We start from the raw sequence: 55462 nt of genomic DNA on the forward strand, positions 1-55462 counted from the left end.
TCCCATCCCGAACAGGACCGTGAAACGACTCTACGCCGATGATAGTGCGGATTCCCGTGTGAAAGTAGGTAATCGTCAGGCTCCCTAAGCCAAGAACCCCCGCCCGAAAGGCGGGGGTTTTTGCATTGGCGCGGCAGAAATGCATGGGGGCGCGGAGTGGACGGCCTGGCCATATCCACGCGCCGAATGCGTCGAATCAGACACCTGCCGTTTCCGAGAACTCGCCGCGCTGCGCTACTGATCAAGCCGATCGAGTTGGTCCCGCACGGGTAGCTTGCGTCGGCCGAAACCCACATTCAAACATCCATCCTCCTGCTGCTCCCGACGATGGCGGCCAGGCCGAGTAGCGACTCCATCTCGTGTATCTGACTACCGCTCGGGGCAGATTTGAGCGTCGCCGCGGTGCGGCCCGGCGGGGCATCACCAACTCCTCGATTGCCGATTCTCGGGCGTCGTTCATCGGCGTATCGAGCTCATCCTCGGCCAAAAGTCACTATTGCAATTTCGCGCCTATCAAGTTCGCGGCCCCCGTCACCACAACGAGCCCTCGGCATGCCGGGCAACGGGGCCCTCTATCGGACGTTTGGCAGCGTTCTCGCTGCGCGCGCTGAGTGGCTGATGCCCATCGAGCGGACCAAGTCGAATCGCGCGGGGAATCGCATTGTGTAGCCATCCAGGGTTGTTTATGACTCAATTGATTGCATCTTGGCTCAAGTAGGCTTGAGCGAGGGCACGGGCGCGTGTAACCCACCGGATGGACATGGGCGCTGCTAGCGCGAACCTGCGTCCGCGAGTTCGCCGACCCGATAGCATCAGAAATCCGCGCTGTTCCTTTTGACGAGCACGGGCTGCCCGTCTCGCGCCGCATCGATTTCTTCGATGAGTGAATAGGCCGTGCCGCCAAAGCAGTCTCGCCCATTACCCATAACGCGAAGTGCTTGCCGCCGGCGTCGATGCCGGTCGATCGCACCGTGCATGCGGTACTGGGATCCCAGAGTGCGGAGCCATTGCCCGGCGGAAACCGACGGGTCGTGTTCCTGCCTTGATTTCGGGTTAGCACGACCAACGCCGGGCAGCGAGCAGTCGATGTCGAAGACTGGATGTCGCACGCCAGCTTTCCGTGGTCGTCGGATGGATGCGGAGCGGAGAACGCGCCAGCGTCGAATCCTGCGCAGGTACAAGCGTTCAGCTGCACGACGCGGGCATCGTACGGGCATGCGGGATGTCGTGCGTCTGCCGCGGATTCGCTGCGGTAGGCCAACGAGATGCTGACGTTGGTTGGCTTGCATGATGGCGAAGGAGTGGGGGGGGCACATTGCAGAATGCTCGCCGAGATCGCGTCGACAAGCCTGCGGGCAGGCCGAGGCGGGACCGCATATCATCGCCGAGTAGTGGCTGCAATGCGTCGCTTCAGGCTGGGCCGCCGGACCCACCTTCTGACGCGCTATCGTCAGCGCCGACGAGGTACGTGGACGCATCGTTGAGCAGCCACGCATAGGCGATTGCATCTTGCTCAGCGGGACGCCCCAACGAAACCGACGTGTGCCGAACCGAGGCACCGGGCATCGAGCGCGGGTTTCAGTCGGTCATATGCGACGAGCAATGAAGCTGCCGTGCTGCGTCCTGGGGCGTGGCTGTCGGCAGTGCCTGCTGGCGGAGCCTGGTGATCGTGCTCGAGCGACACCAGGCATCCGACGGACCCGCGGCATGCGCGGTCAAAGCCGTGAAGGTCATCGCAAGGGCAAGCAGGCGCATGAGTATCGGAACCGGAGGCGGGCAGCTGGCCTGCGATGGTATCGCGGCCGTGGCTGAAGTCGGCTTGGGTCGGTGTCGCGCCCGCCACTTCCTGTCGGCAGCCGTGGCCGCAGGATCCGATGCAGCTGCTGGAAAACGCCCGAAAGCCTCGACACGTCATCCCCCCCCGCAGGTCCGGTCAGACAACCGGTGAGATTGGAAGCGATATCCCTCAAAGTATCGGGGACATATCACTGCATCCACTCGGCACGAAATTTGCGGAAATTTTTCGTTTACCCGCTTGGCAGAGTGCGTAAGAGGTCGTATGATGGCGGTCTTTCGTTTTCAGCGTAGATGCAAATCGACGCTGGGGGCGGAGTCTGACGAAGATGTGGCATTGATCAGCAGCACCCATGCTTGCCTTAGCCGGGCAAGGGCGGGAGATCGGTGGTCAGGCGGGCGTCGGGAAGAGAGTAAAAATAATCTTCCGGATCCGCTTGACAGAAGTGCGATGCACCCCCATAATCGTCAGTTCTCTACGGAGGGGTGCCCGAGTGGCTAAAGGGGGCAGACTGTAAATCTGTTGGCTTACGCCTACGTTGGTTCGAATCCAACCTCCTCCACCAAGATTATCAGCGCAGTGAGCGGTAAGGAATCGGTTGTGGCCCGTGCGGGTGTAGCTCAATGGTAGAGCAGAAGCCTTCCAAGCTTACGACGAGGGTTCGATTCCCTTCACCCGCTCCAGACCGCGAAGTTGAAGCGTAAAGCGCCCATGTGGCTCAGTGGTAGAGCACTCCCTTGGTAAGGGAGAGGTCGGCAGTTCGATCCTGCCCATGGGCACCAGCAGTAAAAAGTCAGTGTCTTGTTTGCGCGCGGCGCAACCTGTGAAATTCCTTCTGGGAGTCGAAAATGGCCAAGGGTAAATTTGAGCGGACCAAGCCGCACGTGAACGTTGGTACGATTGGTCACGTTGACCACGGCAAGACGACGCTGACGGCAGCGATCACGACGGTTCTGACGAAGAAGTTCGGCGGCGAAGCGAAGGCATACGACCAGATCGACGCGGCACCGGAAGAAAAGGCGCGCGGCATCACGATCAACACGGCACACGTCGAGTACGAAACGGCTAACCGCCACTACGCACACGTCGACTGCCCGGGCCACGCTGACTATGTGAAGAACATGATCACGGGCGCAGCGCAGATGGACGGCGCGATCCTGGTTTGCTCGGCAGCAGACGGCCCGATGCCGCAGACGCGTGAGCACATCCTGCTGGCACGTCAGGTTGGCGTTCCGTACATCATCGTGTTCCTGAACAAGTGCGACATGGTGGACGACGCTGAACTGCTCGAGCTGGTCGAGATGGAAGTTCGCGAACTCCTGTCGAAGTACGACTTCCCGGGCGACGACACGCCGATCGTGAAGGGTTCGGCCAAGCTGGCGCTGGAAGGCGACACGGGCGAGCTGGGCGAAGTGGCGATCATGAGCCTGGCCGACGCGCTGGACACGTACATCCCGACGCCGGAGCGTGCAGTTGACGGCGCGTTCCTGATGCCGGTGGAAGACGTGTTCTCGATCTCGGGCCGTGGTACGGTTGTGACGGGTCGCGTTGAGCGCGGCATCGTGAAGGTCGGCGAAGAAATCGAAATCGTCGGTATCAAGCCGACGGTGAAGACGACCTGCACGGGCGTTGAAATGTTCCGCAAGCTGCTGGACCAAGGTCAAGCGGGCGACAACGTTGGTATCCTGCTGCGCGGCACGAAGCGTGAAGACGTGGAGCGTGGCCAGGTTCTGGCGAAGCCGGGTTCGATCACGCCGCACACGCACTTCACGGCTGAAGTGTACGTGCTGAGCAAGGACGAAGGCGGCCGTCACACGCCGTTCTTCAACAACTACCGTCCGCAGTTCTACTTCCGTACGACGGACGTGACGGGCTCGATCGAGCTGCCGAAGGACAAGGAAATGGTGATGCCGGGCGACAACGTGTCGATCACGGTGAAGCTGATCGCTCCGATCGCGATGGAAGAAGGTCTGCGCTTCGCAATCCGCGAAGGCGGCCGTACGGTCGGCGCCGGCGTCGTCGCCAAGATCATCGAGTAAGCCAGTTATTCGTTGATCGACAGTTTTGGGGCTGGCAACAGCCAGTCCCAGCATGGTTTAGGGGTATAGCTCAACTGGCAGAGCGTCGGTCTCCAAAACCGAAGGTTGGGGGTTCGATTCCCTCTGCCCCTGCCAAAAAATAGCCACGTGTCCTACGTGGCATTTGTTTTAAGGTGTTATGGCGAATCCATCCGTCGAAACTGTAAATACCTCCGGCGATAAGCTGATGCTGGCCCTGGGCGTATTGTTGGTCTTGGCCGGATTCGTGGGCTTCTTCTGGCTGGCCAATCAGCAATGGTATGTCCGCGGTGCTGCGTTGGCGGTCGGTATCATCGCCGGCGTTGCCGTCGGGCTGATGTCCGCACCTGGCAAGAGTCTCATCGCCTTTGCCAAGGATTCGTACAAGGAAGTCCGGAAGGTCGTTTGGCCCACCCGCAAGGAAGCAACGCAAACCACACTCGTCGTGTTCGGTTTCGTGCTCGTGATGGCGATTTTCCTCTGGCTGAGTGACAAATCGATCGAATGGGTGATTTTCTCGGCGATTCTGGGTTGGAAATGATATGAGCGATACTCCGGCATCCCCGAGCGGAAAGCGTTGGTACGTCGTGCACGCCTACTCCGGTATGGAGAAGAGCGTGCAGCGTGCGCTTCAGGAGCGCATCGAACGTGCTGGCATGCAGGACAAATTCGGTCAGATCCTGGTCCCGACCGAAGAAGTGGTCGAAGTCAAAGGTGGCCACAAGGCAGTGACTGAGCGTCGTTTCTTCCCCGGCTACGTGCTGGTCGAGATGGAAATGACGGACGAAACGTGGCACCTCGTGAAGAACACCGCGAAGGTTACCGGTTTCGTCGGCGGTGCGCGCAATCGCCCGACCCCGATTTCCCCGAAGGAAGTCGAGAAGATCATGTCGCAGATGCAGGAAGGCGTCGAGAAGCCGCGCCCGAAGACCCTGTTCGAAGTCGGCGAGATGGTGCGTGTCAAGGAAGGCCCGTTCACGGACTTCAACGGCACCGTCGAAGAAGTCAACTACGAAAAATCGCGCGTGCGTGTATCGGTCACCATTTTTGGCCGATCCACCCCGGTCGAACTCGAGTTCGGTCAGGTCGAAAAAGTTTGATCCCGATTCGGTGGGCAGCCTCGGCTGCCCACCTTCGCGCTTACGGTCCGCGTCATGGCCGTTGAGGAGCGTCAGTAGCCCGTGGCGAAAGCGCGTTATTACTCACCGAACGCCTTCTCTGGCGTTCCAATGAGGTTCACAAATGGCAAAGAAGATTATCGGCTTTATCAAGCTGCAGATCCCTGCAGGTAAAGCCAACCCGTCGCCGCCGGTCGGTCCGGCACTGGGCCAACGCGGCCTGAACATCATGGAGTTCTGCAAGGCGTTCAACGCGCAGACTCAAGGCATGGAGCCGGGTCTGCCGGTGCCGGTGGTCATCACGGCATTCGCTGACAAGAGCTTCACGTTCGTGATGAAGACGCCGCCGGCGACCGTCCTGATCAAGAAGGCGGCGAAGGTGGACAAGGGCTCGAGCAAGCCGCACACCGACAAGGTCGGTTCGATCACGCGCGCTCAAGCTGAAGAAATCGCGAAGACCAAGATGCCGGACCTTACGGCAGCTGATCTGGACGCAGCCGTTCGCACCATCGCTGGTAGCGCACGCTCGATGGGCATCACTGTGGAGGGCGTGTAAATGGCTAAGATCTCCAAGCGCCGTCAGGCATTTGCCGCCAAGGTTGATCGTCAGAAGCTGTACGCGATCGAAGACGCACTGAGCCTCGTGAAGGAATGCGCGAGCGCGAAGTTCGACGAGTCGATCGACGTCGCAGTCCAGCTCGGCATCGATGCAAAGAAGTCGGATCAAGTCGTTCGTGGTTCGGTCGTTCTGCCGGCCGGTACGGGCAAGTCGGTTCGCGTTGCTGTGTTCGCGCAAGGCGAGAAGGCTGAGCAAGCACGTGCAGCAGGCGCGGAAATCGTCGGTATGGAAGACCTGGCAGAGCAGATCAAGGCTGGCCAGATGGACTTCGACATCGTGATCGCTTCGCCGGACACGATGCGTATCGTCGGTACGCTCGGTCAGATCCTGGGCCCGCGCGGCCTGATGCCGAACCCGAAGGTCGGCACGGTCACGCCGGACGTCGCAACCGCCGTCAAGAACGCGAAGGCTGGTCAGGTGCAATTCCGTGTCGACAAGGCCGGTATCATCCACGCGACCATCGGCCGTGCATCGTTCGAACCGACCGCACTGCGCTCGAACCTGTCGGCGCTGATCGAAGCGCTGCAGAAGGCAAAGCCGGCAACGAGCAAGGGCGTCTACCTGCGCAAGATCGCACTGTCGAGCACGATGGGCGTCGGCGTGCGTGTCGACCAGGCTACGCTGGCAGCACAGTAAGCAAGTATTCGGGCCGCTTCGTTCGCGAAGCGGCCTACATGGGCTTTGGGCGGTTGTTCGTGCAGTAGGGCGGGCAACCGGTTATCAAAGACCGTTGGTGGGGCACAGCAGTCAGGTGATCCCTTAATTCAAGCCAACGCAGATGGCGAACCCGAAAAAGTTTTGCAGTGGTGAAGCCGCAGGCCGCGAAGCGATTCCCGGCGTGAGGTGGAAATACTCCTAACGAGGTCGGACGCCGTTGTTGAACGAGGTACGTGAGGTTTCGGCCATGCCGGCTGCGCCGAACGTATCGTTTCTGGAGGCTAACCGTGCCGCTTAATAGAGAAGACAAGCAAGCCGTCGTCGCTGAGGTTTCCGCGCAAGTCGCGAAGGCCCAGACCGTTGTGCTGGCTGAGTATCGTGGAATTGCGGTTGGCGATCTGACCAAGCTGCGCGCGAAAGCGCGTGAGCAACAGGTGTACCTGCGCGTGTTGAAGAACACGCTGGCGCGTCGCGCTGTTGAAGGTACCCCGTTTGCTCCGCTGGCAGAGCAGATGACTGGCCCGTTGATCTACGGCATCTCGGAAGATGCAATTGCTGCTGCTAAGGTCGTCAACGACTTCAGCAAGAGCAATGACAAGTTGGTCATCAAGGCTGGTTCGTTCGATGGCAAGGTGATGGACAAGGCTGGCGTGCAAGCGCTGGCAAGCATCCCGAGCCGCGAAGAACTGCTCTCGAAGCTGCTGTTCGTTATGCAATCGCCTGTTTCGGGCTTCGCGCGCGCTCTGGCCGCGCTGGCCGAGAAGAAGCAAGCGGAAGCTGCGTAATCGAGCGTGCATCAGCGTCACTGATCGCTGGCTGTATCCGAATTCAATTTAGGAGTATTTCAAATGGCAATCGCAAAAGAAGACATCCTGGCAGCAGTCGAAGGGATGACCGTTCTGGAACTGAACGAACTGGTCAAGGCATTCGAAGAGAAGTTTGGCGTGTCGGCAGCTGCAGTGGCAGTCGCTGGCCCGGCAGGCGGCGGCGCAGCTGCTGCAGCAGAAGAAAAGACCGAATTCACGGTCGTTCTGGCTGAAGCAGGCAGCAACAAGGTTGCAGTCATCAAGGCAGTTCGCGAACTGACGGGCCTGGGCCTGAAGGAAGCGAAGGACGTCGTTGACGGCGCACCGAAGGCTGTCAAGGAAGGCGTCGACAAGGCTGCTGCTGAAGAAGCCAAGAAGAAGCTGGAAGAAGCAGGCGCGAAGGTCGAAGTCAAGTAAGTTTCGGCGCGCTGTGCGAAGGCTGGCGGTATTTTCACCGCCGGCCTTTTTGTGCTTTGTGGGGACGTTATTCTGGCACTCATTCGGGAGCCCGAATAATCGGCCCCAGAAGCCAAAGAAAACCGCCTGATCGTTGTCATGGGTCACGAATGGCGGTTCTCTTTGTCTTCTGAAGCGACTGCAGAAGGCAAGTTTGGTCGGGTAGCGGGCAACACAGGCATCCGCTGCCGTCAGCCAGCGGTTGGTAGCGGCCAACCACCAAGCTTCTCGGCTCGTTCAAGCCGTCGGACGGCCATCGGGTCTCAGTCGGTGAACACTCGGGTTTGAAACGTCCAGGTATTCCGCCTCGATAGCACCCGCCGTGATTCGGAGATCGTATGCAATATTCCTTCACCGAGAAGAAGCGCATTCGCAAGAGTTTCGCGAAGCGCCCCATCGTTCACCAAGTTCCTTTCTTGCTGGCTACCCAGCTTGAATCATTCAGCACGTTTCTGCAAGCCGATGTGCCGGCCACGCAACGCAAGCCTGAAGGTTTGCAGGCCGCGTTCACATCGGTATTTCCCATTGTTTCGCACAACGGTTTCGCACGTCTCGAGTTCGTGAGCTATGCGTTGTCCGCGCCGGCATTCAACATCAAGGAATGCCAGCAGCGCGGCCTGACGTACTGCTCCGCGCTGCGCGCGAAGGTCCGCCTTGTCATCCTCGACAAGGAATCGCCGAACAAGCCGGTCGTCAAGGAAGTGAAAGAGCAGGAAGTGTACATGGGCGAAATTCCGCTCATGACGCCGACGGGCTCGTTCGTCATCAACGGCACCGAGCGTGTCATCGTCTCGCAGCTGCACCGTTCGCCGGGCGTGTTCTTCGAACACGACAAGGGCAAGACGCACAGCTCGGGCAAGCTGCTGTTCTCGGCACGGATCATTCCGTACCGCGGCTCGTGGCTCGACTTCGAATTCGATCCGAAGGACATCCTGTACTTCCGCGTCGACCGTCGCCGCAAGATGCCGGTCACGATCCTGCTGAAGGCCATCGGCCTCACGCCGGAACAGATCCTCGCGAACTTCTTCGTGTTCGACAACTTCACGCTGATGGACGAAGGCGCGCAACTCGAGTTCGTGCCCGAGCGCCTGCGTGGTGAAGTCGCGCGCTTCGACATCACGGATCGTGATGGCAAGGTCATCGTCCAGAAGGACAAGCGGATCAACGCGAAGCACATTCGCGACCTCGAAGCCGCGAAGACCAAGTTCATCTCGGTGCCGGAAGACTATCTGCTCGGCCGCGTGCTGGCGAAGAACGTCGTCGACGGCGACACCGGCGAAGTGATCGCGAGCGCGAACGACGAAGTCACGGAAAGCGTGCTCGAGAAGCTGCGCGAAGCGGGCATCAAGGACATCCAGACGCTCTACACGAACGACCTGGACCAGGGCCCGTACATCTCGTCGACGCTGCGTGTCGACGAAACGACCGACAAGACGGCCGCGCGCATCGCGATCTACCGCATGATGCGTCCGGGCGAGCCGCCGACCGAAGAAGCGGTCGAGGCACTGTTCAACCGTCTGTTCTACAGCGAAGAAGCGTACGACCTGTCGAAGGTCGGCCGTATGAAGTTCAACCGCCGCGTCAGCCGTGACGAGATCACCGGCCCGATGACGCTGCAGGACGACGACATCCTCGCGACGATCAAGATCCTCGTCGAGCTGCGCAACGGCAAGGGCGAAGTGGACGACATCGACCACCTCGGCAACCGTCGTGTGCGTTGCGTCGGCGAACTGGCGGAAAACCAGTTCCGCGCAGGTCTCGTGCGTGTCGAGCGCGCGGTCAAGGAACGCCTCGGCCAGGCCGAAAGCGAAAACCTGATGCCGCACGACCTGATCAACTCGAAGCCGATTTCGTCGGCGATCCGCGAGTTCTTCGGTTCGTCGCAGCTGTCGCAGTTCATGGACCAGACCAACCCGCTGTCGGAAATCACGCACAAGCGTCGTGTTTCCGCGCTAGGCCCGGGCGGTCTGACGCGCGAACGCGCAGGCTTTGAAGTCCGCGACGTGCACCCGACCCACTATGGCCGCGTGTGCCCGATCGAAACGCCGGAAGGTCCGAACATCGGCCTGATCAACTCGCTCGCACTGTATGCGCACCTGAACGAGTATGGCTTCCTCGAGACGCCGTACCGCAAGGTCGTGGACAGCAAGGTGACCGACCAGATCGACTACCTGTCGGCGATCGAAGAAGGCCGCTACATGATCGCTCAGGCAAACGCCGCGATCGACGAGAACGGCCAGCTGATCGACGAACTCGTGTCGTCGCGTGAGGCCGGCGAAACGATGATGGTCACGCCGGACCGCATCCAGTACATGGACGTCGCGCCGTCGCAGATCGTGTCGGTCGCAGCTTCTCTGATTCCGTTCCTCGAGCACGATGACGCGAACCGTGCGCTGATGGGTTCGAACATGCAGCGTCAGGCCGTGCCGTGTCTGCGTCCGGAAAAGCCGGTCGTCGGTACGGGCATCGAGCGCACCTGTGCGGTCGACTCGGGTACGACGGTCCAGGCGTTCCGCGGCGGCGTCGTCGACTATGTCGACGCAGGCCGTATCGTGATTCGCGTGAACGACGACGAAGCAGTCGCAGGTGAAGTCGGTGTCGACATCTACAACCTGATCAAGTACACGCGTTCGAACCAGAACACGAACATCAACCAGCGTCCGATCGTGAAGATGGGCGACAAGGTCTCGCGCGGCGACGTGCTGGCCGACGGCGCCTCGACGGACCTGGGTGAGCTCGCGCTCGGCCAGAACATGCTGATCGCGTTCATGCCGTGGAACGGCTACAACTTCGAGGATTCGATCCTGATCTCGGAGAAGGTCGTGGCCGACGATCGCTACACGTCGATCCACATCGAAGAGCTGAACGTCGTTGCACGCGACACGAAGCTCGGGCCGGAAGAAATCACGCGCGACATCTCGAACCTGGCGGAAGTCCAGCTCGGCCGTCTCGACGAATCGGGCATCGTGTACATCGGTGCTGAAGTCGAAGCAGGCGACGTGCTGGTCGGCAAGGTCACGCCGAAGGGCGAGACCCAGCTGACGCCGGAAGAGAAGCTGCTGCGCGCGATCTTCGGCGAGAAGGCCTCCGACGTGAAGGACACGTCGCTGCGCGTGCCGTCGGGCATGAGCGGCACCGTGATCGACGTCCAGGTGTTCACGCGTGAAGGCATCCAGCGCGACAAGCGTGCGCAACAGATCATCGACGATGAACTGAAGCGTTACCGTCTCGACCTGAACGACCAGCTGCGCATCGTGGAAGGCGACGCGTTCCAGCGTCTCGCACGCATGCTCGTGGGCAAGGTCGCGAACGGCGGTCCGAAGAAGCTCGCGAAGGGCACGAAGATCGACCAGGCTTACCTGGAAGACCTCGACCACTACCACTGGTTCGACATCCGCCTCGCGGACGACGAAGCAGCGGCGCAGCTCGAAGCGATCAAGAACTCGATCGAAGAAAAGCGTCACCAGTTCGACCTCGCGTTCGAAGAGAAGCGCAAGAAGCTCACGCAAGGCGACGAACTGCCGCCGGGCGTGCTGAAGATGGTCAAGGTGTACCTCGCGGTCAAGCGTCGCCTGCAGCCTGGCGACAAGATGGCAGGCCGTCACGGTAACAAGGGTGTCGTGTCGAAGATCGTCCCGATCGAAGACATGCCGTACATGGCCGATGGCCGTCCGGCAGACGTCGTGCTGAACCCGCTGGGCGTTCCGTCGCGGATGAACGTGGGTCAGGTTCTGGAAGTGCACCTCGGCTGGGCCGCGAAGGGCCTCGGCTGGCGTATCGGCGAAATGCTGCAGCGTCAGGCGAAGATCGAGGAACTGCGCGTGTTCCTGACGAAGATCTACAACGACTCGGGCCGCAAGGAAGACCTCGAAAGCTTCACGGACGAAGAGATCCTCGAACTCGCGAAGAACCTGCGCGAAGGCGTGCCGTTCGCAACGCCGGTGTTCGACGGGGCGACCGAGGAAGAAATGGGCAAGATGCTCGACCTCGCGTTCCCGGACGACATCGCTGAACAGCTCGGCATGAACCCGTCGAAGAACCAGGTTCGTCTGTACGACGGCCGCACGGGTGAAATGTTCGAACGTCGCGTGACGCTCGGCTACATGCACTACCTGAAGCTGCACCACTTGGTCGACGACAAGATGCACGCGCGTTCGACCGGCCCGTACTCGCTCGTCACGCAGCAGCCGCTGGGTGGTAAGGCGCAGTTCGGTGGCCAGCGTTTCGGTGAAATGGAAGTGTGGGCACTCGAAGCGTACGGCGCGTCCTACGTGCTGCAGGAAATGCTGACGGTGAAGTCGGACGACGTGACCGGCCGGACGAAGGTGTACGAAAACCTCGTCAAGGGCGATCACGTGATCGATGCAGGCATGCCGGAGTCCTTCAACGTGCTCGTGAAGGAAATCCGCTCGCTCGGTATCGATATCGATCTCGACCGCAATTAATCGGACTACGGAGAGAAAGCAATGAAAGCTCTGCTCGATCTATTCAAGCAAGTCCAACAGGAAGAAGTTTTCGACGCGATCAAGATCGGTCTGGCCTCGCCGGACAAGATCCGTTCGTGGTCGTTCGGCGAAGTGAAGAAGCCGGAGACCATCAACTACCGTACGTTCAAGCCGGAACGCGATGGTCTCTTCTGCGCGAAGATCTTCGGGCCGATCAAGGACTACGAGTGCCTGTGCGGCAAGTACAAGCGTCTGAAGCACCGCGGCGTGATCTGCGAGAAGTGCGGCGTCGAAGTGACGCTGGCGAAGGTGCGTCGCGAACGGATGGGCCACATCGAGCTGGCCTCGCCGGTCGCTCACATCTGGTTCCTGAAGTCGCTGCCGTCGCGTCTGGGCATGGTGCTCGACATGACGCTGCGCGACATCGAACGCGTGCTGTACTTCGAAGCGTATGTGGTGATCGAACCGGGCATGACGCCGCTGAAAGCGCGGCAGATCATGACCGAAGAGGATTACTACAACAAGGTCGAGGAATACGGCGACGAATTCCGTGCCGAAATGGGCGCGGAAGGCGTGCGTGAACTGCTGCGCGCGATCAACATCGACGAGCAGGTCGAGACGCTGCGCACCGAGCTGAAGAACACCGGCTCGGAAGCGAAGATCAAGAAGTACGCGAAGCGCCTGAAGGTCCTCGAGGCATTCCAGCGCTCGGGCATCAAGCCCGAGTGGATGATCCTGGAAGTGCTGCCGGTGCTGCCGCCGGAACTGCGTCCGCTCGTGCCGCTGGACGGCGGCCGTTTCGCGACGTCGGACCTGAACGACCTGTATCGCCGCGTGATCAACCGTAACAACCGGTTGAAGCGTCTGCTCGAGCTGAAGGCACCTGAAATCATCGTCCGCAACGAAAAGCGGATGCTGCAGGAAGCCGTCGACTCGCTGCTCGACAACGGTCGTCGCGGCAAGGCGATGACGGGCGCGAACAAGCGTCCGCTGAAGTCGCTCGCCGACATGATCAAGGGTAAGGGCGGTCGTTTCCGTCAGAACCTGCTGGGCAAGCGCGTCGACTACTCGGGCCGTTCGGTCATCGTGGTCGGCCCGACGCTGAAGCTGCACCAGTGCGGCCTGCCGAAGCTGATGGCGCTCGAGCTGTTCAAGCCGTTCATCTTCAACAAGCTGGAAGTGATGGGCGTCGCGACGACCATCAAGGCTGCGAAGAAGGAAGTCGAGAACCAGACGCCGGTGGTGTGGGACATCCTCGAAGAGGTGATCCGCGAGCACCCGGTGATGCTGAACCGTGCGCCGACGCTGCACCGTCTCGGTATCCAGGCGTTCGAGCCGGTGCTGATCGAAGGCAAGGCAATTCAGCTGCACCCGCTCGTCTGCGCGGCGTTCAACGCCGACTTCGACGGTGACCAGATGGCCGTTCACGTGCCGCTGTCGCTCGAAGCGCAGATGGAAGCGCGTACGCTGATGCTGGCGTCGAACAACGTGCTGTTCCCGGCCAACGGCGATCCGTCGATCGTGCCGTCGCAGGATATCGTGCTGGGTCTGTACTACGCGACCCGCGAAGCGGTTAACGCCAAGGGCGAAGGCCTGTCGTTCACGGGCGTGTCGGAAGTGATCCGCGCGTACGAGAACAAGGAAGTCGAGCTGGCATCGCGTGTCAACGTGCGGATCACCGAAATGGTCCACAACGAAGACACGTCGGAAGGCGCACCGCCGTTCGTGCCGAAGATCTCGCTGTATGCGACGACCGTCGGCCGCGCGATCCTGTCGGAGATCCTGCCGCACGGCCTGCCGTTCTCGGTGCTGAACAAGCCGCTGAAGAAGAAGGAAATCTCGCGCCTGATCAACACGGCGTTCCGCAAGTGCGGTCTGCGCGCGACGGTGGTGTTTGCCGATCAGCTGATGCAGTCGGGTTTCCGTCTCGCGACGCGTGCCGGCATCTCGATCTGCGTGGACGACATGCTCGTGCCGCCGCAGAAGGAAACGATCGTCGGCGACGCCGCGAAGAAGGTGAAGGAGTACGACCGCCAGTACATGTCGGGTCTCGTCACCGCGCAGGAACGCTACAACAACGTGGTCGACATCTGGTCGGCAACGTCGGAAGCGGTCGGCAAGGCGATGATGGAGCAGCTGTCGACGGAGCCGGTGACGGACCGCGACGGCAAGGAAACGCGCCAGGAATCGTTCAACTCGATCTACATGATGGCCGACTCGGGCGCCCGGGGTTCGGCGGTTCAGATTCGTCAGCTGGCCGGTATGCGAGGCCTGATGGCGAAGCCGGACGGCTCGATTATCGAGACGCCGATTACCGCGAACTTCCGCGAAGGTCTGAACGTGTTGCAGTACTTCATCTCGACCCACGGTGCACGTAAGGGTCTGGCTGATACGGCACTGAAGACCGCGAACTCGGGTTACCTGACGCGTCGTCTCGTCGACGTCACGCAGGATCTGGTCGTGGTGGAAGACGATTGCGGCACGTCGAACGGCGTGGCGATGAAGGCACTCGTCGAAGGCGGTGAAGTCGTCGAAGCGCTGCGCGACCGTATCCTCGGCCGCGTTGCGGTGGCGGACGTCGTGAACCCGGAAACGCAGGAAACGGTGTACGAATCGGGCACGCTGCTCGACGAAACGGCGGTCGAGGAAATCGAACGCCTCGGCATCGACGAAGTGCGCGTGCGCACGCCGCTGACCTGCGAAACGCGTTACGGCCTGTGCGCAGCCTGCTACGGTCGTGACCTCGGCCGCGGCTCGCTCGTGAACGTCGGCGAAGCAGTCGGCGTGATCGCGGCACAGTCGATCGGTGAACCGGGCACGCAGCTGACGATGCGTACGTTCCACATCGGTGGTGCGGCATCGCGTGCGGCAGTGGCTTCGTCGGTCGAAGCGAAGAGCAACGGTATCGTGCGCTTCACGGCGACGATGCGCTACGTCACGAACGCGAAGGGCGAGCAGATCGTCATTTCCCGTTCGGGCGAAGCGATGATCACCGACGATTTCGGTCGCGAGCGCGAGCGTCACAAAGTGCCGTACGGCGCGACGCTGCTGCAGCTCGACGGTGCGACGATCAAGGCAGGCACGCAGCTCGCCACGTGGGATCCGCTGACGCGTCCGATCATCACCGAGTACGGTGGTACGGTGAAGTTCGAGAACGTCGAGGAAGGCGTGACCGTCGCGAAGCAGATCGACGACGTGACCGGCCTGTCGACGCTGGTCGTGATCGACGTGAAGCGTCGTGGCTCGCAAGCTTCGAAGAGCGTGCGTCCGCAGGTCAAGCTGCTCGACGCGAACGGCGAAGAAGTGAAGATTCCGGGCACGGAGCACGCAGTGCAGATCGGCTTCCAGGTCGGCGCACTGATCACCGTGAAGGATGGTCAGCAGGTGCAGGTCGGTGAAGTGCTCGCACGTATCCCGACGGAAGCGCAGAAGACGCGTGACATTACCGGCGGTCTGCCGCGGGTGGCGGAACTGTTCGAAGCGCGTTCGCCGAAGGATGCCGGCATTCTCGCGGAAGTCACCGGTACGACGTCGTTCGGTAAGGACACGAAGGGCAAGCAGCGTCTCGTCATCACGGACCTCGAGGGCAATCAGCACGAGTTCCTGATCGCGAAGGAAAAGCAGGTTCTGGTTCACGATGCCCAGGTGGTCAACAAGGGCGAAATGATCGTGGACGGTCCGGCCGATCCGCACGACATCCTGCGTCTGCAGGGTATCGAGGCGCTGTCGCGCTACATCGTCGACGAAGTGCAGGACGTGTATCGTCTGCAGGGCGTGAAGATCAACGACAAGCACATCGAGGTGATCGTTCGCCAGATGCTGCGTCGTGTGCAGATCACCGACAACGGTGATACGCGCTTCATCCCGGGCGAGCAGGTCGAGCGTTCCGACATGCTGGACGAGAACGATCGCATGATCGCCGAGAACAAGCGTCCGGCTTCGTACGACAACGTGCTGCTCGGTATCACGAAGGCATCGCTGTCGACCGACTCGTTCATCTCCGCGGCATCGTTCCAGGAAACGACCCGCGTGCTGACCGAAGCGGCGATCATGGGCAAGCGCGACGATCTGCGTGGCCTGAAGGAAAACGTGATCGTCGGCCGTCTGATTCCGGCCGGTACGGGTCTCGCGTTCCACAAGGCACGCAAGGCGAAGGAATCGTCGGATCGCGAGCGTTTCGACCAGATCGCAGCGGAAGAGGCATTCGACTTCGGCACGCCGAGCGCGCCGGCAGAAGAGCCGCAGCAACATCCGGCAGCCGAGTAAGTGCGGGCGGCGCGAGCCGCCTTGCGTTACCTTGCTGTCACCGAGACCGCCCGGTTATGCCGGGCGGTTTTTTTTCGTCCGTCGCTCATTCGAGTGAACGAATCCTGGCCAATCGGCCAAATCCGCACGATTCGCGACGCGTCGCGCGAGCGGGTTGTTAAAATTGCGGTCATCGCTTAGCCGTCCCTGCCCTCATCCATGTCCCGCGCCCTCGAAATCCTCGACGAAGTATTTGGTTATCCCGCATTTCGCGGCCAGCAGGGCGAGATCGTCGAACACGTCGCCGGCGGCGGCGATTGCCTCGTGCTGATGCCGACCGGCGGCGGCAAGTCGCTGTGCTATCAGATTCCCGCGCTGCTGCGTCGCGAGGCCGGGCAGGGCGCCGGCATCGTCGTGTCGCCATTGATCGCGCTGATGCAGGACCAGGTCGCCGCACTGAGCGAAGTGGGTGTGCGCGCCGCGTACCTGAATTCGACGCTGTCGGGCGCCGAGGCCGCGGCGACCGAGCGCGCGCTGCGCGAGGGCGAAATCGACCTGCTGTACGTCGCGCCGGAACGGCTGATGACGGGGCGCTTCCTCGATCTGCTCGAGCGCGCGAAGATCGGCCTGTTCGCGATCGACGAAGCGCACTGCGTGTCGCAATGGGGGCACGATTTCCGCCCGGAATACATTCAACTGTCGGTGCTGCACGAGCGGTTTCCGTCGGTGCCGCGCATCGCGCTGACCGCCACGGCCGATGCGATCACGCGCGACGAGATCATCCACCGTCTCGCGCTCGACGATGCACGCGTGTTCGTGTCGAGCTTCGATCGCCCGAACATCCGCTACCGGATCGTCGAAAAGGACAACGCACGTTCGCAACTGCTCGATTTCATCCGAGCCGAACACACGAATGCGGACGGTACGACGGATGCGGGTGTCGTCTATTGCCTGTCACGCCGCAAGGTCGAGGAAACGGCCGAATGGCTGAAGGCGCAGGGCGTGCGTGCGTTGCCGTATCACGCAGGGATGGAGTTCGAGGTGCGGCAGAAGCACCAGGAAATGTTCCAGCGCGAGGAAGGCATCGTGATGTGCGCGACGATCGCGTTCGGCATGGGCATCGACAAGCCGGACGTGCGCTTCGTTGCGCACCTGGATCTGCCGAAGAGCGTCGAAGGCTACTACCAGGAAACGGGCCGCGCCGGCCGCGACGGGATGCCTGCGAATGCGTGGATGGCGTACGGCCTCGGCGACGTCGTCCAGCAGCGCAAGATGATCGACGAGTCCGATGCGGACGATGCGCACAAGCGCGTCCAGACGTCGAAGCTCGACGCGCTGCTCGGGCTGTGCGAGACGATCTCGTGCCGACGCGTGCGGCTGCTGAACTACTTCGGCGAGGAGAGCAAGCCGTGTGGCAACTGCGATACGTGCCTCGAGCCGCCGGCGTCGTGGGACGCCACGCGTGAGGCGCAGATGGCGCTGTCGTGCGTATTCCGCGCGCAGCGTGCAAGCGGCTTCAATTTCGGCTCGAGCCACCTGATCGAGATCCTGCGCGGCGGGCGCACCGAGAAGGTGTTGCAGCGCGGCCACGACCAGCTCACGACGTTCGGAATCGGCGCGTCGCTGTCGGAGCCCGAATGGCGGGCGATTTTCCGGCAGCTCGTCGCGTACGGCTACCTGGCCGTCGATCATGGTGGCTTCGGCGCGCTCGTGCTGACCGAGGCCGCGAAGCCTGTGCTGAAGAACGAGGAGAAGGTCACGCTGCGCCGCTACGTGAAGCCGCAGCGCACGCGCCAGTCGTCGAGCCGCAGCGGTACGCGCGTCGATCCGACGGCCGGCATGGGCACGCGTGAGCGCGCACGGTGGGATGCGCTGCGCGCGTGGCGTGCGGAAACGGCGAAAACGGACGGCGTGCCGGCCTACGTGATCTTCCACGACGCAACGCTCGCCGAGATCGCACGCAACGCGCCGGAGACGATCGACGACCTGCGCCATATCCCCGGCATGGGCGTGCGCAAGCTCGAACGCTTCGGCGACGAGATCATCGACGTCGTCGAGTCAGCCTGACACAGGTGTTCCGACCCCTCCGGTAAACCACGCGTTCGGCTGGCGAATCACGCAAGCCGTTGACTTAGTTGGTATTTCCGGAATATCATGCTGGGTTCCGGTATTCGGTGGGCCGAGTCGCGTTCCAAGGTTCGCACCCGTTTCGCCGGTTCGGAAGTCAACTGTGCGCCGATTCTCGCTTTGCCCGAAATCGATGCGCAGATTTTGTTCAATTTCAGGAATAAACAATGCCAACCATCAACCAACTGGTTCGCAAAGGCCGTCAGTCGGAAACGACGAAGAGCAAGAGCCCGGCCCTGCAGGACTGCCCCCAGCGTCGCGGCGTGTGCACCCGTGTGTACACGACGACGCCGAAGAAGCCGAACTCGGCACTCCGTAAGGTCGCCAAGGTTCGTCTGACGAACGGCTTCGAAGTGATTTCGTACATCGGTGGTGAAGGCCACAACCTGCAGGAACACTCGGTTGTGCTGATCCGCGGCGGCCGTGTGAAGGACTTGCCGGGTGTGCGTTACCACATGGTTCGCGGCTCGCTGGATACCCAGGGCGTCAAGGACCGTAAGCAAGCGCGCTCGAAGTACGGCGCGAAGCGTGCAAAGGCTGCCAAGTAAGCAGTTTTTGATCAGGGATCGCCGCAGGGCGGTCAAGGCGGGAGTGCCGGATTGCCGGTGCTGTCGAGTAAGTGGTCACCCGGCCAAGCTGGTTAGTCGTGAAGATGTGATCGGGTTTGTTGGTGGCCGCGGAGCTGGAACCAGCTCCAACTGAACAAGTAAAGGAAGAATCATGCCGCGTCGTCGCGAAGTCCCCAAGCGGGAAGTGTTGCCGGATCCGAAGTTCGGTAACGTTGATGTAGCCAAGTTCATGAACATGCTGATGCTGTCCGGCAAGAAGTCGGTCGCAGAGCGCATCGTTTATGGCGCATTCGAACAAATCCAGACCAAGGGTGGCAAGGACCCGCTGGAAGTGTTCACGGTTGCGCTCAACAACGTCAAGCCGGTGGTCGAAGTGAAGAGCCGTCGCGTTGGTGGTGCCAACTATCAAGTTCCGGTCGAAGTGCGCCCGTCGCGTCGTATGGCATTGGCGATGCGCTGGCTGCGTGAGGCTGCGAAGAAGCGTAGCGAGAAGTCGATGGCCCTGCGCCTGGCAGGTGAACTCTCCGAAGCGGCCGAAGGCCGTGGCGGCGCGATGAAGAAGCGCGACGAAGTTCACCGCATGGCAGAAGCCAACCGCGCGTTCTCGCATTTCCGTTTCTAAGCGCCTGGCTGGGCTTTTAGCGGAAATAAATTCCGGGCGGGTGCGCTTTTCAGGCGCCTCGCCCGTTTGTGTTGAAGCATGATGCAGCAGGGCTGCATCGTGTCATCCCAGTAGAGGATCAAAGTGGCTCGCAAGACTCCTATCGAGCGCTACCGCAATATCGGTATTAGCGCTCACATCGACGCCGGCAAAACGACGACGACCGAGCGCATTCTGTTTTACACCGGTGTGAACCACAAGATCGGTGAAGTCCACGACGGCGCAGCCACGATGGACTGGATGGAGCAGGAACAGGAGCGTGGCATCACGATCACGTCCGCTGCTACCACCGCCTTCTGGAAGGGCATGGGCGGCAACTATCCGGAACACCGCATCAACATCATCGACACGCCGGGCCACGTCGACTTCACGATTGAAGTTGAGCGCTCGATGCGCGTGCTCGACGGCGCGTGCATGGTGTACTGCGCAGTGGGCGGCGTGCAGCCGCAGTCGGAAACGGTGTGGCGCCAGGCTAACAAGTACAAGGTGCCGCGTCTCGCGTTCGTCAACAAGATGGACCGTACCGGCGCGAACTTCTTCAAGGTCTACGACCAGCTCCGTCTGCGCCTGAAGGCGAACCCGGTTCCGGTCGTGGTGCCGATCGGCGCGGAAGAGAACTTCAAGGGCGTCGTCGACCTGATCAAGATGAAGGCGATCATTTGGGACGAAGCGTCGCAAGGCACGAAGTTCGACTACGTCGACATCCCGGCCGAGCTCGCAGAGACCTGCAAGGAATGGCGCGAAAAGATGGTCGAAGTGGCTGCTGAAGCCAGCGAAGACCTGATGAACAAGTACCTGGAAGAAGGCGACCTGCCGGAAGCCGACATCGTCAAGGCGCTGCGTGATCGTACGATCGCGTGCGAAATCCAGCCGATGCTGTGCGGTACCGCGTTCAAGAACAAGGGCGTGCAGCGTATGCTCGACGCCGTGATCGACTTCCTGCCGTCGCCGGTCGACATCCCGCCGGTCAAGGGCGAGCTCGAAAACGGTGAAGAAGCAGAGCGCAAGGCGTCGGACGAAGAGAAGTTCTCGTCGCTCGCGTTCAAGATCATGACCGACCCGTTCGTCGGCCAGCTGATCTTCTTCCGTGTGTATTCGGGCGTCGTCAACTCGGGCGACACGCTGCTGAACTCGACCAAGGGCAAGAAGGAACGCCTCGGCCGTATTCTGCAGATGCACGCGAACCAGCGTGAAGAAATCAAGGAAGTCCGCGCAGGCGACATCGCCGCAGCGGTCGGCCTGAAGGAAGCGACCACGGGCGACACGCTGTGCGACCCGGCGAACCCGATCGTTCTCGAACGCATGGTGTTCCCGGAGCCGGTGATTTCGCAGGCTGTCGAGCCGAAGACCAAGGCTGACCAGGAAAAGATGGGCCTCGCACTGAACCGTCTGGCTCAGGAAGACCCGTCGTTCCGCGTGCAGACCGACGAAGAGTCGGGCCAGACCATCATTTCGGGCATGGGCGAACTCCACCTCGAAATTCTGGTCGACCGGATGAAGCGTGAATTCGGCGTGGAAGCAACCGTCGGCAAGCCGCAGGTTGCCTACCGCGAAACGATCCGTTCGACGGCGAAGGACGTCGACGGCAAGTTCGTCAAGCAGTCGGGTGGTCGCGGCCAGTACGGTCACGCAGTCATCACGCTCGAGCCGAATGAACAAGGCAAGGGCTACGAGTTCTTCGACGAGATCAAGGGTGGTGTGATTCCGCGTGAATACATCCCGGCGGTCGACAAGGGTATCCAGGACACGCTGAAGTCGGGCGTGCTGGCTGGCTTCCCGGTCGTCGACGTGAAGGTTCACCTGACGTTCGGTTCGTACCACGACGTTGACTCGAACGAAAACGCGTTCCGCATGGCCGGTTCGATGGCGTTCAAGGAAGCGATGCGCAAGGCGAACCCGGTCGTCCTCGAGCCGATGATGGCTGTCGAAGTCGAGACGCCGGAAGACTACATGGGCAACGTGATGGGCGACCTGTCGGGCCGTCGCGGTATCGTCCAGGGCATGGAAGACATGGTTGGCGGCGGCAAGATCGTGCGCGCCGAAGTACCGCTGTCGGAAATGTTCGGTTACTCGACGTCGCTGCGTTCGCTGACGCAAGGTCGTGCAACGTACACGATGGAGTTCAAGCACTACGCTGAAGCTCCGCGCAACGTTGCAGAAGCGATCATCAGCGCGAAGTCGAAGTAATTCGTTATCTCAATCGATAATTTTTGAAAGAAGAGAATCATGGCAAAAGGTAAATTCGAGCGGACCAAGCCGCACGTGAACGTTGGTACGATTGGTCACGTTGACCACGGCAAGACGACGCTGACGGCAGCGATCACGACGGTTCTGACGAAGAAGTTCGGCGGCGAAGCGAAGGCATACGACCAGATCGACGCGGCACCGGAAGAAAAGGCGCGCGGCATCACGATCAACACGGCACACGTCGAGTACGAAACGGCTAACCGCCACTACGCACACGTCGACTGCCCGGGCCACGCTGACTATGTGAAGAACATGATCACGGGCGCAGCGCAGATGGACGGCGCGATCCTGGTTTGCTCGGCAGCAGACGGCCCGATGCCGCAGACGCGTGAGCACATCCTGCTGGCACGTCAGGTTGGCGTTCCGTACATCATCGTGTTCCTGAACAAGTGCGACATGGTGGACGACGCTGAACTGCTCGAGCTGGTCGAGATGGAAGTTCGCGAACTCCTGTCGAAGTACGACTTCCCGGGCGACGACACGCCGATCGTGAAGGGTTCGGCCAAGCTGGCGCTGGAAGGCGACACGGGCGAGCTGGGCGAAGTGGCGATCATGAGCCTGGCCGACGCGCTGGACACGTACATCCCGACGCCGGAGCGTGCAGTTGACGGCGCGTTCCTGATGCCGGTGGAAGACGTGTTCTCGATCTCGGGTCGTGGCACGGTCGTGACGGGTCGCGTTGAGCGCGGCATCGTGAAGGTCGGCGAAGAAATCGAAATCGTCGGTATCAAGCCGACGGTGAAGACGACCTGCACGGGCGTTGAAATGTTCCGCAAGCTGCTGGACCAAGGTCAGGCAGGCGACAACGTTGGTATCCTGCTGCGCGGCACGAAGCGTGAAGACGTGGAGCGTGGCCAGGTTCTGGCGAAGCCGGGTTCGATCACGCCGCACACGCACTTCACGGCTGAAGTGTACGTGCTGAGCAAGGACGAAGGCGGCCGTCACACGCCGTTCTTCAACAACTACCGTCCGCAGTTCTACTTCCGTACGACGGACGTGACGGGCTCGATCGAGCTGCCGAAGGACAAGGAAATGGTGATGCCGGGCGACAACGTGTCGATCACGGTGAAGCTGATCGCTCCGATCGCGATGGAAGAAGGTCTGCGCTTCGCAATCCGCGAAGGCGGCCGTACGGTCGGCGCCGGCGTCGTCGCCAAGATCATCGAGTAATATCGACGATCCGCGGATCCCACGGGATCCGCGATTCCGCGGTATGCAGTCCGTACCGTCGAAACCGGGTGTCCAGCTTGCGCTGGCACCCGGTTTTGTTTTTCCGTCACGCGAAAGCGCGGCGCGAGAAACTCGCACCATCGCTCCAGAATTTCGTGTAGAATCGCGGGCTTAGCAGTGGAAGTACCGTCCGGAACCTGATGTCTCGCTCCCCGCAGGCGTCAAGTTTCACGTTCTTTTAGTGTCCGGCGATGCAACATCGCCTCGCTCTTTCCAAGGAATCGTCATGCAGCAACAGAAAATCCGCATTCGCCTGAAGGCATTCGACTATCGTCTGATCGATCAATCGGCTGCCGAGATCGTCGATACCGCGAAGCGGACTGGCGCAATCGTCCGTGGCCCGGTGCCGCTGCCGACGCGCATTCAGCGTTTTGACATCCTGCGTTCGCCGCACGTCAACAAGACGTCGCGCGATCAGCTCGAAATCCGTACCCACCAGCGCCTGATGGACATCGTCGATCCGACCGACAAGACGGTTGACGCGCTGATGAAGCTCGACCTGCCGGCTGGCGTCGACGTGGAAATCAAGCTGCAGTAAGGCTTCCAGCGCCGATCGGCTTGCCGGGCGGCGCTAAGTCTTTGATTGCTTGCGGAAAACGCGAAGGCGGGCTATAATGCTTGGCTTTTCGCGTATTCGCGTAAAAAAGTTGGGCCTTGCGTGCCCGGCATTTTGTAAATCAGCCCCGACCAATCGCAGTCGGGAATGGAGAAAATGATGAGCCTTGGACTCGTAGGTCGCAAGGTTGGCATGACCCGTATCTTCACGGCGGAAGGGGATTCGATTCCCGTCACCGTGCTGGACGTGTCGGACAACCGCGTGACGCAGATCAAGACTGTTGAAACCGACGGCTACACGGCCGTGCAGGTTGCATTCGGCTCCCGTCGTGCCTCGCGCGTGACGAAGCCGCTGGCAGGTCATCTCGCCAAAGCCGGTGTCGAAGCCGGTGAAATCCTCAAGGAATTCCGCATTGACGCGGCCAAGGCAGCTGAGCTGTCGAATGGCGCCGTGGTCGGTGCCGATCTTTTCGAAGTGGGCCAGAAGGTCGACGTGCAAGGCGTGTCGATCGGTAAGGGCTACGCCGGTACGATCAAGCGTTACAACTTCTCCTCCGGCCGTGCCACGCACGGTAACTCGCGCTCGCACAACGTGCCGGGCTCGATCGGTATGGCGCAGGATCCGGGTCGTGTTTTCCCGGGCAAACGCATGACGGGTCACATGGGTGACGTGACGGTGACGGTGCAGAACCTCGAAATCGCCCGTATCGACGCAGAGCGCAAGCTGCTGCTCGTGAAGGGTGCGATTCCGGGCGCGAAGGGCGGCAAGGTCTTCGTGACGCCGGCCGTCAAGACCAAGGGGGCGAAATAATGGAACTCAAGCTCCTGAACGAAAATGGTCAGGAAGGTGCAGTGGTCAACGCATCGGACGTCGTGTTCGGTCGTGACTACAACGAAGCGCTGATCCACCAGGTCGTCGTCGCTTACCAGGCGAATGCTCGCCAGGGTAACCGCGCACAGAAGGACCGTGAGCAAGTCAAGCACACGACGAAGAAGCCGTGGCGCCAGAAGGGTACGGGCCGCGCTCGTGCCGGTATGTCGTCGAGCCCGTTGTGGCGTGGCGGTGGTCGTATCTTCCCGAATTCGCCGGAAGAAAACTTCTCGCACAAGGTCAACAAGAAGATGCATCGCGCAGGTCTCTGCTCGATCTTCTCGCAGCTGGCCCGTGAAGGCCGTCTGTCGGTCGTCGAGGACATCATCCTCGAAGCGCCGAAGACCAAGCTGCTGGCCGAAAAATTCAAGACCATGGGTCTCGACTCCGTGCTGATCATTACGGATACGGTCGACGAGAACCTGTACCTGGCTTCGCGCAACCTGCCGCACGTGGCGATTGTCGAGCCGCGCTACGCTGACCCGCTGTCGCTGATCTACTTCAAGAAAGTGCTGGTCACGAAGGCTGCGGTCGCCCAGATCGAGGAGTTGCTGTCATGAGCGAGATTCGCAAGAACGATCATCGTTTGATGCAGGTCCTGCTCGCGCCGGTGATCTCGGAAAAGGCGACGCTGGTTGCCGACAAGAACGAGCAAGTCGTGTTCGAAGTCGCACCGGATGCCACGAAGCAGGAAGTGAAGGCGGCTGTCGAGCTGCTGTTCAAGGTTGAAGTTGATTCGGTCAACGTGCTGGTTCAGAAGGGCAAGCAAAAGCGCTTCGGCCGTTCGATGGGCCGTCGCAAGGACGTGAAGAAGGCGTACGTTTGCCTGAAGCCCGGCCAGGAAATCAACTTTGAAGCGGAGGCCAAGTAATCATGGCAATCGTTAAAGTTAAGCCGACATCGCCGGGTCGCCGCGCGATGGTCAAGGTGGTCAACAAGAACCTGCACCAGGGCAAGCCGTTCGCGGCACTGCTCGACTCGCAGAGCTCGACCGCCGGCCGTAACAACAACGGTCGTATCACCACGCGTCACAAGGGTGGTGGTCACAAGCAGCACTACCGTATCGTCGATTTCCGTCGCACGAAGGATGGCATTCCGGCAAAGGTCGAGCGTCTCGAGTACGACCCGAACCGTAGCGCGAACATCGCGCTGGTGCTCTACGCAGACGGCGAACGTCGCTACATCATCGCCCCGAAGGGCCTGACCGTCGGCCAACAGCTGATGTCGGGTTCGGAAGCGCCGATCCGTGCAGGCAACACGCTGCCGATCCGCAACATTCCGGTCGGTACGACGATCCACTGCATCGAGATGCTGCCGGGCAAGGGCGCGCAAATGGCGCGTTCGGCTGGTACGTCGGCCATGCTGCTCGCCCGTGAAGGCGTCTACGCGCAGGTTCGTCTGCGTTCGGGCGAAATCCGCCGCGTGCACATCGAGTGCCGTGCAACGATCGGTGAAGTCGGCAACGAAGAGCATAGCCTGCGCCAGATCGGCAAGGCTGGCGCGAACCGCTGGCGCGGTATCCGCCCGACGGTGCGTGGCGTTGCGATGAACCCGGTTGATCACCCGCACGGTGGTGGTGAGGGCAAGACGGCTGCAGGTCGCGATCCGGTTAGCCCGTGGGGTACGCCGGCTAAGGGTTATCGCACCCGTAGCAACAAGCGCACGACGACGATGATCGTCCAGCGCCGTCACAAGCGTTAAGGAGTAGGCAATGGCACGTTCTGTTAAAAAAGGTCCGTTCTGCGACGCCCATTTGCTGAAGAAAGTTGAGGCGGCTGCAGCTTCGCGCGACAAAAAGCCGATCAAGACCTGGTCGCGTCGTTCGACGATTCTGCCGGATTTCATCGGCCTGACGATCGCTGTTCACAACGGCCGTCAACACGTTCCGGTGTACATCTCGGAAAACATGGTCGGCCACAAGCTTGGCGAGTTCGCACTGACCCGTACGTTCAAGGGTCACGCAGCCGACAAGAAGGCCAAGAAATAAGGGGCAATCAAGATGGAAGTGAAAGCAATTCATCGCGGTGCCCGCATCTCGGCGCAGAAAACGCGCCTTGTGGCTGACCAGATCCGCGGTTTGCCGGTCGACAAGGCGCTGAACGTTCTGACGTTCTCGCCGAAGAAGGCGGCTGGCATCGTGAAGAAGGTTGTGCTGTCGGCAATCGCGAATGCGGAGCACAACGAAGGCGCTGATATCGACGAGCTCAAGATCAAGAGCATCTACGTCGACAAGGCTGCATCGCTCAAGCGTTTCACCGCGCGCGCCAAGGGCCGCGGTAACCGCATCGAGAAGCAATCCTGTCACATCACTGTGACGGTCGGGAATTAAGGAGCCATACGATGGGACAGAAAATTCATCCGACTGGCTTCCGCCTGGCTGTCAGCCGCAATTGGGCTTCGCGTTGGTACGCGAACAACAACAATTTCGCGGCGATGCTGCAGGAAGACATCGGTGTTCGTGAATACCTGAAGAAGAAGCTGAAGAACGCTTCGGTCGGTCGGGTCGTCATCGAGCGTCCGGCGAAGAACGCGCGCATCACGATTTACAGCTCGCGTCCGGGTGTGGTCATCGGCAAGAAGGGCGAGGATATCGAGCAGCTGAAGACGGAACTGCAACGCCGCATGGGCGTTCCGGTTCACGTCAACATCGAAGAAATCCGCAAGCCGGAAACCGATGCTCAGCTGATCGCTGACTCGATCACGCAACAGCTCGAGCGCCGGATCATGTTCCGTCGCGCGATGAAGCGTGCGATGCAGAACGCGATGCGTCTGGGTGCCCAAGGCATCAAGATCATGAGCGCGGGCCGTTTGAACGGTATCGAAATCGCTCGTACGGAGTGGTATCGCGAAGGTCGCGTGCCCCTTCACACGCTGCGTGCTGATATCGACTACGCGACCTCGGAAGCGAAGACGACCTACGGGATCATCGGCGTCAAGGTGTGGGTTTACAAGGGCGATACGCTCGGCCGCAACGACGCACCGGTGGTGGAAGAAGTAGCCGAAGACAAGCGTCCGCGTCGCAATGCGCGTCCGGGCGACCGTCGTCCGCGCCGTGACGGCGAAGGCGGCGCTCCGGGTGCTCGTCGTGGCGCACCGCGCCGCGGCGCCGGCAAGCCCGAAGACGGCAAGACTGGAGAATAACGATGCTGCAACCGAAACGCAGAAAGTATCGTAAAGAGCAGAAGGGTCGTAACACCGGCAAGGCGACGCGCGGCAACGCAGTGTCGTTCGGTGAATTCGGCCTGAAGGCTATCGGTCGCGGTCGTCTGACCGCACGCCAGATTGAAGCGGCGCGTCGTGCAATGACGCGTCACATCAAGCGTGGCGGCCGCATCTGGATCCGGATCTTCCCGGACAAGCCGATTTCGCAGAAGCCGGCCGAAGTGCGTATGGGTAACGGTAAGGGTAACCCGGAGTACTACGTCGCCGAGATTCAGCCGGGCAAGATGCTCTATGAAATGGACGGCGTAACCGAAGAACTGGCACGCGAAGCGTTCCGTCTGGCTGCAGCCAAGCTGCCGCTGAAGACGGCGTTCATCGTGCGCCAGCTCGGCGCCTAAGGAGAAAATATGAAGGCTTCCGAACTTCTCCAGAAAGACCAGGCCGCGCTCAACAAGGAGCTGGCGGACCTGCTGAAGGCGCAATTCGGCCTGCGCATGCAACTCGCGACCCAGCAGCTCACGAACACGAGCCAGCTGAAGAAGGTTCGTCGCGACATCGCACGTGTGCGGACCGTCATGACTCAGAAGGCGAACCAGAAATGAACGATAGCGTGAAAACCTCGCTGAAGCGGACGCTGGTCGGTCGGGTCGTCAGCAACAAGATGGACAAGACCGTCACCGTGCTGATCGAGCACCGCGTCAAGCACCCGATCTACGGCAAGTATGTCGTGCGTTCGAAGAAGTACCACGCGCACGATGAAGCGAACACCTACAACGAAGGCGATCTCGTCGAAATCCAGGAAACCCGTCCTGTTTCGAAGACGAAGGCCTGGACGGTGTCGCGCCTCGTCGAAGCAGCTCGCGTCATCTAAGCGGGCAGCGCAGTAGGCAGTAACAGGCACTTCTCCGCGAAGTGCTTGAAATCGCAAAGTATTTGCTTGCGTGACCAGGATTATTTGTTATAATCCTGGTCTTCCCTCTTTATGGGAGCCCCGTCGCGGGCGAAGTTGGTGGGGGAAGCGGACTGGCGCCTGCCTGTCCGAAAGATTCACCGAATTGCGATGGCGGGTTTCGTTTGCCGTCGCTGCTGTTCCAACCCAAGCAGCCGATTGGCTGACGGGACCAAGACTGACCGAATGCATCATGGTGGTGCATCCGGATTAAGTTGGGAAAGACAAACCATGATCCAGACCGAATCTCGGCTCGAAGTAGCCGACAACACGGGTGCACGTGAAGTCCTGTGCATCAAGGTGCTCGGCGGCTCGAAGCGTCGTTATGCCGGCATTGGCGACATCATCAAGGTGAGCGTCAAAGAGGCAACGCCGCGCGGGCGCGTGAAGAAAGGCGAAATTTACAACGCCGTGGTGGTCCGCACCGCCAAGGGCGTGCGCCGTCAAGACGGCTCGCTGATCAAGTTCGACGGCAACGCCGCTGTGCTTTTGAATAACAAGCTCGAGCCGATCGGCACCCGTATTTTCGGGCCGGTCACGCGTGAGCTGCGTAGCGAACGATTCATGAAGATCGTTTCGCTGGCGCCGGAAGTGCTGTAAGGAGTCGCGATGAACAAGATTCGCAAAGGTGACGAAGTCATCGTCGTCACTGGCAAGGACAAGGGCAAGCGCGGCGTCGTGCTGGCTGTCGGTGCAGAGCATGTGACGGTTGAAGGTATCAACCTCGTCAAGAAGCATGTGAAGCCGAACCCGATGAAGGGTACGACGGGCGGCGTGGAAGCGAAGACGATGCCCCTGCATATTTCGAACGTCGCACTGGTCGACGCGAATGGCAAGGCGTCGCGTGTTGGCATCAAGGTCGAGGAAGGCAAGAAGGTTCGCTTCCTGAAGACGACCGGTGCTGTACTGAGCGCCTGACGCAGCGGAGTAAAAAATGGCTCGTTTTCAAGAGTTTTACAAAGAAAAGGTTGTGCCCGGCCTGATCGAGAAGTTCGGTTACAAGTCGGTCATGGAAGTGCCGCGCATCACCAAGATCACGCTGAACATGGGTCTTGGCGAAGCGATCGCTGACAAGAAGATCATCGAGAACGCCGTTGGCGACCTCACGAAGATCGCTGGTCAGAAGCCGGTCGTGACCAAGGCACGCAAGGCAATCGCAGGCTTCAAGATCCGCCAGGGCTACCCGATTGGCGCGATGGTGACGCTGCGTGGCCAAGCGATGTACGAATTCCTCGACCGTTTCGTGACGGTTGCCCTGCCCCGCGTGCGTGACTTCCGCGGCGTGTCGGGTCGTGCTTTCGATGGCCGTGGCAACTACAACATCGGTGTGAAAGAGCAGATCATTTTCCCCGAAATCGACTACGACAAGATCGACGCACTGCGTGGGCTGAACATCAGCATCACGACGACTGCGAAGACCGACGACGAAGCAAAGGCTCTGCTCGCCAGCTTCAAGTTCCCGTTCAGAAACTGAGGTTACCGTGGCTAAACTGGCACTGATCGAACGTGAAAAGAAGCGCGCCCGCCTGGTCGCGAAGTTCGCAGCAAAGCGCGATGCGCTGAAGGCGATCGTCGAAGACCAAAGCAAGTCGGAAGAAGAGCGCTACGAAGCACGCCTTGAGCTGCAGCAACTGCCCCGCAACGCAAACCCGACCCGCCAGCGTAACCGCTGCGCGATCACGGGCCGTCCGCGTGGCACGTTCCGTAAATTCGGCCTCGCGCGTAACAAGATTCGTGAAATCGCATTCCGTGGCGAGATTCCTGGCCTGACCAAGGCGAGCTGGTAATAGGAGAAACGTAAATGAGCATGAGTGATCCTATCGCCGATATGCTGACTCGCATCCGCAACGGGCAGATGGTCGAGAAGGTATCGGTGTCGATGCCCTCGTCGAAAGTCAAGGTTGCAATCGCGCAAGTCCTGAAAGACGAAGGCTATATCGACGATTTCGCCGTGAAGGCGGAAGGTGCGAAGTCCGAACTGAATATCGCGCTGAAGTACTACGCCGGCCGTCCGGTCATCGAACGCATCGAACGCGTGTCGAAGCCTGGCCTGCGCGTGTACCGCGGCCGTAACGACATCCCGCAGGTCATGAATGGCCTCGGTGTGGCAATCGTGTCGACGCCGAAGGGCGTGATGACCGACCGCAAGGCGCGCGCTACCGGCGTCGGCGGCGAAGTCATCTGCTACGTCGCTTAAAGCCGAGGAGAGAGAAACATGTCTCGAGTAGGTAAGAGCCCGATCGCGCTGCAAGGCGCGGAAGTCAAGCTGGCCGACGGTGCGATCACCGTCAAGGGCCCGCTGGGCACCATCACGCAAGCGATCAATCCGCTCGTGAACGTGGCGAACAACGACGGCACGCTGAACCTGTCGCCGGTGGACGAAAGCCGCGAAGCAAATGCACTGTCGGGCACGATGCGCGCGATTATCGCGAATGCCGTGCACGGCGTGACCAAGGGTTTCGAGCGCAAGCTGACGCTGGTTGGCGTCGGTTATCGTGCGCAAGCGCAAGGCGACAAGCTGAACCTGTCGCTGGGTTTCTCGCACCCGGTGGTGCACCAGATGCCGGAAGGCGTCAAGGCAGAAACCCCGACGCAAACCGAAATCGTGATCAAGGGGATCAACAAGCAACAAGTCGGTCAAGTGGCTGCGGAAGTCCGCGGTTACCGTCCGCCGGAACCCTACAAGGGCAAGGGCGTGCGCTATTCCGACGAGGTTGTGATCCTCAAAGAAACGAAGAAGAAGTAAGGGTGCGCAATCATGGATAAGACTCAATCTCGCCTGCGCCGCGCTCGCCAGACGCGTATCAAGATCGCTGAGCTGCAGGTCGCGCGTCTCGCCGTGCATCGCACGAACACGCACATCTACGCTCAAGTGTTCTCGCCGTGCGGCACCAAGGTGCTCGCCAGCGCGTCGACGCTCGAAGCAGAAGTGCGCGCAGAACTGGCCGACAAGTCGGGCAAGGGCGGCAACGTCAATGCCGCGACGCTGATCGGCAAGCGTATTGCCGAAAAGGCAAAGGCTGCCGGCATCGAATCCGTCGCCTTCGACCGCTCGGGCTTCCGCTACCACGGCCGCGTCAAGGCGCTGGCTGAGGCAGCTCGCGAAGCTGGGCTCAAGTTCTAAGGAAGGAATTCGTCATGGCAAAGATGCAAGCGAAAGTTCAGGCTGACGAGCGCGACGACGGCCTTCGCGAAAAGATGATTTCGGTCAATCGCGTGACCAAGGTCGTGAAGGGTGGCCGTATTCTCGGCTTCGCCGCACTGACCGTGGTTGGCGACGGTGATGGCCGCATCGGTATGGGCAAGGGCAAGGCGAAGGAAGTGCCGGTCGCTGTCCAGAAGGCAATGGAACAAGCTCGCCGCAACATGTTCAAGGTGCCGCTCAAGAACGGCACGCTGCAACACGAAGTGCACGGCAAGCATGGCGCATCCGCTGTCCTCCTCGCTCCGGCGAAGGCAGGTACGGGCGTGATCGCCGGCGGCCCGATGCGCGCAGTGTTCGACGTGATGGGCGTTCAGAACGTTGTGGCAAAGAGCCACGGTTCGACGAACCCGTACAACCTCGTTCGCGCCACGCTGGACGGTCTGCGCAAGCAGTCCACCCCGGCAGACATCGCGGCGAAGCGCGGCAAGTCCGTCGAAGAAATTTTGGGCTAAGCCCGGGTGGTCACCATGTCTGAAAAAACTGTCAAGGTTCAGCTCGTTAAGAGCCTGATCGGGACCCGCGAATCGCACCGCGCGACCGTGCGTGGCCTGGGCCTGCGCCGACTCAACTCGGTCAGCGAGCTTCAGGACACGCCGGCGGTCCGCGGCATGATCAACAAGGTCTCGTACCTCGTTAAGGTCATCGCGTAAGCGGCCCTACGGATCAAGGAGTTGATATGGAATTGAATAACCTGAAGCCGGCAGCTGGCGCCAAGCACGCCAAGCGTCGCGTCGGCCGTGGCATCGGTTCGGGCCTCGGCAAGACGGCTGGCCGTGGTCACAAGGGTCAGAAATCGCGTTCGGGCGGCTTCCACAAAGTCGGTTTCGAAGGCGGTCAGATGCCGCTGCAACGTCGTCTGCCGAAGCGCGGCTTCACGTCGCTGACGAAGGAATTCGTCGGTGAAGTGCGCCTGGGCGACCTCGAGAAGCTGCCGGTCGATGAGATCGATCTGCTCGCACTGAAGCAAGCCGGCCTGGTCGGCGAGCTGACGAAGAGCGCAAAGATCATCGCGACGGGCGAACTGAAGCGCAAGATCGTCGTGAAGGGTCTCGGTGCCACCAAGGGTGCGCGCGCTGCGATCGAAGCGGCTGGCGGTTCGTTCGCCGAGTGACACGCGTAGCGCGTCGTCACTTGCATTCATCGGAGAAGGTACTTGGCTAACAGCCCGAGTCTTGCAAAACCCGGTCGAAGCACGGCGAAATTCGGCGATCTGCGCCGGCGAGCAATGTTCTTGCTCCTGGCGCTGATCGTCTATCGCATCGGCGCGCACATTCCCGTGCCGGGCATCGATCCGGATCAACTGGCTAAGCTGTTCCAGAGCCAGGCGGGCGGCATCCTGGGCATGTTCAACATGTTCTCGGGTGGCGCGCTTTCCCGCTTCACGATCTTTGCGCTGGGGATCATGCCGTACATCTCGGCGTCGATCATCATGCAGTTGCTGGCGATTGTCTCGCCGCAGCTCGAGGCGCTGAAGAAGGAAGGGCAGGCAGGGCAACGGAAGATCACGCAGTACACGCGGTATTTCACCGTGGTGCTCGCGACCTTCCAGGCGTTCGGTATCGCGGCTGCGCTGGAAAACCAGCCGGGCCTCGTTACTGACCCCGGCATGCTGTTCCGTCTGACGACGGTCGTGACGCTGGTTACCGGTACGATGTTCCTGATGTGGCTCGGCGAGCAGATTACCGAGCGTGGTCTGGGCAACGGTATCTCGATCATCATCTTCGGCGGGATCGCAGCAGGGTTCCCGAATGCCGTCGGTGGGTTGTTCGAGCTGGTGCGTACGGGTTCGATGAGCATCATTTCGGCGATCATCATCGTCGTCCTGATTGCCGCGGTGACTTACCTGGTCGTGTTCATCGAACGCGGTCAGCGCAAGATCCTCGTGAACTACGCGAAGCGCCAGGTCGGCAACAAGATCTACGGTGGGCAGTCGTCGCATCTGCCGCTGAAGCTGAACATGTCGGGTGTGATTCCGCCGATCTTCGCATCGTCGATCATTCTGTTCCCGGCAACGATTCTCGGCTGGTTCAGTACCGGTCAGCCGACGGGAAGCTGGATTTCCAATACGTTGCATAACGTTGCGGAAGCGCTGAAGCCGGGCCAGCCGGTCTATGTGCTGCTGTACACGCTGGCGATCGTGTTTTTCTGCTTCTTCTACACCGCACTGGTGTTCAACAGCAGGGAAACCGCAGACAACCTGAAGAAGAGTGGCGCGTTTGTTCCGGGCATCCGTCCGGGTGATCAGACCGCACGATATATCGACCGCATCCTCACGCGTCTGACGCTGGCCGGTGCGATCTACATCGTCTTCGTGTGTCTGCTGCCGGAGTTTCTGGTGCTGCGCTGGAACGTGCCGTTTTATTTTGGTGGAACGTCGCTGCTGATCATTGTCGTCGTCACGATGGACTTTATGGCGCAGGTGCAGTCGTACGTTATGTCGCAACAGTATGAGTCACTGCTCAAGAAGGCGAACTTCAAGGGCGGCAACATCCCGATGCGTTGAAAGGACTATGGCCAAAGACGATGTAATCCAGATGCAGGGTGAGGTGATTGAAAACCTCCCGAATGCGACCTTCCGCGTGAAGCTGGAAAACGGCCATGTCGTGTTGGGGCATATTTCCGGAAAGATGCGGATGCACTACATCCGCATCCTGCCGGGCGACAAGGTGACGGTTGAATTGACGCCTTACGATCTGTCTCGTGCGCGGATCGTGTTCCGGGCGAAGTGATTTGAAAAAAGGGTATTATCATGAAAGTGATGGCATCGGTTAAGCGCATTTGCCGCAATTGCAAGATCATCAAGCGCAAAGGCGTCGTTCGCGTGATCTGCAGCTCGGATCCGCGCCACAAGCAGCGCCAAGGCTGACCGCGCGTTTGTTTGCGCTTTTTGTTTGAGGAAAAACAATGGCTCGTATCGCAGGGGTTAACATCCCGAATCACCAGCACACCGAGATCGGCCTGACGGCAATCTTTGGTGTCGGCCGCACCCGTTCGCGCAGCATCTGCGTGGCAGCTGGCGTCGATTTTTCGAAGAAGGTCAAGGACTTGACCGACGCAGACTTGGAAAAGCTGCGTGAAGAAGTGGGCAAGTTTGTCGTCGAAGGCGATCTGCGCCGTGAAGTGACGATGAACATCAAGCGCCTGATGGACCTCGGTTGCTACCGTGGTGTTCGTCATCGCAAGGGCCTGCCGATGCGCGGTCAGCGTACGCGTACGAACGCACGTACTCGCAAGGGTCCGCGTCGTGCAGCGCAAGCGCTGAAGAAGTAAGCGGAACTGACAGTTACAGGAAAACGTAATGGCTAAGGCTTCGAACACCGCGGCGCAACGCGTTCGCAAGAAGGTTAAGAAGAACGTCGCTGAAGGCGTGGTTCACGTTCACGCGTCGTTCAACAACACGATCATCACGATCACCGATCGCCAAGGCAACGCACTGGCATGGGCGACGTCGGGCGGTCAGGGCTTCAAGGGCTCGCGCAAATCGACGCCGTTCGCTGCCCAGGTCGCAGCCGAGTCGGCTGGTCGCGTCGCGATGGAATACGGCGTGAAGAATCTGGAAGTGCGGATCAAGGGCCCGGGCCCGGGTCGTGAGTCGGCAGTGCGCGCACTGCACGGCCTCGGCATCAAGATCACCGCGATTTCGGACGTCACCCCGATTCCGCACAACGGCTGCCGTCCGCCGAAGCGTCGTCGTATCTAAAGGTGTGCTGGCACGTTCGTGCTAGCACATTGCCTGTCGCCGCTCAGCGTCGACGGGCGTTGCTTTTTTGATTGACTAAGCCCACCGTTCGCCCCAAAGGGCGCGAACTAGCGCGGATTCAGATCTGCGTGACTGATTGATAGAGGAATGCAAAGTGGCACGTTATATCGGCCCGAAGGCCAAGCTGTCCCGCCGTGAAGGCACCGACCTGTTCCTGAAGAGCGCACGCCGCTCGCTCGCCGACAAGTGCAAGCTCGACAGCAAGCCGGGTCAGCACGGCCGTACCTCGGGCGCACGTACGTCCGACTACGGTACGCAGCTGCGCGAAAAGCAGAAGGTCAAGCGTATCTACGGCGTGCTGGAGCGTCAGTTCCGCCGCTACTTCGCTGAAGCCGACCGCCGCAAGGGCAACACGGGTGAAAACCTGCTGCAACTGCTCGAATCGCGTCTCGACAACGTCGTGTATCGCATGGGCTTCGGCTCGACCCGCGCTGAAGCGCGTCAGCTGGTGAGCCACAAGTCGATCACCGTGAACGGCGTCGTCGCGAACGTCCCGTCGCAGCAAGTGAAGGCAGGCGACGTCGTCGCGATCCGCGAAAAGGCGAAGAAGCAGGCGCGTATCGTCGAAGCGCTGTCGCTGGCCGAGCAAGGCGGCATGCCGAGCTGGGTTGCAGTCGATGCGAAGAAGTTCGAAGGCACGTTCAAGCAAATGCCGGAACGCGCTGAAATCGCAGGCGACATCAACGAAAGCCTGATCGTCGAATTGTATTCGCGTTAATCCGATTGACGGCCGAGGTACCCCGATTGCGTTGCGCAAGGAGGGGCCTCGGCTGTTTATTTTCTGGTTGTTACCGGTCAGCCTTATCGGTGTAACGAGCCGAGGGTATTGAAAAGGAAAGCCCATGCAAACCAGTTTGCTGAAACCCAAGATCATCGCCGTGGAATCGCTGGGCGAGAACCACGCGAGGGTGGTCATGGAACCGTTCGAACGCGGTTACGGCCACACCTTGGGCAATGCGCTTCGCCGCGTGCTGCTGTCGTCGATGGTTGGCTACGCGCCGACCGAAGTGACGATCGCGGGCGTGGTGCACGAGTACTCGACGCTGGATGGCGTGCAGGAAGACGTCGTCAACCTGCTGCTGAACCTGAAGGGCGTGGTGTTCAAGCTGCATAACCGTGACGAAGTGACGGTTACGCTGCGCAAGGAAGGTGAAGGCGTTGTCACGGCCGGCGATATCGAGCTGGCTCACGACTGCGAAGTCATCAACCCGAATCACGTGATTGCACACCTGTCGAAGGGCGGCAAGCTCGACGTTCAGATCAAGATCGAAAAGGGTCGCGGCTACGTGCCCGGCAACGTTCGTCGCTACGGCGAAGACACGGCCAAGATCATCGGCCGCATCGTCCTCGACGCATCGTTCTCGCCGGTTCGCCGCGTGAGCTACGCTGTCGAAAGCGCACGTGTCGAACAGCGTACCGACCTCGACAAGCTCGTGATGAACATCGAGACGAGCGGTGTGATCACGCCGGAAGAAGCGATCCGTCAATCGGCCCGCATCCTGGTCGACCAGCTGTCCGTGTTCGCGGCGCTGGAAGGCACGGAAACGGCAGCCGAAGCGCCGTCGCGTGCACCGCAGATCGATCCGATCCTGCTGCGTCCGGTGGACGATCTCGAGCTGACGGTTCGTTCGGCGAACTGCCTGAAGGCCGAGAACATCTACTACATCGGCGACCTGATCCAGCGCACGGAAAACGAGCTGCTGAAGACGCCGAACCTCGGTCGCAAGTCGCTCAACGAGATCAAGGAAGTGCTCGCTTCGCGCGGTCTCACGCTGGGCATGAAGCTCGAAAACTGGCCGCCGGCTGGTCTCGACAAGTAAGCTCGGTTGTTGCTGTAGTTGGCAAAGATGCGGATTTTCCTTTAAAATCCGCATCTTGCTTTTTTTCGTTACCGGCCCGTGCACCCGTCGAGGTGCGATAGAAGAGCTGGATCAAAACTTTGAATCAAGGAAACTGAAATGCGCCATCGTCATGGTCTGCGGAAACTGAACCGCACGAGCAGCCACCGTCTGGCTATGCTCCGTAACATGTCCAACTCGCTGATCGAGCACGAAGTCATCAAGACGACGCTGCCGAAGGCGAAGGAACTCCGTAAAGTCGTCGAGCCGCTGATCACGCTCGGCAAGAAGCCGTCGCTGGCAAACCGTCGCCTGGCGTTCAACCGCCTGCGCGATCGTGACTCGGTGGCGAAGCTGTTCGACGTGCTCGGTCCGCGTTTCGCGAACCGTCCGGGCGGCTACCTGCGCGTGCTGAAGTTCGGCTTCCGCGTGGGCGACAACGCACCGATGGCACTGGTCGAGCTGCTCGATCGTCCGGAAGTCGACGAAACGGAAAACGTGCAAGAAGCTGAGTAAGCTTCCAGTACGCAGCAGTAACTGAAAGGGGCCGAGCAATTGCTTGGCCCTTTTTGTTTTTCCGGCGCCGGCTGCGATCGATTGTCGCAGGGCGGTGCCGGCAGCGTTGCGCGGGCTGCGCTACGATACGGGGCAGCCGGCGCGCGCCCCAGGTGGGCAATCCGCGTCGGCAGGAGCCAATAGACCAGCCAGGAGGGCGCGGATGATAGTGGTGCTGATGCTGACGACGGTGCCCGATGCCGAGACCGCCAAGGCGCTTTCAGACGGTGCGCTCGATGCGCGGCTTGCCGCGTGCGTGTCGGAGCTCGGCGCGATCACGTCGCGCTATCACTGGCAGGGCAAGGTCGAAACGGCCGACGAGATCCAGTTGCTGTTCAAGACGAGCCCCGTGCGGGCGCTCGAACTGGAGCGATTTATTCTCGCGCATCATCCTTACGAGACGCCCGAAATCGTCTCGTGGCAGACGACGGCATCGGCCGCGTACGGCCAGTGGGTGACCAGCGAAACTCAACGTCTATTTCATGTTTAACGGTATGGCGCTTCCCGTGCGCGTGCGCGCGCTGCGATTCCTCGCAGTCCTGTTGTCGTTCATGCTCGTGCTGGGCGGCCTGTCGGTCGCGCGCGCGGCCGACGATTTCCTCGATCCGTCGGTTGCGTTCAAGTTCAGTGCGAGCGAATCGCCGGGACAGGTGGATGTCCGCTTCAAGGTCGCCAATGGCTATTACCTGTACCGCGAGCGGTTCGCGTTCGCGGTGAAGAGCGGGCAGGCGACGCTCGGCGATCCGCAATTTCCGGCCGGCCACGTGAAGTTCGACCAGACGTTCCAGAAGGACGTCGAGACCTACCGTGACGAAGTCGTCGTGCACGTGCCCGTCAAGCAGGCATCGGGCCCGTTCGAGCTCGCGGTGACGTCGCAGGGGTGCGCGGACGAGGGCATCTGCTATCCGCCGGCCGAGCACGTCGTGAAGGTCGACGGCGCCGCGCTGGGTGCCGCGTCGTCGTCACCGTCGCCCGGCGTTGCGGTTGCCGAGGGCAGCTGGTTCGACAAGGTCACGAGCGCCGATTTTGCGCAGTCGCTGCTCGAAGGGCATGGCTTCTTCACGATCGTCGCACTGTATTTCGTCGCGGGCGTCGTGTTGAGCCTCCTGCCGTGTTCGTATCCGATGATTCCGATCGTGTCGGCGATCATCATCGGCCAGGGCACGCGCGCGACGCATGCGCGCGGCTTCGCGCTGTCGCTGACCTATGTGGTCGGCATGGCGCTGGTCTACACGGTGCTTGGCATTGCCGCGGCGCTGGTGGGCCAGAGCCTCGGCGCGTGGTTGCAGAACCCGTGGGTGCTCGGCGCGTTCGGCGTGCTGTTGACTGCGTTTGCCGTCTCGTTGATCTCGGGCAAGGACATCGCGCTGCCCGCGCGCTGGCAAAACGGCGCGGCCGAGGCATCGAGCGCGCGTCAGGGCGGCCATTTCATCGCGGTCGCGGCGATGGGTGCGCTGTCCGCGCTGGTCGTCGGCGCATGCATGACGGCGCCGCTGTTCGCGGTGCTCGCGTTCATCGCGCACACGGGCAATGCGCTGCTCGGCGGCGCTGCATTGTTCGCGATGGGGCTGGGGCTGGGCGTGCCGCTGCTGGTCGTCGGCGTCGGGGCCGGGACGGTACTGCCGCGCGCCGGCGCATGGATGGACGGCGTGAAGGTGTTCTTCGGCATCGTGCTGCTCGCAGCCGCGCTGTGGATCGTGTGGCCGGTGCTGGCCGGTGGCCTGAAGATGGTGCTCGCTGCGTTGTGGCTGCTGATCGCGGCCGCGGCGCTCGGGTTGTTCTCGCCGAATGCCGGCGCCACGTCGATCTGGCGCCGCCTTGGCCGTGGCGTGGGCGCTGCGCTCGCGATCTGGGCGGCCACGCTGCTCGTCGGGCTGGCTGCGGGATCGACCGATCCGGTCAAGCCGCTGGCGGTGCTGGCGGCACGCACGGTTGCGTCGGGCGGTACGGCGGCAGCAGGCGCGGCCGCTGCTCAGGAAGGGCCCGCGTTCGCATCGGTGCGCTCGAGCGGCGAACTCGACACGCTGCTGAAGACGGCGAGCCAGCCCGTGATGCTCGACTTCTACGCCGACTGGTGCGTGAGCTGCAAGGAGATGGAGCATCTGACGTTTACCGACCCGCGCGTGCAGGCGCGGCTCGCGCAACTTCACCTCGTGCGCGCGGACGTCACCGCGAACAACCCGGATGACCAGGCGCTGCTGAAGCGCTTCAACCTGTTCGGCCCGCCAGGCATCATCTTCTTCGATCGAAGCGGCAACGAGATCGGGCGCGTGGTCGGCTATCAGGCGGCCGAAACGTTCCTGCGCAGCCTCGACCGGGCTGCGGTCCCGACGGTATGACCATGCGCGTCGCGGGCGCGCGGGTGGCGAACCGGCGCGCTTGCGTGGCATGAATTGACGATCGACAAGGCATACGGCCGCGATCGACAGCAAACAAAAAACGGCGGGACACCGAAGTGTCCCGCCGTTTTTCTTTCCACCTGCCGGCAGGCGCTTAGCGCTGTGCTTTCAGCAGACGCGCGGCGTCGAGTGCGAAGTACGTGAGCACGCCGTCGGCGCCCGCGCGCTTGAACGCGAGCAGCGATTCCAGCACGACCTTGTCGTGATCGAGCCAGCCATTCATCGCGGCGGCCTTCAGCATCGCGTATTCACCGCTCACCTGGTACACGTAGGTCGGGAAGCGGAACTCGTCCTTCACGCGGCGCACGATGTCGAGGTACGGCATGCCGGGCTTGACCATCACCATGTCGGCGCCTTCGTCGATGTCCAGGCGCACTTCGCGCAGCGCTTCGTCGCTGTTCGCCGGATCCATCTGGTAGGTCATCTTGTTGCCCTTGCCCAGATTGGACGCGGAGCCGACCGCGTCGCGGAACGGGCCGTAGAACGCCGACGCGAACTTGGCCGAATAGGCCATGATCCGCGTGTGGATATGGCCGTCGCTTTCGAGCATTTCGCGGATCGCGCCGATGCGGCCGTCCATCATGTCCGACGGGGCGACGATGTCGACGCCGGCTTCCGCCTGCGCGCGCGCCTGGTCGATCAGGATCTCGATCGTGTCGTCGTTGATCACGTAGCCGTTTTCGTCGAGCACGCCGTCCTGGCCGTGGCTCGTGTACGGATCGAGTGCGACGTCGGTCAGCACGCCGAGTTCGGGGAAGCGCTTCTTCAGCTCGCGCACCGCGCGCGGGATCAGGCCTTCCGGATTGGCTGCCTCGCGGCCGTCAGGCGTTTTCACCGACGGCTCGATGGCCGGGAACAGCGACAGCACGGGCACCCCGAGTTCGACGCACTGCTCGGCGACCTGCATCAGCAGATCGACGGACACGCGTTCGACGCCGGGCATCGACGGCACCGGCTGCCGTTCATGGGTGCCTTCGACGACGAACACCGGATAGATCAGGTCGTCGGTGGTCAGGCGGTTTTCGCGCATCAGGCGCCGGGAGAAGTCGTCGCGGCGCATCCGGCGCGGACGATGAAGCGGATGGAAGCTCATGGCGATTGGGTAGAAATCAGGGCAGTAAGACCTTACGGAACCCTTAGGTCATTTTCGGGAGCGTTGGTATATGATAGCGATCGAGCGGCACGCGTCGCGTGCAGCTCCCCGCTTCTCCTCCCTGAGCGGGTGCCTGTCGTTTTTCGATTAGGCTGTTTGACCCGCCGTTCAACGGCGGGTTTTTTTATGAGCCGGCCGAAACCGCAGGCGCCGTCAGGTGCGCGCCGCCGATCCCGGCCGCGCGTTGCCCGATCATTGTGCTACAGGCTCGCTTTTTTCGTCGGCGACGGACGGCCGCACCCAGCTTTCGATCAATTCGTGCGCCTCGTCGAGCCCGACGCGCTTCATCGCCGAGAACAGCTGGACCGTCAGCTTGCCCTGGACACCCTGGTCACGATACGCATCGAGCCCCTTTTGCGTGGTCCGCAGCGCGTTGATGCTTTCTTGCCGCGTCAATTTGTCGCACTTCGTCAGCAGCGTGTGGATCGGTTTGCCGGTCGGCACGAACCACTCGATCATGCGGCGGTCGAGATCGGTCAGCGGACGGCGCGAATCCATCATCAGGATCAGGCCGCAGAGCTGCGAGCGGGTCGCGAGGTAGGACGACAGCAGCATTTCCCAATGCGCCTTGGCGGCGCCGGGCACTTCCGCGTAGCCGTAGCCGGGCAGGTCGACGAGATTCGCGACGGGTTCGGCGGCCGGGCCGACGGAGAAGTAGTTGATATGCTGCGTGCGGCCGGGCGTCTTCGACGCGAAGGCGAGCCGCTTCTGGTTGCACAGCACGTTGATCGCCGTCGACTTGCCGGCATTCGAGCGGCCCGCGAACGCGATTTCCGGCTGGACCGTCGGCGGCAGGTCGCGCAGATGGTTGACGGTCGTGTAGAAGCGGGCTTGATGGAGCAGAAAGGCCATGGGAACCGGAAGGACGGGCGGCGCGAGCCGCTTGGTGGAGGCGGGGTAGCCCCGATAGGCGCCGGAGCTTTCAACACGATATTGTACAATACGGCGGTTTTACCGAAGGCTACCGGGCGCCTGCCTCGCGCTTTTATGTAGCTTCTGCGGTAGACTGAACGCCGTCGTTTTTTGCAGAACCTCAAATTCCCACAAGACGAAACAGGGTGTGCGAATGAATCGACTGTGCAAGTCTCTGATGGTGCTTCAGGTTGCAGCAGGGTTCGTAGGTTTCGTAGCGGAGGCAAACGCGGCGGATGCGGCAAAGCCGGATCTCGACCGTGGCAAGGCGATTGCCGGGCAGGTCTGCGCGTCGTGTCACGGCGCCGATGGCAATAGCTCATCGGGCAGTTTCCCGAAGCTCGCCGGCCAGCATCCCGAATATCTGGTCAAGCAGTTGAACGACTTCAAGACGCAGCCGGGCGCGAAGGGGCCGATGCGCACCAACGCGGTGATGGTCGGATTCGCGAGCGCGCTGAGCGCGGACGACATGCGCAACGTCGCCGCGTACTACGGGGCGCAGACGACGAAGCTCGGCACCGCGCGCGATGCGGCAACCGTGCCGATCGGCCAGAAGATCTATCGCGGCGGCATCGCGGAGAAGGGCGTACCCGCCTGCGCGAGCTGCCACGGGCCGACAGGGCAAGGGATCCCGGTCCAGTATCCGCGTCTGTCGGGGCAATGGGCCGATTACACGGTCGCGCAGTTGACCGCGTTCCAGCAGGGTGCCGGCGCGCGCAACAACAACGAGGCGATGCATCAGATCGCCACGCGGCTGTCGGACAACGAGATCAAGGCCGTCGCGGATTACATCGCGGGCCTGCGTTGAGCGGTCAGCCGCCAACGGAATGACCGGGCGCCCGAAGGGCGGCCGGAGTCAGAACAAGAAAAGGGTGGGGCGCCGCGTCGTTGCGGTTGCCTCGCCCTTCTTTTTTGTCAGCGCGCGCCGGCCGTCACGAGCGTGCTGGCCGCCCCTTCGGGGGCAATGATCAAAGTGAGCGTTGGGGGCTGTTTCCCCTGAGTCGGAGTTTGAATGAGCGTTACCACGTCGGGGTTGCAGTCGAAGTCGGGTCAGGGTGCGTCCAAGCGCGCGGTCGAGCTGCTGAGCTCGATGCGCTTCGCGATTGCGCTGCTGGTGGTGCTGTCGATTGCGAGCATCATCGGCACGGTCCTGACCCAGGACGATCCGTATCCGAACTATGTGAACCAGTTCGGGCCGTTCTGGGCGGACATCTTCCGCTCGCTCGGCCTGTACAACGTGTACAGCGCGTGGTGGTTCATGCTGATCCTGATCTTCCTCGTCGTGTCGATCTCGCTGTGCGTGATCCGCAACGCGCCGAAGATGCTCGCCGATGCGAAGAGCTGGAAGGACAAGGTTCGCGAAGGCAGCCTGCGGGCCTTCCACCACAAGGCCGAGTACACGACGTCCGGCACGCGCGCGACGGTCACTGCGACGCTCGCGACGTTCGTCACCAAGGCCGGCTACAAGCACATCGTGCGTGAGAACGACGGCGCGACGCTGATCTCCGCGAAGCGCGGTGCGATGACCAAGTGGGGCTACATCTCCGCGCACCTCGCGATCGTCGTGATCTGTATCGGCGGCCTGCTCGACAGCAACCTGCCGATCAAATTCCAGATGTGGATGTTCGGCAAGAGCCCGGTCAACACGAGCGCGACGATCAGCGAGATCTCGCCCGACCATCGCCTGTCCGCGTCGAACCCGACGTTCCGCGGCTACGCGTGGGTGCCCGAGGGGCAGTTCGTGTCGACCGCGATCCTGAACCAGCCGAGCGGCTCGCTGATCCAGGACCTGCCGTTCTCGATCCAGCTCAACAAGTTCATCGTCGACTACTACACGACGGGCATGCCGAAGCTGTTCGCGAGCGACATCGTCGTGATCGATCGCGAGACCGGCCAGAAGATCCCGGCGCGCGTCGAGGTCAACAAGCCGTTCACGTACAAGGGTGTGTCGATCTACCAGTCGAGCTTCCAGGACGGCGGCTCGCAGATGCAGATGACGGCCTACCCGATGACCGGCGGCAACGCGAAAACCTTCCCCGTGAAGGGGACGATCGGCAGTTCGGCGCCGCTGCAGATGCCGGGCAACGACGGCGAAACGATCGAGTTCTCCGATTTCCGCGCGATCAACGTCGAGAACATGGCCGACGCGAACGGCAAGCCGGACGTGCGCGGTGTCGCGACGACGAGCTCGCTGAAGGAGGCGTTCGACGAACGCCTCGGCTCCGGCGCAAAGACGTCGAAGCCGACGCAGCTCCACAACATCGGCCCGTCCGTGCAGTACAAGATCCGCGGCAAGGACGGCCAGGCGCGCGAATTCAACAACTACATGCTGCCCGTCGACATGAACGGCGAGCGCGTGTTCCTCGCCGGCGTGCGTGCGAGCCCGAACGACCCGTTCCGCTACATGCGGATCCCGGCCGACAGCCAGGATTCGATCGGCGAATGGATGCACCTGCGTGCCGCGCTCGAGGATCCGTCCGCGCGCGCCGAGGCCGCTGCGCGCTTCGCGCAGCGTTCGCTGCCGGGCATGGACGCATCGCTGCGCAGCCGCCTGCAGGACAGCGCGCTGAAGGTGCTGACCCTTTTTGCGGCGGGCGACGACAGCGTCGGGCGTGGCGCCGATGGCCAGCCGATCGGCGGCTTCCAGGCGGTGGCGACGTTCATCGACCGCTCGGTGCCGAAGGCCGAGCAGGAGAAGGCCGCGAGCCTGCTGCTGCGGATGCTCGAGGGCTCGATGTGGGAGGTCTGGCAGATCGCGCGGGAGCGTGCGGGCGAGCCGGCGGCGCAGCAGGGTACCGACACGATCCGCTTCGTGCAGAACGCGATCAATGCGCTATCCGACAGCTTTTTGTATGGATCGCCGGTCTATTTGCAGCTTGACTCATTCAAGCAGGTGCAAGCTTCGGTATTTCAGTTGACGCGCGCACCCGGCAAGAATCTGGTGTATCTTGGCAGCCTGCTGCTGGTCGCCGGCATCTTCTCGATGTTCTACGTGCGCGAGCGGCGCCTCTGGTTCTGGTTGAAGGACGCCGGTTCGGGCGTCGATGTGGTGATGGCAATGTCCACGGCCCGCAAGACCTTCGATTTCGAGAAAGAGTTCGTGCAGACGCGCGACGCGGCGGGTGCCGCGTTGCACGCCGCACCTCGCGACGCCGCGCCGGCCGGTGCGGCATCGACGGCCCGTCCGCCTGCCGGCGACGGTTCCGATTCCGAGAATTCCACCCGGTAACATCATGGATCTCACGCAAGTCTCCTCTTCCCATCGGGCGTCGGCCCAGGCTCCGGTGACGGCGCCGCTGTTCGACGACCGTCCGTTCCTCGCGCGCCTGTCGTTGCTCGACTGGCTGTTCGCACTGGCGCTCGTGGTGGGCGCGGGCTATGCGCTCGTGCACTACAACGCGCACATGGATTACTACGACAAGGCGGTGATGATCGGCACCGTGCCGGCGCTCATCGCGCTCGGCTGGCGCTGGAAGCCCGCGCGGCTGATGATGGCGTCCATCGCCGTGCTGGCGCTGCTGTCGATCCAGATCTACCAGGGCGATCTCGCGCGCGCCGATTCGGCGTTCTTCCTCAAATACTTCCTGTCGAGCCAATCGGCGATCCTGTGGATGAGCGCGCTGTTCGTGCTCGCGACGATCTTCTACTGGATCGGCTTGCTCGCGCGCTCGGAGTCGGGCTCCGCAATCGGCCAGAAGCTCACGTGGGTCGCCGTGCTGATGGGCTTCACCGGTCTGATGGTGCGCTGGTACGAGTCCTACCTGATCGGGGCGGACGTCGGGCACATTCCGGTATCGAACCTGTATGAAGTGTTCGTGCTGTTCAGCCTGATCACCGCGCTGCTCTATCTGTATTACGAAGGCCACTACGGCACGCGCGCGCTCGGCGCGTTCGTGCTGCTGGTGATCAGCGCGGCCGTGGGCTTCCTGATGTGGTACTCGGTCGCGCGCGACGCGCAGCAGATCCAGCCGCTCGTGCCGGCGCTGCAAAGCTGGTGGATGAAGATCCACGTGCCGGCGAACTTCATCGGCTACGGCAGCTTCGCGCTGTCGGCGATGGTGTCGGTCGCGTACCTGATGAAGGAGCGCGGCGTGCTCGCCGATCGCCTGCCGACGCTCGACGTGCTTCACGACGTGATGGTCAAGTCGATCACGGTCGGTTTCGCGTTCTTCACGGTCGCAACGATCCTCGGCGCGCTGTGGGCCGCGGAAGCATGGGGCGGCTACTGGAGCTGGGACCCGAAGGAAACCTGGGCGCTGATCGTGTGGCTCAACTACGCGGCGTGGCTGCACATGCGCCTGATGAAGGGCCTGCGCGGCACGGTGGCCGCATGGTGGGCGCTGACGGGCCTGCTCGTGACGACCTTCGCGTTCCTCGGCGTCAACATGTTCCTGTCCGGGCTGCACAGCTACGGCAAGCTGTAAGATTTCCGCTGCTCGTCCGACTATGAGACCGCCGGTGCACTGCGTGCCCGGCGGTTTTCTTTTGTAACGGGCGGGCGGTCCGGGCGTCGAACGGCGCAAGACGGGCCGGGTCGAACGCTCATGAAACTGCGCGCGGCGCAGGCAGGAGGAGCAGCACGATGTGGATCAAACGCCCTTTGCGGAACGTACTGACCGGCGGCGATATTGCGCCCGACGAAATCACGCCGCGTGCGGTGTTCGAGAACCGGCGGCGCGTATTGCAGGCGGCTGGCCTCGCGGCGGCGGGCGGGTTGCTCGGCGGCAGCGGCGCAGCATTGGCCGCCTATGCGTCGCCCGATGCGCGGGCCGCGAAGCTTGCGGCGAAGACGAATGCGAAGTTCGTCGCGGCCGACAAGGTGACGCCGTTCAAGGACATCACCAGCTACAACAACTTCTACGAATTCGGCACGGACAAGAGCGACCCCGCGCAGAACGCGGGCACGCTGCGGCCGCGCCCATGGCGGGTGAGCGTCGAGGGCGAGGTGCTGCATCCGAAGGTATTCGATCTCGACGAACTGCTGAAGCTCGCGCCGCTCGAGGAGCGCGTGTACCGGCTGCGCTGCGTCGAGGGCTGGTCGATGGTGATCCCGTGGATCGGCGTGCCGCTGTCCGAGCTGATCAAGCGCGTGCAGCCGACCGGCAACGCGAAATACGTGCAGTTCGTCACGCTGGCCGATCCGTCGCAGATGCCCGGCCTCTCGACGCCCGTGCTCGACTGGCCGTACTCGGAAGGACTGCGGATGGACGAGGCGATGAATCCGCTGACGCTGCTGACGATGGGCGTCTACGGGCAGGTGCTGCCGAACCAGAACGGCGCGCCGGTGCGGATCGTCGTGCCGTGGAAGTACGGCTTCAAGAGCGCGAAGTCGCTCGTGAAGATCCGCTTCGTCGACAAGCAGCCGAAGACGAGCTGGAACACGTACGCGTCGAACGAGTACGGCTTTTATTCGAACGTGAACCCGAACGTCGATCATCCGCGCTGGAGCCAGGCGACCGAGCGGCGCATCGGCGAGGACGGCTTTTTCACGCCGAAGCGCAAGACGCTGATGTTCAACGGCTACGGCGACCTGGTCGCGTCGATGTATCAGGGCATGGACCTGAAGAAGAATTTCTGAGGGCGATGGTGAGAAACGACATGCCCCCTTCGACGCTGACGGCCGCGCCCACGGCCGGCGCCGACCAAGGTGCCGCACGTGCCGCCCGGGCGGGTGCGGTCCGTCCCGCCGCGCCGCGCTGGCTCGCACCGGCCAAGGTACTGGTTTTGGCGGCCGGCCTTTATCCGCTCGCGCGCCTCGTGCTGTTCGGGCTGACCGACCGACTCGGCGCGAATCCGATCGAGTTCATCACGCGCTCGACCGGGCTCTGGACGCTCGTGATCCTGTGCATCACGCTCGCCGTCACGCCGCTTCGGCGCATGACGGGGTTCGCCGCGTTGCTGCGCTTTCGGCGGATGATCGGGCTGTTCGCGTTCTTCTACGCGACGCTGCACTTCACGACCTACCTGTGGTTCGACAAGTGGTTCGACGTCGTCGCGATCCTGAAGGACGTCGGCAAGCGCGCGTTCATCACGGTCGGTTTTGCCGCGTTCGTGCTGCTGATTCCGCTCGCGGCCACGTCGCCGCGCGCGATGGTGCGCCGCCTGGGCCGCCACTGGGCGACGCTGCACCGCGCGATCTATGCGATCGCACTGTTTGCCGTGCTGCACTTCTGGTGGATGCGAGCCGGCAAGCACAATCTGGCGCAGCCGAAGCTGTATGCGGGAATCGTCGCCGTGCTGCTCGGCTGGCGGCTCATCGCATGGGGATGGCGGTGCGTGCGCGCGTGACGGCGCAGCCTGAAAAAACAAAAGGCGATGACCGGGAAGTCATCGCCTTGTTTCGTGAGCCGTGCAGGTGGCGCGTCGTTACTTCGCGGCCGGGCTCGACGCCGGTGCAGGCATCGACGATGCGCTGCTCGACAGTTCGGGTGACAGCGTGAGCGGCGTGCCGGACGAATCGGGCACACTGTCGGACGACGCGTTTTCATCGGTCGGCTTCACGTCCGACGGCGGTGTGTCCTGCTGCTGGAGTGGCTTGGGCATCGGAGGCACGGTGGGCAGATAGAGCGCGCCGCTTTGACCGCAGCCGGCAAGAATCGCCAAAGCCGCTACAATCGCGCTCATCCGGAAAACGACTCGCATGATCGTCCCTGAACAATTGAACCGATAGAGTTTAGCATGTCCGATACCGAATACCTGACCCGTGCCGAGGCCGTGCTGGCGGCCGTCGAGCGTACTGTCGACGACGCCAACGACGGCGATCACGACATCGATCTGGAGCGCAACGGCAGCGTCCTGACGCTGACGTTCGAGAACGGCTCGAAGATCATCGTCAACCTGCAGCCGCCGATGAAGGAAGTGTGGATCGCCGCTCGGGCGGGCGGTTTCCACTACCGTTTCATCGACGGCGAATGGCGCGATACGCGCACGGGCACCGAGTTTTTCTCGGCGCTCACCGAATACGCGACGCAGCAGGCCGGCCTGCCGATCACGTTCAGCGCGCCGTAACCGCTCGGGCCGAAGCCGGGGCTGCGCGTCGACGCGTCGTGCCAAAGAAAAAGCGCCCCGCGGGGCGCTTTTTTCATGTCCGGCCGGTGGTCAGTGCGCGAACAGGTTCATGATGTCCTGCTTTTCCTGCTCGTCGACGTGCGGCACGGTGGCGTCGACGTTCTGCGCGGCCGGTGCCTGCGGTACGCCGACCGTCGACACGAAGCCGTGGCCCGGCGCGAACTCGGTGAAGTACAACTCGCCGCCGAGCGATTCGACGCCGTCCGGCATCGTCGGCTTGAACTCGGGCACGCCCTTCAGCGCGGCGCCCATGTAGTCGATCCAGACCGGCAGCGACAGGCCGCCCCCCGTTTCGCGATCGCCGAGGCTGCGCGGATTGTCGTAGCCGATCCACGCGATCGCGGCGAGCGTGTGCTGGTAGCCGGCGAACCACGCGTCGTGCGAGTCGTTCGTCGTGCCGGTCTTGCCCGCGAGGTCGGTGCGCTTCAGCACGTTGGTCCGTGCGCCCGTGCCGCGCTGCGCGACGCTCTGCAGCAGGCTGTTCATCACGTACGCGTTGCGCGGGTCGATCGCGCGCGGTGCATTCTGCTCGGCGACGAGCGGCTGCGCACGCACGACGATCGCGCCGTTCGGATCGGTGACTTCGGCGATCAGGTACGGATTGACGCGGTAGCCGCCGTTCGCGAAGACCGAGTACGCGCCCGCCATCTGCAGCGGCGTGACCTGGCCCGCGCCGAGTGCCATCGGCAGGTAGGCCGGATGGCGTTCGGCGTCGAAGCCGAAGCGGGTGATGTACTGCTGCGCGTACTTCGTGCCGATGTGGTTCAGGATCCGGATCGACACGAGGTTGCGCGAGCGCTGCAGCGCGGTGCGCATCGACATCGGGCCTTCGAAGCCGCCGCCGTAGTTCTTCGGCTCCCAGGGCTGGCCACCCGTTTCGGCGGCGCTGAAATACAGCGGGCCGTCGTTGATCACGGTGGCCGGCCCGAGGCCCTTGTCGAGCGACGCTGAATAGATGAACGGCTTGAACGACGAACCCGGCTGCCGCCACGCCTGCGTGACGTGGTTGAACTTGTTCTTGTTGTAGTCGAAGCCGCCGACGAGCGAGCGGATCGCGCCGTCCTGCGGGACGATCGACAGGAATGCCCCCTCGACCTGCGGCAACTGCGTGATCGACCATTTGCCGGCGTCGTTCTTCACGACGCGGACGATCGCGCCCGGGCGGATGCGGCGATTCGGCTGCGCATTGGCCGACAGCGCGCCCGATGCGAAGCGCAGGTTGTCGCCCTCGATCGTCGCATTGCTGCCGTCGATGAACGCGACCGTGATCTGGCGCGGGCTGGCGGCCGTGACGACCGCGGCGATCAGTTCGCCGTTGTCGGGGTGTTCGAGCAGCGCATCGTCGATCGCCTGTTCGCGGTCGTCGGCCCCGGCCGGCAGCTCGATGAAGCCTTCCGGCCCCCGATAGCCGTGCCGGCGTTCGTAATCCATGATGCCCTTGCGCAGCGCGGTGTACGCGACCTGCTGATCTGCGGAGTCGATCGTCGTGACGACGTTGAAGCCGCGCGTGTAGGTTTCCTCACGGTACTGCGCGTACATCATTTGTCGGACCATTTCCGCGACGTACTCGGCGTGCACGCTGAAATCGCGGCCCGGACCCTTGACGACGAGCGGCTGCGCGGAAGCTTCGTCGTACTGCTCGCGCGAAATGAAGTTCAGCTCGAGCATGCGTTGCAGGATGTATTCCTGGCGCACCTTCGCCCGCTTCGGGTTCACGACCGGGTTGTACGCGGACGGCGCCTTCGGCAGCCCGGCAAGCATTGCGGCTTCGGCGAGCGAGATGTCCTTCAGGTCCTTGCCGAAGTAGACCCGCGCGGCGCTGGCGAAGCCATACGCGCGCTGGCCGAGGTAGATCTGATTCATGTAGACCTCGAGAATCTGATCCTTCGTCAGCGCACGCTCGATCCGGTACGCGAGCAGCATCTCGTAGATCTTGCGCGTGTAGGTCTTCTCGCTCGACAGGAAGAAGTTGCGCGCGACCTGCATCGTGATCGTGCTCGCACCCTGCGACGCATGGCCGTTCGTCAGCGCGACGATGCCGGCGCGGACGATGCCGGTGAGGTCGACGCCGCCGTGATCGTAGAAGCGTGCGTCCTCGATCGCGAGGATCGCCTTCTTCAGCGAGTCGGGCACGTCCTTGAAATGGACGACGTCGCGGCGCTCTTCGCCGAATTCGCCGATCAGCACGTGATCGGACGTATAGATGCGCAGCGGCACCTTCGGCCGATAGTCGGTCAGCGCGTCGAGCGACGGCATGTTCGGCCACGCAACGACGAGCGCATAGCCGAGCACGAGGCCGCCGGCCACGACGAGCGCGACGCACATCGTGGCGAATCCGAGCAGGACTTTTTGCCACCAGGGCCGCTTCTTCGGCTCCGGGGCGGGAGGCGGGGACGTAGGAGTCGTGGATTGCATAGGCATACCGGAAAACAGTCCCGCGATTATAGCTGCCCGGTAAGACCGGTCCTGACGCGGGGGGCGCCCGCCGCGAAGACGCGGTCCGGCGTGCTTCCAGCATAGCCCGCGCATGGCCGTCGCGAGCGGATGCTGGCCGTTAGGCCGACTGTCGGCCGCACGCGCCGATTTGCAGAATCAGGTCTCGGAAACGCGGCATGGGCCGCGACGATTTCGGGAGGCTGGGATGGCGGGACGATGGCGAGCGCGGTTTGCGCAGGGTGGGCAACGGTCGACGGGAATCGACGTCGGTGCGGATGAGGTGAGGGTGGCCGTGCTGAGCCGGTGCGGCCGGGGCGCGGAGGTGTGCGTCGAGGGGCTGGAGCGGGAGCCGGTCGGGTTGGCGGGCGGGCCGGAGGATGCGCGCTGGGCGGCGGTTGCGCGTGCGCTGGCCGCCGCCGTGTCGAGGCTGTCGGCGGCCGGGGTGCGGTGTGACACGCGCGGCGTGATGGCGTTGCACGATGACGAGATGCGCACCGCGACGCTCGACCTGGCCGGTCGGGCCGATGTCGAGGACGCCGCGCGGCAGGCGGCCGAACGCATCTCGGGGCTGGCGCCGGACAGTCTCGCGTTCGACTGGCGGCAGGACGGCGGCGCGGGAGCCGGCGAGATCGAAATTGCCGTGGCTCCGCTGGCGCTGCTCGAACGGCGGATCGACGTGGCCGCCCAGGCCGGTGTCGACCTGACGGTGGTCGACGGCGAGTCGGCCGCGGCGCTGCGTGCGTTGCGCTATGCCGCGCAATTCGAACCCGACGCGCAGGCGGGCCCCTACGCGGCGCTCTGGTTTCATGACTCGGGCGTGCACGGCTGGCGGATTGACGGCCCGTTGGCCGTACCGGTGCTGACGCTGTCCGGCGCCGTGCCGGGGGCGTTTTCCGATGCATTGCGCCAGCGCGCGCTCGGGGCCGTGTGTTGCGTACTCGTGTCAGGGGACGAGCGGTGTATCGCCCGCTTCGACACGTCCGTCGCCGAGATTGGCGACGTGCTCGGCGCGGTTGCGGTGTCGTTCGACTGCACCGGCTGGAATGGGCAGCCATGCCTGCCCGCCGGCATGCCGGGCGGCCCGGCATGGGCGGTCGCATTCGGGCTGGCATTGCGCGGGGTGTGGGAATGACGGCCTGTCGTGCGGAGCCGGGCGGCTTCAACCTGCTGCCGTACCGCGAGCGGCTGGCGCAGGCGTTGCGACGTCGCCGCGCCGCGCAGTGCGGTGCGGCGATTCTGGTCGGTGTGCTCGGCGCCGGCCTGTGGACGGGCGCCGCCACCGGGGCGCGGTGGCGCGTGGATGCCCAGCGCGCGAGTGTGGAGGCGCGGCTGCGGCAGTTGCAGCCGCAGGTGGCGGCCGCGACACGTGCAGCCAAGGCTGCGGCCGTTGCCGCGCAACGCGACGCGCAGGCGGCCGCGCTCGCCGCGCCTTATCGGCACGTCGCAGGGCTGCTGGTCACGCTGGCGCAGGTGCGTGACGGCACCGTCCGGCTCGACGCGCTGCGCACGACGTCGGCCGGTGCCGTGCTCGATGCACGCGCCGCGAGCTACCGGGCGGCCGCGCGATGGCTCGGTGGGATGGCGCGCGAGCAACGTGGCTGGCGGATCGATATCGATGCACTGAAGCCTGCTTCCGGTGCTCCGGTCGTGACAGGCGGGATGCCGTTCCGGTTCTCGGTCCAGCTGCGCTGGCTCGACGCGATGGCATCCCGGAATGCGTCGGGAGGTGGCGCATGACGGCGGTGCTCGCGCATCGGTTCGCACTGCGCGGCGACGGATGGCGGGGCGGCATGCGGCGCGTGCCGCCGGCGGCTGTGCACGTCGCAGGCTGCGCGCTCGCATTCGCGGCCGTGCTGGCGGGCGGCATTCATCTGGCGAATGCTGCCGACTGGAGCGGGCTCGCGCATAGTCGCGCGTTGCTCGCCGCGGCGCAGACGCGGGAGGCCGACGCGCGGCGTGTCCTGGCTGCCACTGCACGGCAACGCGGGGTGCAACCGGCGGCGGCACATGGCGATCGCTCGCCGCGTACGCCGGAATGGGCTGCGTTGATGCTGGAACTGGCAAATCGCGCCGCGTCGAGCGGGCTGCGCGACGTATCGATCGAACCGCTGCGCACCGATGGCGCGGTGCCGGACGGTCGGCGCACGGTGCGCATCGTCGCCGAGGGCCGCTTTCACGCGTTGCTGCAGCTGGTCGGCGGGCTGGCTCGTTTCCCGGTTCTGGCTGTGCCGTCCGCGCTGCGTGTCGAACGGGGAAAGGAGGCCGCGCGCGTGGAAATGTCCGTCGACGTGTTTCCGGGGTTGCCGGCGCCAACGTCCACGGGCGGGGAGGCGTCGGTTCTGGCCGACGTGCCCGGCGCCGATCCGTTCGGCGAGGCCGGTTCGTCCGAAGCGGAGGGGGCGGCTGTCCGCCTGGCCGGCACGATTCGCGACGGGCGTACCGGTCTCGCGCTGTTCGACGACGGTGACGGCGCGTTCACGGCCGTGGTCCCTGGCGACACCCTCGGGGTCGCGCGGGTGGTGCGAGTCGATCCCGTCGCCGTGACGCTCGCGACAGCGGACGGCGCGTACCGGGTCACGCTGGACGACGGGAGGCAGCCATGATCAAGCACGGATGCCGGGTGCTCGCCGTTTGGGCCGGATTGACCGCGTCCGGTGCAAGCGCGTCATTGCCGCCACTGCCGGCCGTCTGGCCTGCCGCATCGCTGGATACGCAGGTGCCGGGCCAGCCGTTGCCACAAGGCGCGGTGGACGGTGCGGATCACACCGTAGCGACGGAGGCCGATCCGCCGCCGTTCGATCAGGCGGCTCGCGCGGCGCTGCAAGCGGAGGCCGCCGCCCGTGCACCCGGGCTGGAGGGGCCGCCGATCCTGTTGGCGCCGCCGGCCCGGATGGGCGAGGCTGCGGCCCGGCAACCGGGCGATGCGGACGACACGCGGCGGATCTCGCTGAATCTGCAGGGCGCGGGGCTTGCAGCCGCGTTCGACGCGTTCGCGCGGTTCACGGGGCTCAATATCGTCGTCAGCGAGCAGGTGCGCGGCACCGTCACGTTACGTCTGAACAATGTCCGTTGGCGCGATGCCTTCGACACGCTACTCGACACGCACGGGCTCGCGATGACCCGGCGGGGCACCGTGATATGGGTCACGCCGGCGGTCGAACTGGCCGCCCGCGAACGCGAGCGCTTCGAAATGCACGCGCGGGCCGCCGATCTCGAGCCGCTTGCGAGCCGGACGTTCGCGCTGCACTACCCGCGTGCGCAGGACGTGCAGCGACTGCTGGCCGGCGCGACCGGCCAGCGCCTGCTGTCGAAGCGCGGCGCCGCGGCGGCCGATCCGCGCACGAACCTGCTGTTCGTCACCGATCTCGCGCCGCGTCTCGACCAGATCGCGAGCCTGATCGAGGCGATTGACCGGCCGTCGCGGCAGGTCCGGATCGAGGCCCGCATCGTCGAGGGCGAGCAGGGTTTTTCGCGCAATCTTGGCGCACGCGTCGCGCTGCGGGCGCGGGAGCGGCCGCCGTCGGGCGAGAGCGGCACGTCTACGACCGTTGCCGGCAACGCGCTCGA

General features: G+C 62.6%; 60 protein-coding genes and 4 tRNA genes (1 of these 64 cut by a window edge). 59 read left to right on the top strand and 5 right to left on the bottom strand.

Annotation, left to right across the window (positions count from 1 at the left end):
• Window positions 1–812: 812 nt before the first annotated feature.
• Window positions 813–1109, bottom strand: coding sequence for a hypothetical protein (locus tag CFB41_RS37125; RefSeq protein WP_144029895.1), 297 nt, complete (start codon window positions 1107–1109; stop codon window positions 813–815).
• A gap of 1165 nt (window positions 1110–2274) precedes the next feature.
• Here CFB41_RS37125 and CFB41_RS01345 point away from each other — a divergent pair.
• From CFB41_RS01345 to dsbD, 49 genes are all read left to right on the top strand, one after another.
• Window positions 2275–2360, top strand: a tRNA-Tyr gene (locus CFB41_RS01345).
• 44 nt (window positions 2361–2404) lie between these two features.
• Window positions 2405–2478: transfer RNA gene (locus CFB41_RS01350), tRNA-Gly, on the top strand.
• 24 nt (window positions 2479–2502) lie between these two features.
• Window positions 2503–2577, top strand: a tRNA-Thr gene (locus CFB41_RS01355).
• Window positions 2578–2643: 66 nt separating this feature from the next.
• Window positions 2644–3834: an elongation factor Tu gene (gene tuf / locus CFB41_RS01360; protein WP_011350666.1), complete on the top strand. Its 1191-nt coding sequence runs from the start codon at window positions 2644–2646 to the stop codon at window positions 3832–3834.
• Window positions 3835–3893: 59 nt separating this feature from the next.
• A tRNA-Trp gene (locus CFB41_RS01365) sits at window positions 3894–3969 on the top strand.
• A gap of 43 nt (window positions 3970–4012) precedes the next feature.
• The gene (gene secE / locus CFB41_RS01370; protein WP_006482892.1) at window positions 4013–4393 is read left to right on the top strand and encodes a preprotein translocase subunit SecE; all 381 of its coding nucleotides are present in this window, start codon (window positions 4013–4015) and stop codon (window positions 4391–4393) included.
• A gap of 1 nt (window position 4394) precedes the next feature.
• Complete coding sequence (gene nusG / locus CFB41_RS01375; RefSeq protein WP_006400672.1) at window positions 4395–4952, top strand: transcription termination/antitermination protein NusG; 558 nt, start codon at window positions 4395–4397, stop codon at window positions 4950–4952.
• A 142-nt stretch (window positions 4953–5094) separates the two neighbouring features.
• Window positions 5095–5526 (top strand): 50S ribosomal protein L11, encoded by a 432-nt coding sequence (gene rplK / locus CFB41_RS01380; protein WP_006477201.1) that lies wholly within the window; start codon window positions 5095–5097, stop codon window positions 5524–5526.
• Window positions 5527–6225, top strand: coding sequence for a 50S ribosomal protein L1 (rplA, locus tag CFB41_RS01385; RefSeq protein WP_006482906.1), 699 nt, complete (start codon window positions 5527–5529; stop codon window positions 6223–6225).
• 308 nt (window positions 6226–6533) lie between these two features.
• Window positions 6534–7031: a 50S ribosomal protein L10 gene (rplJ, locus tag CFB41_RS01390; protein ID WP_021161756.1), complete on the top strand. Its 498-nt coding sequence runs from the start codon at window positions 6534–6536 to the stop codon at window positions 7029–7031.
• A 63-nt stretch (window positions 7032–7094) separates the two neighbouring features.
• On the top strand, window positions 7095–7469 hold the full coding sequence (gene rplL / locus CFB41_RS01395; RefSeq protein WP_021161757.1) for a 50S ribosomal protein L7/L12: 375 nt from the start codon (window positions 7095–7097) through the stop codon (window positions 7467–7469).
• A gap of 377 nt (window positions 7470–7846) precedes the next feature.
• Complete coding sequence (gene rpoB, locus CFB41_RS01400; RefSeq protein WP_089439036.1) at window positions 7847–11953, top strand: DNA-directed RNA polymerase subunit beta; 4107 nt, start codon at window positions 7847–7849, stop codon at window positions 11951–11953.
• A 21-nt stretch (window positions 11954–11974) separates the two neighbouring features.
• Window positions 11975–16219 (top strand): DNA-directed RNA polymerase subunit beta', encoded by a 4245-nt coding sequence (gene rpoC, locus CFB41_RS01405; RefSeq protein ID WP_089439037.1) that lies wholly within the window; start codon window positions 11975–11977, stop codon window positions 16217–16219.
• Window positions 16220–16417: 198 nt separating this feature from the next.
• Window positions 16418–18265 (top strand): DNA helicase RecQ, encoded by a 1848-nt coding sequence (gene recQ, locus CFB41_RS01410; protein ID WP_089424299.1) that lies wholly within the window; start codon window positions 16418–16420, stop codon window positions 18263–18265.
• A 227-nt stretch (window positions 18266–18492) separates the two neighbouring features.
• Window positions 18493–18873, top strand: coding sequence for a 30S ribosomal protein S12 (rpsL, locus tag CFB41_RS01420; protein ID WP_006400662.1), 381 nt, complete (start codon window positions 18493–18495; stop codon window positions 18871–18873).
• 172 nt (window positions 18874–19045) lie between these two features.
• Window positions 19046–19516 (top strand): 30S ribosomal protein S7, encoded by a 471-nt coding sequence (gene rpsG, locus CFB41_RS01425; RefSeq protein ID WP_006477195.1) that lies wholly within the window; start codon window positions 19046–19048, stop codon window positions 19514–19516.
• A 123-nt stretch (window positions 19517–19639) separates the two neighbouring features.
• Entirely contained in the window at window positions 19640–21742 is a 2103-nt protein-coding gene (gene fusA, locus CFB41_RS01430; protein WP_006482929.1) for an elongation factor G, read from the top strand.
• A gap of 39 nt (window positions 21743–21781) precedes the next feature.
• The gene (tuf, locus tag CFB41_RS01435; RefSeq protein ID WP_011350666.1) at window positions 21782–22972 is read left to right on the top strand and encodes an elongation factor Tu; all 1191 of its coding nucleotides are present in this window, start codon (window positions 21782–21784) and stop codon (window positions 22970–22972) included.
• 286 nt (window positions 22973–23258) lie between these two features.
• Window positions 23259–23570: a 30S ribosomal protein S10 gene (gene rpsJ, locus CFB41_RS01440; protein WP_004199280.1), complete on the top strand. Its 312-nt coding sequence runs from the start codon at window positions 23259–23261 to the stop codon at window positions 23568–23570.
• A gap of 177 nt (window positions 23571–23747) precedes the next feature.
• On the top strand, window positions 23748–24398 hold the full coding sequence (gene rplC / locus CFB41_RS01445) for a 50S ribosomal protein L3 (RefSeq protein ID WP_006482922.1): 651 nt from the start codon (window positions 23748–23750) through the stop codon (window positions 24396–24398).
• Window positions 24398–25018 (top strand): 50S ribosomal protein L4, encoded by a 621-nt coding sequence (gene rplD, locus CFB41_RS01450; RefSeq protein ID WP_011350675.1) that lies wholly within the window; start codon window positions 24398–24400, stop codon window positions 25016–25018. The genes rplC and rplD overlap by 1 nt, the downstream gene beginning before the upstream one ends.
• A complete protein-coding gene (gene rplW, locus CFB41_RS01455) occupies window positions 25015–25329 on the top strand; it encodes a 50S ribosomal protein L23 (RefSeq protein ID WP_004199275.1) in 315 nt (104 codons plus the stop codon). Before rplD ends, rplW begins: the two co-directional genes overlap by 4 nt.
• A 2-nt stretch (window positions 25330–25331) precedes the next feature.
• Window positions 25332–26159 carry a 50S ribosomal protein L2 gene (gene rplB / locus CFB41_RS01460; protein ID WP_006482900.1) on the top strand — a complete coding sequence of 276 codons (828 nt, stop codon included), beginning with the start codon at window positions 25332–25334 and terminating at the stop codon, window positions 26157–26159.
• Between the two features lie 10 nt (window positions 26160–26169).
• A complete protein-coding gene (gene rpsS, locus CFB41_RS01465; RefSeq protein WP_004199273.1) occupies window positions 26170–26445 on the top strand; it encodes a 30S ribosomal protein S19 in 276 nt (91 codons plus the stop codon).
• 12 nt (window positions 26446–26457) lie between these two features.
• Window positions 26458–26787, top strand: a complete 330-nt coding sequence (gene rplV, locus CFB41_RS01470) for a 50S ribosomal protein L22 (RefSeq protein WP_004199272.1) — start codon at window positions 26458–26460, stop codon at window positions 26785–26787.
• Window positions 26788–26798: 11 nt separating this feature from the next.
• Entirely contained in the window at window positions 26799–27599 is an 801-nt protein-coding gene (gene rpsC, locus CFB41_RS01475; protein ID WP_006482899.1) for a 30S ribosomal protein S3, read from the top strand.
• A 2-nt stretch (window positions 27600–27601) separates the two neighbouring features.
• Complete coding sequence (rplP, locus tag CFB41_RS01480; RefSeq protein WP_006482873.1) at window positions 27602–28018, top strand: 50S ribosomal protein L16; 417 nt, start codon at window positions 27602–27604, stop codon at window positions 28016–28018.
• A gap of 9 nt (window positions 28019–28027) precedes the next feature.
• Window positions 28028–28222 (top strand): 50S ribosomal protein L29, encoded by a 195-nt coding sequence (gene rpmC / locus CFB41_RS01485; RefSeq protein WP_006400652.1) that lies wholly within the window; start codon window positions 28028–28030, stop codon window positions 28220–28222.
• Window positions 28219–28491 carry a 30S ribosomal protein S17 gene (rpsQ, locus tag CFB41_RS01490; protein ID WP_006477189.1) on the top strand — a complete coding sequence of 91 codons (273 nt, stop codon included), beginning with the start codon at window positions 28219–28221 and terminating at the stop codon, window positions 28489–28491. The genes rpmC and rpsQ overlap by 4 nt, the downstream gene beginning before the upstream one ends.
• 309 nt (window positions 28492–28800) lie before the next feature.
• Entirely contained in the window at window positions 28801–29169 is a 369-nt protein-coding gene (rplN, locus tag CFB41_RS01495) for a 50S ribosomal protein L14 (protein WP_006482918.1), read from the top strand.
• A 9-nt stretch (window positions 29170–29178) separates the two neighbouring features.
• Complete coding sequence (rplX, locus tag CFB41_RS01500; protein WP_006477187.1) at window positions 29179–29487, top strand: 50S ribosomal protein L24; 309 nt, start codon at window positions 29179–29181, stop codon at window positions 29485–29487.
• 16 nt (window positions 29488–29503) lie between these two features.
• On the top strand, window positions 29504–30043 hold the full coding sequence (gene rplE, locus CFB41_RS01505) for a 50S ribosomal protein L5 (RefSeq protein ID WP_006477186.1): 540 nt from the start codon (window positions 29504–29506) through the stop codon (window positions 30041–30043).
• A 7-nt stretch (window positions 30044–30050) separates the two neighbouring features.
• Window positions 30051–30356, top strand: coding sequence for a 30S ribosomal protein S14 (rpsN, locus tag CFB41_RS01510; protein ID WP_011350676.1), 306 nt, complete (start codon window positions 30051–30053; stop codon window positions 30354–30356).
• 14 nt (window positions 30357–30370) lie between these two features.
• Window positions 30371–30766, top strand: coding sequence for a 30S ribosomal protein S8 (gene rpsH, locus CFB41_RS01515; RefSeq protein ID WP_011350677.1), 396 nt, complete (start codon window positions 30371–30373; stop codon window positions 30764–30766).
• A gap of 18 nt (window positions 30767–30784) precedes the next feature.
• Complete coding sequence (gene rplF, locus CFB41_RS01520) at window positions 30785–31315, top strand: 50S ribosomal protein L6 (RefSeq protein ID WP_006758786.1); 531 nt, start codon at window positions 30785–30787, stop codon at window positions 31313–31315.
• 12 nt (window positions 31316–31327) lie between these two features.
• Window positions 31328–31693, top strand: coding sequence for a 50S ribosomal protein L18 (gene rplR / locus CFB41_RS01525; RefSeq protein ID WP_006477183.1), 366 nt, complete (start codon window positions 31328–31330; stop codon window positions 31691–31693).
• Between the two features lie 14 nt (window positions 31694–31707).
• Window positions 31708–32226 (top strand): 30S ribosomal protein S5, encoded by a 519-nt coding sequence (gene rpsE / locus CFB41_RS01530; RefSeq protein ID WP_006482895.1) that lies wholly within the window; start codon window positions 31708–31710, stop codon window positions 32224–32226.
• 15 nt (window positions 32227–32241) lie between these two features.
• Window positions 32242–32424, top strand: coding sequence for a 50S ribosomal protein L30 (gene rpmD / locus CFB41_RS01535; RefSeq protein ID WP_006400644.1), 183 nt, complete (start codon window positions 32242–32244; stop codon window positions 32422–32424).
• Window positions 32425–32450: 26 nt separating this feature from the next.
• Complete coding sequence (gene rplO / locus CFB41_RS01540; protein WP_006482880.1) at window positions 32451–32885, top strand: 50S ribosomal protein L15; 435 nt, start codon at window positions 32451–32453, stop codon at window positions 32883–32885.
• A 42-nt stretch (window positions 32886–32927) separates the two neighbouring features.
• Entirely contained in the window at window positions 32928–34277 is a 1350-nt protein-coding gene (gene secY / locus CFB41_RS01545; protein WP_006482915.1) for a preprotein translocase subunit SecY, read from the top strand.
• 7 nt (window positions 34278–34284) lie between these two features.
• The gene (infA, locus tag CFB41_RS01550; protein WP_004521905.1) at window positions 34285–34503 is read left to right on the top strand and encodes a translation initiation factor IF-1; all 219 of its coding nucleotides are present in this window, start codon (window positions 34285–34287) and stop codon (window positions 34501–34503) included.
• Window positions 34504–34523: 20 nt separating this feature from the next.
• The gene (rpmJ, locus tag CFB41_RS01555) at window positions 34524–34640 is read left to right on the top strand and encodes a 50S ribosomal protein L36 (RefSeq protein WP_004199844.1); all 117 of its coding nucleotides are present in this window, start codon (window positions 34524–34526) and stop codon (window positions 34638–34640) included.
• Between the two features lie 38 nt (window positions 34641–34678).
• The gene (gene rpsM / locus CFB41_RS01560) at window positions 34679–35044 is read left to right on the top strand and encodes a 30S ribosomal protein S13 (protein WP_006477178.1); all 366 of its coding nucleotides are present in this window, start codon (window positions 34679–34681) and stop codon (window positions 35042–35044) included.
• A gap of 28 nt (window positions 35045–35072) precedes the next feature.
• The gene (gene rpsK, locus CFB41_RS01565) at window positions 35073–35474 is read left to right on the top strand and encodes a 30S ribosomal protein S11 (protein WP_004197937.1); all 402 of its coding nucleotides are present in this window, start codon (window positions 35073–35075) and stop codon (window positions 35472–35474) included.
• 154 nt (window positions 35475–35628) lie between these two features.
• The gene (gene rpsD / locus CFB41_RS01570; protein ID WP_006477177.1) at window positions 35629–36252 is read left to right on the top strand and encodes a 30S ribosomal protein S4; all 624 of its coding nucleotides are present in this window, start codon (window positions 35629–35631) and stop codon (window positions 36250–36252) included.
• 124 nt (window positions 36253–36376) lie between these two features.
• The gene (locus CFB41_RS01575; protein WP_006477176.1) at window positions 36377–37354 is read left to right on the top strand and encodes a DNA-directed RNA polymerase subunit alpha; all 978 of its coding nucleotides are present in this window, start codon (window positions 36377–36379) and stop codon (window positions 37352–37354) included.
• A gap of 138 nt (window positions 37355–37492) precedes the next feature.
• Window positions 37493–37888, top strand: coding sequence for a 50S ribosomal protein L17 (gene rplQ, locus CFB41_RS01580; RefSeq protein WP_006477175.1), 396 nt, complete (start codon window positions 37493–37495; stop codon window positions 37886–37888).
• Window positions 37889–38090: 202 nt separating this feature from the next.
• The gene (gene cutA, locus CFB41_RS01585) at window positions 38091–38417 is read left to right on the top strand and encodes a divalent-cation tolerance protein CutA (protein WP_089455445.1); all 327 of its coding nucleotides are present in this window, start codon (window positions 38091–38093) and stop codon (window positions 38415–38417) included.
• A complete protein-coding gene (gene dsbD, locus CFB41_RS01590; RefSeq protein WP_089455446.1) occupies window positions 38410–40266 on the top strand; it encodes a protein-disulfide reductase DsbD in 1857 nt (618 codons plus the stop codon). Before cutA ends, dsbD begins: the two co-directional genes overlap by 8 nt.
• Before the next feature lie 154 nt (window positions 40267–40420).
• On the opposite strand, the gene hemB is transcribed toward dsbD, so the two are convergent.
• On the bottom strand, window positions 40421–41419 hold the full coding sequence (gene hemB / locus CFB41_RS01595) for a porphobilinogen synthase (protein WP_089439041.1): 999 nt from the start codon (window positions 41417–41419) through the stop codon (window positions 40421–40423).
• A gap of 252 nt (window positions 41420–41671) precedes the next feature.
• Entirely contained in the window at window positions 41672–42331 is a 660-nt protein-coding gene (gene yihA, locus CFB41_RS01600; protein ID WP_089424303.1) for a ribosome biogenesis GTP-binding protein YihA/YsxC, read from the bottom strand.
• 214 nt (window positions 42332–42545) lie between these two features.
• On the opposite strand from yihA, the gene CFB41_RS01605 reads away from it, so the two are divergent.
• The 5 genes from CFB41_RS01605 to msrQ all read left to right on the top strand — a co-directional run bounded on the left by CFB41_RS01605 (window position 42546) and on the right by msrQ (window position 48679).
• A complete protein-coding gene (locus CFB41_RS01605; RefSeq protein WP_089455447.1) occupies window positions 42546–43199 on the top strand; it encodes a cytochrome c in 654 nt (217 codons plus the stop codon).
• A gap of 204 nt (window positions 43200–43403) precedes the next feature.
• Window positions 43404–45620 carry a cytochrome c biogenesis protein ResB gene (locus CFB41_RS01610; RefSeq protein WP_089455448.1) on the top strand — a complete coding sequence of 739 codons (2217 nt, stop codon included), beginning with the start codon at window positions 43404–43406 and terminating at the stop codon, window positions 45618–45620.
• Window positions 45621–45624: 4 nt separating this feature from the next.
• The gene (ccsB, locus tag CFB41_RS01615; RefSeq protein ID WP_089455449.1) at window positions 45625–46815 is read left to right on the top strand and encodes a c-type cytochrome biogenesis protein CcsB; all 1191 of its coding nucleotides are present in this window, start codon (window positions 45625–45627) and stop codon (window positions 46813–46815) included.
• 158 nt (window positions 46816–46973) lie between these two features.
• Complete coding sequence (gene msrP, locus CFB41_RS01620; protein ID WP_089455450.1) at window positions 46974–47969, top strand: protein-methionine-sulfoxide reductase catalytic subunit MsrP; 996 nt, start codon at window positions 46974–46976, stop codon at window positions 47967–47969.
• 20 nt (window positions 47970–47989) lie between these two features.
• Window positions 47990–48679, top strand: a complete 690-nt coding sequence (msrQ, locus tag CFB41_RS01625; protein ID WP_089455521.1) for a protein-methionine-sulfoxide reductase heme-binding subunit MsrQ — start codon at window positions 47990–47992, stop codon at window positions 48677–48679.
• Between the two features lie 78 nt (window positions 48680–48757).
• Here the strand turns inward: msrQ and CFB41_RS01630 are convergent, their stop codons facing one another.
• The gene (locus CFB41_RS01630; RefSeq protein ID WP_089455451.1) at window positions 48758–49033 is read right to left on the bottom strand and encodes a lipoprotein; all 276 of its coding nucleotides are present in this window, start codon (window positions 49031–49033) and stop codon (window positions 48758–48760) included.
• Between the two features lie 36 nt (window positions 49034–49069).
• Between CFB41_RS01630 and cyaY the strand changes: the two genes are divergently transcribed.
• A complete protein-coding gene (cyaY, locus tag CFB41_RS01635) occupies window positions 49070–49399 on the top strand; it encodes an iron donor protein CyaY (RefSeq protein ID WP_069246934.1) in 330 nt (109 codons plus the stop codon).
• 90 nt (window positions 49400–49489) lie between these two features.
• Here cyaY and CFB41_RS01640 read toward each other — a convergent pair whose 3' ends face one another.
• Window positions 49490–51880 (bottom strand): penicillin-binding protein 1A, encoded by a 2391-nt coding sequence (locus CFB41_RS01640; protein WP_179243602.1) that lies wholly within the window; start codon window positions 51878–51880, stop codon window positions 49490–49492.
• A 220-nt stretch (window positions 51881–52100) separates the two neighbouring features.
• Here CFB41_RS01640 and CFB41_RS01645 point away from each other — a divergent pair, with 220 nt between their 5' ends.
• The 4 genes in view from CFB41_RS01645 to CFB41_RS01660 are tightly spaced (each overlapping or abutting the next) and all read left to right on the top strand, a layout consistent with a single transcriptional unit that may run on beyond the window.
• Entirely contained in the window at window positions 52101–53027 is a 927-nt protein-coding gene (locus CFB41_RS01645; protein WP_089455452.1) for a competence protein ComA, read from the top strand.
• Window positions 53024–53632, top strand: a complete 609-nt coding sequence (locus CFB41_RS01650) for a fimbrial protein (RefSeq protein WP_089455453.1) — start codon at window positions 53024–53026, stop codon at window positions 53630–53632. Before CFB41_RS01645 ends, CFB41_RS01650 begins: the two co-directional genes overlap by 4 nt.
• Window positions 53629–54498, top strand: a complete 870-nt coding sequence (locus CFB41_RS01655; protein ID WP_089455454.1) for a pilus assembly protein — start codon at window positions 53629–53631, stop codon at window positions 54496–54498. The genes CFB41_RS01650 and CFB41_RS01655 overlap by 4 nt, the downstream gene beginning before the upstream one ends.
• Window positions 54495–55462, top strand: the 5' portion of a protein-coding gene (locus CFB41_RS01660) for a type IV pilus secretin PilQ (RefSeq protein WP_089455455.1). It continues 664 nt past the right edge of the window; the window shows 968 of its 1632 coding nt (coding positions 1–968); its start codon is at window positions 54495–54497; its stop codon lies off the right edge, out of view. The genes CFB41_RS01655 and CFB41_RS01660 overlap by 4 nt, the downstream gene beginning before the upstream one ends.

This window comes from Burkholderia sp. AU33803, assembly GCF_002223095.1.
In the GTDB taxonomy this organism is placed as follows: domain Bacteria; phylum Pseudomonadota; class Gammaproteobacteria; order Burkholderiales; family Burkholderiaceae; genus Burkholderia.

What these genes read in the sequence shown, in the direction of transcription:
- rplK (WP_006477201.1), top strand. Translation starts at nt 5,095, where the DNA reads ATGGCAAAGAAGATTATCGGCTTTATCAAGCTGCAGATCCCTGCAGGT.
- secE (WP_006482892.1), top strand. Translation starts at nt 4,013, where the DNA reads ATGGCGAATCCATCCGTCGAAACTGTAAATACCTCCGGCGATAAGCTG.
- CFB41_RS01575 (WP_006477176.1), top strand. Translation starts at nt 36,377, where the DNA reads ATGCAAACCAGTTTGCTGAAACCCAAGATCATCGCCGTGGAATCGCTG.
- rplC (WP_006482922.1), top strand. Translation starts at nt 23,748, where the DNA reads ATGAGCCTTGGACTCGTAGGTCGCAAGGTTGGCATGACCCGTATCTTC.
- rpsQ (WP_006477189.1), top strand. Translation starts at nt 28,219, where the DNA reads ATGAACGATAGCGTGAAAACCTCGCTGAAGCGGACGCTGGTCGGTCGG.
- rpsC (WP_006482899.1), top strand. Translation starts at nt 26,799, where the DNA reads ATGGGACAGAAAATTCATCCGACTGGCTTCCGCCTGGCTGTCAGCCGC.
- rpsH (WP_011350677.1), top strand. Translation starts at nt 30,371, where the DNA reads ATGAGCATGAGTGATCCTATCGCCGATATGCTGACTCGCATCCGCAAC.
- nusG (WP_006400672.1), top strand. Translation starts at nt 4,395, where the DNA reads ATGAGCGATACTCCGGCATCCCCGAGCGGAAAGCGTTGGTACGTCGTG.
- rplV (WP_004199272.1), top strand. Translation starts at nt 26,458, where the DNA reads ATGGAAGTGAAAGCAATTCATCGCGGTGCCCGCATCTCGGCGCAGAAA.
- rplW (WP_004199275.1), top strand. Translation starts at nt 25,015, where the DNA reads ATGAGCGAGATTCGCAAGAACGATCATCGTTTGATGCAGGTCCTGCTC.
- rplN (WP_006482918.1), top strand. Translation starts at nt 28,801, where the DNA reads ATGATCCAGACCGAATCTCGGCTCGAAGTAGCCGACAACACGGGTGCA.
- rplP (WP_006482873.1), top strand. Translation starts at nt 27,602, where the DNA reads ATGCTGCAACCGAAACGCAGAAAGTATCGTAAAGAGCAGAAGGGTCGT.
- cutA (WP_089455445.1), top strand. Translation starts at nt 38,091, where the DNA reads ATGATAGTGGTGCTGATGCTGACGACGGTGCCCGATGCCGAGACCGCC.
- rplB (WP_006482900.1), top strand. Translation starts at nt 25,332, where the DNA reads ATGGCAATCGTTAAAGTTAAGCCGACATCGCCGGGTCGCCGCGCGATG.
- rpsK (WP_004197937.1), top strand. Translation starts at nt 35,073, where the DNA reads ATGGCTAAGGCTTCGAACACCGCGGCGCAACGCGTTCGCAAGAAGGTT.
- rpsL (WP_006400662.1), top strand. Translation starts at nt 18,493, where the DNA reads ATGCCAACCATCAACCAACTGGTTCGCAAAGGCCGTCAGTCGGAAACG.
- CFB41_RS01650 (WP_089455453.1), top strand. Translation starts at nt 53,024, where the DNA reads ATGACGGCCTGTCGTGCGGAGCCGGGCGGCTTCAACCTGCTGCCGTAC.
- rpsM (WP_006477178.1), top strand. Translation starts at nt 34,679, where the DNA reads ATGGCTCGTATCGCAGGGGTTAACATCCCGAATCACCAGCACACCGAG.
- infA (WP_004521905.1), top strand. Translation starts at nt 34,285, where the DNA reads ATGGCCAAAGACGATGTAATCCAGATGCAGGGTGAGGTGATTGAAAAC.
- rpmC (WP_006400652.1), top strand. Translation starts at nt 28,028, where the DNA reads ATGAAGGCTTCCGAACTTCTCCAGAAAGACCAGGCCGCGCTCAACAAG.
- rplE (WP_006477186.1), top strand. Translation starts at nt 29,504, where the DNA reads ATGGCTCGTTTTCAAGAGTTTTACAAAGAAAAGGTTGTGCCCGGCCTG.
- msrP (WP_089455450.1), top strand. Translation starts at nt 46,974, where the DNA reads ATGTGGATCAAACGCCCTTTGCGGAACGTACTGACCGGCGGCGATATT.
- rpmJ (WP_004199844.1), top strand. Translation starts at nt 34,524, where the DNA reads ATGAAAGTGATGGCATCGGTTAAGCGCATTTGCCGCAATTGCAAGATC.
- rplL (WP_021161757.1), top strand. Translation starts at nt 7,095, where the DNA reads ATGGCAATCGCAAAAGAAGACATCCTGGCAGCAGTCGAAGGGATGACC.
- recQ (WP_089424299.1), top strand. Translation starts at nt 16,418, where the DNA reads ATGTCCCGCGCCCTCGAAATCCTCGACGAAGTATTTGGTTATCCCGCA.
- tuf (WP_011350666.1), top strand. Translation starts at nt 21,782, where the DNA reads ATGGCAAAAGGTAAATTCGAGCGGACCAAGCCGCACGTGAACGTTGGT.
- ccsB (WP_089455449.1), top strand. Translation starts at nt 45,625, where the DNA reads ATGGATCTCACGCAAGTCTCCTCTTCCCATCGGGCGTCGGCCCAGGCT.
- rpsG (WP_006477195.1), top strand. Translation starts at nt 19,046, where the DNA reads ATGCCGCGTCGTCGCGAAGTCCCCAAGCGGGAAGTGTTGCCGGATCCG.
- CFB41_RS01645 (WP_089455452.1), top strand. Translation starts at nt 52,101, where the DNA reads ATGGCGGGACGATGGCGAGCGCGGTTTGCGCAGGGTGGGCAACGGTCG.
- CFB41_RS01655 (WP_089455454.1), top strand. Translation starts at nt 53,629, where the DNA reads ATGACGGCGGTGCTCGCGCATCGGTTCGCACTGCGCGGCGACGGATGG.
- msrQ (WP_089455521.1), top strand. Translation starts at nt 47,990, where the DNA reads ATGCCCCCTTCGACGCTGACGGCCGCGCCCACGGCCGGCGCCGACCAA.
- rpsE (WP_006482895.1), top strand. Translation starts at nt 31,708, where the DNA reads ATGGCAAAGATGCAAGCGAAAGTTCAGGCTGACGAGCGCGACGACGGC.
- rpoB (WP_089439036.1), top strand. Translation starts at nt 7,847, where the DNA reads ATGCAATATTCCTTCACCGAGAAGAAGCGCATTCGCAAGAGTTTCGCG.
- rplR (WP_006477183.1), top strand. Translation starts at nt 31,328, where the DNA reads ATGGATAAGACTCAATCTCGCCTGCGCCGCGCTCGCCAGACGCGTATC.
- rplF (WP_006758786.1), top strand. Translation starts at nt 30,785, where the DNA reads ATGTCTCGAGTAGGTAAGAGCCCGATCGCGCTGCAAGGCGCGGAAGTC.
- hemB (WP_089439041.1), bottom strand. Translation starts at nt 41,419, where the DNA reads ATGAGCTTCCATCCGCTTCATCGTCCGCGCCGGATGCGCCGCGACGAC.
- rpsJ (WP_004199280.1), top strand. Translation starts at nt 23,259, where the DNA reads ATGCAGCAACAGAAAATCCGCATTCGCCTGAAGGCATTCGACTATCGT.
- rpsS (WP_004199273.1), top strand. Translation starts at nt 26,170, where the DNA reads ATGGCACGTTCTGTTAAAAAAGGTCCGTTCTGCGACGCCCATTTGCTG.
- rpmD (WP_006400644.1), top strand. Translation starts at nt 32,242, where the DNA reads ATGTCTGAAAAAACTGTCAAGGTTCAGCTCGTTAAGAGCCTGATCGGG.
- tuf (WP_011350666.1), top strand. Translation starts at nt 2,644, where the DNA reads ATGGCCAAGGGTAAATTTGAGCGGACCAAGCCGCACGTGAACGTTGGT.
- rplA (WP_006482906.1), top strand. Translation starts at nt 5,527, where the DNA reads ATGGCTAAGATCTCCAAGCGCCGTCAGGCATTTGCCGCCAAGGTTGAT.
- CFB41_RS01630 (WP_089455451.1), bottom strand. Translation starts at nt 49,033, where the DNA reads ATGCGAGTCGTTTTCCGGATGAGCGCGATTGTAGCGGCTTTGGCGATT.
- rplQ (WP_006477175.1), top strand. Translation starts at nt 37,493, where the DNA reads ATGCGCCATCGTCATGGTCTGCGGAAACTGAACCGCACGAGCAGCCAC.
- CFB41_RS01605 (WP_089455447.1), top strand. Translation starts at nt 42,546, where the DNA reads ATGAATCGACTGTGCAAGTCTCTGATGGTGCTTCAGGTTGCAGCAGGG.
- rplD (WP_011350675.1), top strand. Translation starts at nt 24,398, where the DNA reads ATGGAACTCAAGCTCCTGAACGAAAATGGTCAGGAAGGTGCAGTGGTC.
- rplX (WP_006477187.1), top strand. Translation starts at nt 29,179, where the DNA reads ATGAACAAGATTCGCAAAGGTGACGAAGTCATCGTCGTCACTGGCAAG.
- rpoC (WP_089439037.1), top strand. Translation starts at nt 11,975, where the DNA reads ATGAAAGCTCTGCTCGATCTATTCAAGCAAGTCCAACAGGAAGAAGTT.
- CFB41_RS01610 (WP_089455448.1), top strand. Translation starts at nt 43,404, where the DNA reads ATGAGCGTTACCACGTCGGGGTTGCAGTCGAAGTCGGGTCAGGGTGCG.
- cyaY (WP_069246934.1), top strand. Translation starts at nt 49,070, where the DNA reads ATGTCCGATACCGAATACCTGACCCGTGCCGAGGCCGTGCTGGCGGCC.
- rplO (WP_006482880.1), top strand. Translation starts at nt 32,451, where the DNA reads ATGGAATTGAATAACCTGAAGCCGGCAGCTGGCGCCAAGCACGCCAAG.
- dsbD (WP_089455446.1), top strand. Translation starts at nt 38,410, where the DNA reads ATGTTTAACGGTATGGCGCTTCCCGTGCGCGTGCGCGCGCTGCGATTC.
- CFB41_RS01640 (WP_179243602.1), bottom strand. Translation starts at nt 51,880, where the DNA reads ATGCCTATGCAATCCACGACTCCTACGTCCCCGCCTCCCGCCCCGGAG.
- yihA (WP_089424303.1), bottom strand. Translation starts at nt 42,331, where the DNA reads ATGGCCTTTCTGCTCCATCAAGCCCGCTTCTACACGACCGTCAACCAT.